At 70.0% G+C, this 56,646-nt stretch carries 48 protein-coding genes, 2 tRNA genes and 2 pseudogenes (2 of these 52 only partly in view); 29 read left to right on the forward strand and 23 right to left on the reverse strand.

Annotated elements, in window-relative coordinates; all coding sequences use genetic code 11:
* Positions 1-326: the start of a valine--tRNA ligase gene (locus tag OG254_RS17090; protein WP_405582657.1), read on the reverse strand. Its footprint begins 2,299 nt before the window's first position; 326 of the gene's 2,625 nt are visible here — the first part of the coding sequence; the start codon lies at positions 324-326; the stop codon falls past the left edge of the window.
* A 136-nt stretch (positions 327-462) separates the two neighbouring features.
* Here OG254_RS17090 and OG254_RS17095 point away from each other — a divergent pair, with 136 nt between their 5' ends.
* A complete protein-coding gene (locus tag OG254_RS17095; RefSeq protein ID WP_405582660.1) occupies positions 463-1,452 on the forward strand; it encodes a hypothetical protein in 990 nt (329 codons plus the stop codon).
* Positions 1,453-1,523: 71 nt separating this feature from the next.
* Here the strand turns inward: OG254_RS17095 and clpX are convergent, their stop codons facing one another.
* The 5 genes from clpX to OG254_RS17120 form a co-directional block, all read right to left on the reverse strand.
* Positions 1,524-2,807, reverse strand: coding sequence for an ATP-dependent Clp protease ATP-binding subunit ClpX (gene clpX, locus OG254_RS17100; RefSeq protein WP_147999245.1), 1,284 nt, complete (start codon positions 2,805-2,807; stop codon positions 1,524-1,526).
* 179 nt (positions 2,808-2,986) lie between these two features.
* Positions 2,987-3,667 (reverse strand): ATP-dependent Clp protease proteolytic subunit, encoded by a 681-nt coding sequence (locus OG254_RS17105; protein ID WP_351191566.1) that lies wholly within the window; start codon positions 3,665-3,667, stop codon positions 2,987-2,989.
* 71 nt (positions 3,668-3,738) lie between these two features.
* Positions 3,739-4,347, reverse strand: a complete 609-nt coding sequence (locus tag OG254_RS17110) for an ATP-dependent Clp protease proteolytic subunit (protein WP_187284805.1) — start codon at positions 4,345-4,347, stop codon at positions 3,739-3,741.
* 339 nt (positions 4,348-4,686) lie between these two features.
* Positions 4,687-6,093 (reverse strand): trigger factor, encoded by a 1,407-nt coding sequence (gene tig / locus OG254_RS17115; protein WP_405582664.1) that lies wholly within the window; start codon positions 6,091-6,093, stop codon positions 4,687-4,689.
* A gap of 209 nt (positions 6,094-6,302) precedes the next feature.
* Positions 6,303-6,379, reverse strand: a tRNA-Pro gene (locus tag OG254_RS17120).
* Between the two features lie 131 nt (positions 6,380-6,510).
* On the opposite strand from OG254_RS17120, the gene OG254_RS17125 reads away from it, so the two are divergent.
* Positions 6,511-6,581 (forward strand) — tRNA-Gly (locus tag OG254_RS17125).
* An 83-nt stretch (positions 6,582-6,664) separates the two neighbouring features.
* On the opposite strand, the gene OG254_RS17130 is transcribed toward OG254_RS17125, so the two are convergent.
* The 3 genes from OG254_RS17130 to OG254_RS17140 all read right to left on the reverse strand — a co-directional run bounded on the left by OG254_RS17130 (position 6,665) and on the right by OG254_RS17140 (position 9,608).
* Positions 6,665-7,072, reverse strand: a complete 408-nt coding sequence (locus tag OG254_RS17130) for an SseB family protein (protein WP_405582667.1) — start codon at positions 7,070-7,072, stop codon at positions 6,665-6,667.
* A 100-nt stretch (positions 7,073-7,172) separates the two neighbouring features.
* Positions 7,173-9,323 (reverse strand): serine/threonine-protein kinase, encoded by a 2,151-nt coding sequence (locus tag OG254_RS17135; RefSeq protein WP_405582670.1) that lies wholly within the window; start codon positions 9,321-9,323, stop codon positions 7,173-7,175.
* A 90-nt stretch (positions 9,324-9,413) separates the two neighbouring features.
* On the reverse strand, positions 9,414-9,608 hold the full coding sequence (locus OG254_RS17140) for a hypothetical protein (RefSeq protein WP_004001285.1): 195 nt from the start codon (positions 9,606-9,608) through the stop codon (positions 9,414-9,416).
* A gap of 540 nt (positions 9,609-10,148) precedes the next feature.
* Here OG254_RS17140 and OG254_RS17145 point away from each other — a divergent pair.
* Positions 10,149-11,351, forward strand: coding sequence for an acyltransferase family protein (locus OG254_RS17145; protein ID WP_405582674.1), 1,203 nt, complete (start codon positions 10,149-10,151; stop codon positions 11,349-11,351).
* 30 nt (positions 11,352-11,381) lie between these two features.
* Here OG254_RS17145 and OG254_RS17150 read toward each other — a convergent pair whose 3' ends face one another.
* The gene (locus tag OG254_RS17150; protein ID WP_405582677.1) at positions 11,382-11,846 is read right to left on the reverse strand and encodes an HD domain-containing protein; all 465 of its coding nucleotides are present in this window, start codon (positions 11,844-11,846) and stop codon (positions 11,382-11,384) included.
* A gap of 270 nt (positions 11,847-12,116) precedes the next feature.
* On the reverse strand, positions 12,117-13,295 hold the full coding sequence (locus OG254_RS17155; protein WP_147999252.1) for a PP2C family protein-serine/threonine phosphatase: 1,179 nt from the start codon (positions 13,293-13,295) through the stop codon (positions 12,117-12,119).
* Between the two features lie 162 nt (positions 13,296-13,457).
* Here OG254_RS17155 and OG254_RS17160 point away from each other — a divergent pair, with 162 nt between their 5' ends.
* Positions 13,458-14,765 (forward strand): GNAT family N-acetyltransferase, encoded by a 1,308-nt coding sequence (locus tag OG254_RS17160; RefSeq protein WP_405582680.1) that lies wholly within the window; start codon positions 13,458-13,460, stop codon positions 14,763-14,765.
* A 16-nt stretch (positions 14,766-14,781) separates the two neighbouring features.
* On the opposite strand, the gene OG254_RS17165 is transcribed toward OG254_RS17160, so the two are convergent.
* Together OG254_RS17165 and OG254_RS17170 are read right to left on the reverse strand one after the other, a co-directional pair.
* On the reverse strand, positions 14,782-15,591 hold the full coding sequence (locus OG254_RS17165) for an Fpg/Nei family DNA glycosylase (protein ID WP_405582683.1): 810 nt from the start codon (positions 15,589-15,591) through the stop codon (positions 14,782-14,784).
* A gap of 317 nt (positions 15,592-15,908) precedes the next feature.
* Entirely contained in the window at positions 15,909-16,394 is a 486-nt protein-coding gene (locus tag OG254_RS17170) for a ribose-5-phosphate isomerase (RefSeq protein ID WP_405582686.1), read from the reverse strand.
* A 217-nt stretch (positions 16,395-16,611) separates the two neighbouring features.
* Here OG254_RS17170 and OG254_RS17175 point away from each other — a divergent pair, with 217 nt between their 5' ends.
* The gene (locus OG254_RS17175) at positions 16,612-18,078 is read left to right on the forward strand and encodes an amino acid permease (RefSeq protein WP_405582689.1); all 1,467 of its coding nucleotides are present in this window, start codon (positions 16,612-16,614) and stop codon (positions 18,076-18,078) included.
* A gap of 154 nt (positions 18,079-18,232) precedes the next feature.
* On the opposite strand, the gene OG254_RS17180 is transcribed toward OG254_RS17175, so the two are convergent.
* Positions 18,233-20,431 (reverse strand): protein kinase domain-containing protein, encoded by a 2,199-nt coding sequence (locus OG254_RS17180; protein WP_405582692.1) that lies wholly within the window; start codon positions 20,429-20,431, stop codon positions 18,233-18,235.
* Between the two features lie 157 nt (positions 20,432-20,588).
* Here OG254_RS17180 and OG254_RS17185 point away from each other — a divergent pair, with 157 nt between their 5' ends.
* Entirely contained in the window at positions 20,589-21,314 is a 726-nt protein-coding gene (locus OG254_RS17185; protein ID WP_405595038.1) for a hypothetical protein, read from the forward strand.
* Positions 21,315-21,432: 118 nt separating this feature from the next.
* Here the strand turns inward: OG254_RS17185 and OG254_RS17190 are convergent, their stop codons facing one another.
* Positions 21,433-22,020 carry a biotin transporter BioY gene (locus OG254_RS17190; RefSeq protein ID WP_351191590.1) on the reverse strand — a complete coding sequence of 196 codons (588 nt, stop codon included), beginning with the start codon at positions 22,018-22,020 and terminating at the stop codon, positions 21,433-21,435.
* 431 nt (positions 22,021-22,451) lie between these two features.
* On the opposite strand from OG254_RS17190, the gene OG254_RS17195 reads away from it, so the two are divergent.
* The 8 genes from OG254_RS17195 (at position 22,452) to OG254_RS17230 (ending at position 31,223) form a co-directional block, all read left to right on the forward strand.
* The gene (locus tag OG254_RS17195; protein ID WP_405582696.1) at positions 22,452-23,654 is read left to right on the forward strand and encodes an ROK family protein; all 1,203 of its coding nucleotides are present in this window, start codon (positions 22,452-22,454) and stop codon (positions 23,652-23,654) included.
* 226 nt (positions 23,655-23,880) lie between these two features.
* A complete protein-coding gene (locus OG254_RS17200) occupies positions 23,881-24,948 on the forward strand; it encodes an ABC transporter substrate-binding protein (RefSeq protein WP_405582698.1) in 1,068 nt (355 codons plus the stop codon).
* Positions 24,945-25,802 carry an ABC transporter permease gene (locus tag OG254_RS17205; RefSeq protein WP_405582700.1) on the forward strand — a complete coding sequence of 286 codons (858 nt, stop codon included), beginning with the start codon at positions 24,945-24,947 and terminating at the stop codon, positions 25,800-25,802. The genes OG254_RS17200 and OG254_RS17205 overlap by 4 nt, the downstream gene beginning before the upstream one ends.
* Positions 25,778-26,530, forward strand: a complete 753-nt coding sequence (locus OG254_RS17210; protein ID WP_405582702.1) for an ABC transporter ATP-binding protein — start codon at positions 25,778-25,780, stop codon at positions 26,528-26,530. The genes OG254_RS17205 and OG254_RS17210 overlap by 25 nt, the downstream gene beginning before the upstream one ends.
* A 177-nt stretch (positions 26,531-26,707) precedes the next feature.
* On the forward strand, positions 26,708-28,048 hold the full coding sequence (locus OG254_RS17215) for an LLM class flavin-dependent oxidoreductase (protein WP_405582704.1): 1,341 nt from the start codon (positions 26,708-26,710) through the stop codon (positions 28,046-28,048).
* A 20-nt stretch (positions 28,049-28,068) separates the two neighbouring features.
* Positions 28,069-28,965: a TauD/TfdA dioxygenase family protein gene (locus OG254_RS17220; protein ID WP_405582706.1), complete on the forward strand. Its 897-nt coding sequence runs from the start codon at positions 28,069-28,071 to the stop codon at positions 28,963-28,965.
* A gap of 120 nt (positions 28,966-29,085) precedes the next feature.
* On the forward strand, positions 29,086-30,474 hold the full coding sequence (locus OG254_RS17225; protein ID WP_405582708.1) for an amino acid permease: 1,389 nt from the start codon (positions 29,086-29,088) through the stop codon (positions 30,472-30,474).
* 107 nt (positions 30,475-30,581) lie between these two features.
* On the forward strand, positions 30,582-31,223 hold the full coding sequence (locus tag OG254_RS17230) for a superoxide dismutase (RefSeq protein ID WP_405582710.1): 642 nt from the start codon (positions 30,582-30,584) through the stop codon (positions 31,221-31,223).
* Positions 31,224-31,340: 117 nt separating this feature from the next.
* Here the strand turns inward: OG254_RS17230 and OG254_RS17235 are convergent.
* Both OG254_RS17235 and OG254_RS17240 read right to left on the reverse strand, forming a co-directional pair.
* A pseudogene (locus tag OG254_RS17235) lies at positions 31,341-32,023 on the reverse strand (SAM-dependent methyltransferase).
* Positions 32,024-32,035: 12 nt separating this feature from the next.
* Complete coding sequence (locus OG254_RS17240; protein WP_405595040.1) at positions 32,036-32,665, reverse strand: histidine phosphatase family protein; 630 nt, start codon at positions 32,663-32,665, stop codon at positions 32,036-32,038.
* 177 nt (positions 32,666-32,842) lie between these two features.
* Here OG254_RS17240 and OG254_RS17245 point away from each other — a divergent pair, with 177 nt between their 5' ends.
* Positions 32,843-34,051: an RNA-guided endonuclease InsQ/TnpB family protein gene (locus tag OG254_RS17245; RefSeq protein ID WP_405582712.1), complete on the forward strand. Its 1,209-nt coding sequence runs from the start codon at positions 32,843-32,845 to the stop codon at positions 34,049-34,051.
* Positions 34,052-34,064: 13 nt separating this feature from the next.
* On the opposite strand, the gene OG254_RS17250 is transcribed toward OG254_RS17245, so the two are convergent.
* Positions 34,065-35,528, reverse strand: coding sequence for an FGGY-family carbohydrate kinase (locus OG254_RS17250; RefSeq protein ID WP_405582714.1), 1,464 nt, complete (start codon positions 35,526-35,528; stop codon positions 34,065-34,067).
* 168 nt (positions 35,529-35,696) lie between these two features.
* On the opposite strand from OG254_RS17250, the gene OG254_RS17255 reads away from it, so the two are divergent.
* From OG254_RS17255 to OG254_RS17280, 6 genes are read left to right on the forward strand one after another with little or no spacing between them, the layout of a single operon-like run.
* Positions 35,697-37,118, forward strand: coding sequence for an ABC transporter substrate-binding protein (locus OG254_RS17255; protein WP_405582716.1), 1,422 nt, complete (start codon positions 35,697-35,699; stop codon positions 37,116-37,118).
* Between the two features lie 4 nt (positions 37,119-37,122).
* Entirely contained in the window at positions 37,123-38,004 is an 882-nt protein-coding gene (locus OG254_RS17260; protein ID WP_147999274.1) for a carbohydrate ABC transporter permease, read from the forward strand.
* Entirely contained in the window at positions 38,001-38,831 is an 831-nt protein-coding gene (locus OG254_RS17265) for a carbohydrate ABC transporter permease (RefSeq protein ID WP_351191621.1), read from the forward strand. Before OG254_RS17260 ends, OG254_RS17265 begins: the two co-directional genes overlap by 4 nt.
* Complete coding sequence (locus OG254_RS17270; protein WP_405582719.1) at positions 38,828-39,913, forward strand: ABC transporter ATP-binding protein; 1,086 nt, start codon at positions 38,828-38,830, stop codon at positions 39,911-39,913. Before OG254_RS17265 ends, OG254_RS17270 begins: the two co-directional genes overlap by 4 nt.
* 8 nt (positions 39,914-39,921) lie before the next feature.
* Positions 39,922-40,740 (forward strand): DeoR/GlpR family DNA-binding transcription regulator, encoded by an 819-nt coding sequence (locus OG254_RS17275; protein WP_147999277.1) that lies wholly within the window; start codon positions 39,922-39,924, stop codon positions 40,738-40,740.
* Positions 40,718-41,800, forward strand: a complete 1,083-nt coding sequence (locus OG254_RS17280; RefSeq protein ID WP_405582721.1) for an ABC transporter ATP-binding protein — start codon at positions 40,718-40,720, stop codon at positions 41,798-41,800. The genes OG254_RS17275 and OG254_RS17280 overlap by 23 nt, the downstream gene beginning before the upstream one ends.
* A gap of 29 nt (positions 41,801-41,829) precedes the next feature.
* On the opposite strand, the gene OG254_RS17285 is transcribed toward OG254_RS17280, so the two are convergent.
* Complete coding sequence (locus tag OG254_RS17285; RefSeq protein ID WP_405595041.1) at positions 41,830-43,023, reverse strand: RNA-guided endonuclease InsQ/TnpB family protein; 1,194 nt, start codon at positions 43,021-43,023, stop codon at positions 41,830-41,832.
* Positions 43,024-43,091: 68 nt separating this feature from the next.
* Here OG254_RS17285 and OG254_RS17290 point away from each other — a divergent pair, with 68 nt between their 5' ends.
* The 4 genes and pseudogenes from OG254_RS17290 to OG254_RS17305 all read left to right on the forward strand — a co-directional run bounded on the left by OG254_RS17290 (position 43,092) and on the right by OG254_RS17305 (position 47,105).
* Complete coding sequence (locus tag OG254_RS17290) at positions 43,092-44,117, forward strand: 2-hydroxyacid dehydrogenase (RefSeq protein WP_405582723.1); 1,026 nt, start codon at positions 43,092-43,094, stop codon at positions 44,115-44,117.
* Between the two features lie 19 nt (positions 44,118-44,136).
* Positions 44,137-45,561 (forward strand): FGGY family carbohydrate kinase, encoded by a 1,425-nt coding sequence (locus OG254_RS17295; RefSeq protein WP_405582725.1) that lies wholly within the window; start codon positions 44,137-44,139, stop codon positions 45,559-45,561.
* A gap of 26 nt (positions 45,562-45,587) precedes the next feature.
* Positions 45,588-46,640, forward strand: a pseudogene (locus OG254_RS17300) (glycerophosphodiester phosphodiesterase family protein); the annotation flags it as partial.
* Positions 46,641-46,931: 291 nt separating this feature from the next.
* The gene (locus OG254_RS17305) at positions 46,932-47,105 is read left to right on the forward strand and encodes a hypothetical protein (RefSeq protein ID WP_405582727.1); all 174 of its coding nucleotides are present in this window, start codon (positions 46,932-46,934) and stop codon (positions 47,103-47,105) included.
* A 3-nt stretch (positions 47,106-47,108) separates the two neighbouring features.
* On the opposite strand, the gene OG254_RS17310 is transcribed toward OG254_RS17305, so the two are convergent.
* Positions 47,109-47,747 (reverse strand): DsbA family protein, encoded by a 639-nt coding sequence (locus OG254_RS17310; RefSeq protein ID WP_351191635.1) that lies wholly within the window; start codon positions 47,745-47,747, stop codon positions 47,109-47,111.
* A gap of 148 nt (positions 47,748-47,895) precedes the next feature.
* Here OG254_RS17310 and pepN point away from each other — a divergent pair, with 148 nt between their 5' ends.
* Positions 47,896-50,484 carry an aminopeptidase N gene (gene pepN / locus OG254_RS17315; protein ID WP_405582730.1) on the forward strand — a complete coding sequence of 863 codons (2,589 nt, stop codon included), beginning with the start codon at positions 47,896-47,898 and terminating at the stop codon, positions 50,482-50,484.
* A gap of 208 nt (positions 50,485-50,692) precedes the next feature.
* Positions 50,693-51,754: a hypothetical protein gene (locus OG254_RS17320; protein WP_405582732.1), complete on the forward strand. Its 1,062-nt coding sequence runs from the start codon at positions 50,693-50,695 to the stop codon at positions 51,752-51,754.
* 81 nt (positions 51,755-51,835) lie between these two features.
* On the opposite strand, the gene OG254_RS17325 is transcribed toward OG254_RS17320, so the two are convergent.
* Positions 51,836-52,804 (reverse strand): helix-turn-helix transcriptional regulator, encoded by a 969-nt coding sequence (locus tag OG254_RS17325; RefSeq protein ID WP_405582734.1) that lies wholly within the window; start codon positions 52,802-52,804, stop codon positions 51,836-51,838.
* Between the two features lie 92 nt (positions 52,805-52,896).
* Between OG254_RS17325 and OG254_RS17330 the strand changes: the two genes are divergently transcribed.
* The gene (locus OG254_RS17330) at positions 52,897-53,319 is read left to right on the forward strand and encodes a VOC family protein (protein ID WP_351191643.1); all 423 of its coding nucleotides are present in this window, start codon (positions 52,897-52,899) and stop codon (positions 53,317-53,319) included.
* A gap of 5 nt (positions 53,320-53,324) precedes the next feature.
* The gene (locus OG254_RS17335; RefSeq protein ID WP_405582736.1) at positions 53,325-54,473 is read left to right on the forward strand and encodes a winged helix DNA-binding domain-containing protein; all 1,149 of its coding nucleotides are present in this window, start codon (positions 53,325-53,327) and stop codon (positions 54,471-54,473) included.
* On the opposite strand, the gene OG254_RS17340 is transcribed toward OG254_RS17335, so the two are convergent.
* On the reverse strand, positions 54,403-55,593 hold the full coding sequence (locus OG254_RS17340) for a glycosyltransferase (protein ID WP_405595043.1): 1,191 nt from the start codon (positions 55,591-55,593) through the stop codon (positions 54,403-54,405). The two genes, OG254_RS17335 and OG254_RS17340, sit on opposite strands and share 71 nt — an antisense overlap.
* Positions 55,594-55,692: 99 nt before the next feature.
* Positions 55,693-56,646: the 3' portion of a serine hydrolase domain-containing protein gene (locus OG254_RS17345; RefSeq protein WP_405582738.1), read on the reverse strand. Its footprint extends 246 nt past the window's final position; 954 of the gene's 1,200 nt are visible here — the last part of the coding sequence; its start codon lies beyond the right edge, outside the window; the stop codon is at positions 55,693-55,695.

Here is a 56,646-nt window from a genome sequence, read left to right on the forward strand (position 1 = left end):
AGCTCACGCTCGACGACGTTCTGCGTGGCGATGCCGGCGTGGTCCATGCCGGGCTGCCACAGCGTCTCGAACCCCTGCATGCGCTTACGACGCGTCAGCGCGTCGATGAGGGTGTGCTCGAAGGCGTGCCCGAGGTGCAGGCTGCCCGTGACGTTCGGCGGCGGGATGACGACGGTGTACGGCGGCTTGTCGCTCTTCGCGTCCGCCTCGAAGTACCCACGCTCTACCCAGCGCTCATACAGCGGCCCCTCTACATCGGCCGGCGCGTACTGGGTCGGCAGTTCGGTGTCGGGCGCTGGTGGCTGCTGCTGAGCGTTCTCGGTCACGCGCCCAGTTTAGAGGTGTCGCGGGCGTGTCCCGAAACGCGTTTGTTCTGTAACGGTGGGCACCCCGATGCCATGCGTTGCCTGTGTCTGCGCCAGGATGTCAGGAACACATAAGCATCTGGAGGGGAACCCAGAAATGAGCTACAACCAGCCGGGCCCGTACGGCGGGCAGCCCCAGCAGCCCGGTCCGTACGGCGGGCAGCCTCAGCAGCCCGGTCCCTACGGCCAGCAGCCGCAGGCGCCCCAGCCCGGCTACGGCTACCCCCAGCAGGCTCCCCCGGCCCAGCCCGGGTACGGCTACCCGCAGCAGCCCCCGCAGGGCGCCCCGCCCCAGCAGCCGTACGGCCAGCAGCAGCCCGGCTACCCCCAGCAGCAGCCGTACGGCCAGGCACCGTACGGGATGCCGCAGCCGCCGGCGCCGAGTGGCGGCGGCAAGAAGACCGGCCTGATCATCGGCGCGGTGGCGGTCGTGGTCGCGATCGGCGTCGGCGCGTACTTCGTGCTCGGCGGCAGCCGCGGCGGCGGCGCGGGCAACCTCGAGGACGACGGGGCGCACAAGCTGGCCACGCCGGAGAAGCTGCTCAGCGAGTACACGCGCGCCAGCAAGGTCGGCGAGTCCATCGGCGGTTCCAACGACACCGCCAAGGACCTGGAGAAGAGCGGCGTCAAGAACGGCGAGAGCGTCGTCGGCGTCTACTCGACGGCGGACCTGAGCGGTTACGACCCCAGCGACCCGAGCACCACGCCGGATCTCTCCGAGCTCGCGACGGCCAAGGGCATCACGTACTTCGGCGCCTACGGCGAGGTCGCCGACCCCGAGGCGGCGCTGGACAAGTTCTTCACCGACTTCAAGAAGTCCTCCTCCAGCAGCTCCTCCGGGGCGGGCAAGACCGAGCTGGTCGGCGAGGCCGAGTCCGTCGACCTCGACGGCGCGGTCATGAAGTGCCAGGCCGCCAAGGGCACCGACCCGGCCACCAAGAAGGAGAAGACGGACTGGTTCTGCGCGTGGGCGGACTACAGCACCATCGCGATGGTGTCGCCGGGTGACACCACCAAGGGCATCGCCAAGGATGTCGCCGTGGACATCACCACGAAGGTCCGGGCGGAGATCCGCGTCAAGGCCTGACGCCCGAAGCGTCAACTGCGAAGGGGCCCCGGTCGGTTGACCGGGGCCCCTTCGCGTGTTCGTGGTCGCGGCTACGCCGACTTCTGCTCCCCCGGACCGCGGCGTGCGTCGCGCGGGATCAGCGTCGGGTTCACGTTCGAGTGGACGACGTCCGCCGTGATGACGACGCGGGCCACGTCCTTGCGGGACGGGATCTCGTACATCACGCCCTGGAGGACTTCCTCCATGATGGCGCGCAGGCCGCGGGCGCCGGTCTGGCGAAGGATGGCCTGGTCGGCGATGGCCTCCAGGGCCTCGCGCTCGAAGTCCAGCTCCACGCCGTCGAGTTCGAAGAGGCGCTGGTACTGCTTCACCAGCGCGTTGCGCGGCTCCACCAGGATCTGGAGCAGGGCCTCGCGGTCCAGGTTGTGGACCGAGGTGATGACGGGGAGGCGGCCGATGAACTCGGGGATCATGCCGAACTTGACCAGGTCCTCGGGCATGACGTCCTCGAACTGGTCCTTGGCCTCCAGCTCGCGCTTGGAGCGGATCGTCGCGCCGAAGCCGATGCCCTTGGCGCCGGCCCGGGACTCGATGAGCTTCTCCAGGCCCGCGAACGCGCCGCCCACGATGAACAGGACGTTCGTCGTGTCGATCTGGATGAACTCCTGGTGCGGGTGCTTGCGGCCGCCCTGCGGAGGGACCGAGGCCGTCGTGCCTTCCAGGATCTTCAGCAGGGCCTGCTGGACGCCCTCGCCGCTGACGTCTCGCGTGATCGACGGATTTTCACTCTTCCGCGCGACCTTGTCGATCTCGTCGATGTAGATGATCCCGGTCTCGGCCTTCTTGACGTCGTAGTCGGCCGCCTGGATCAGCTTCAGCAGGATGTTCTCGACGTCCTCGCCGACGTACCCGGCTTCCGTCAGCGCGGTCGCGTCGGCGATGGCGAACGGGACGTTCAGCATGCGCGCCAGCGTCTGCGCGAGCAGCGTCTTGCCGGAGCCCGTGGGGCCCAGCAGGAGGATGTTGGACTTCGCCAACTCGATCGCGTCGTCGCGGCCTTGGGCGCCGCCGTTCTCGCCGGCCTGGACGCGCTTGTAGTGGTTGTAGACGGCGACGGAGAGCGCCTTCTTGGCCGCTTCCTGGCCGACCACATAGCCCTCGAGGAACTCGTAGATCTCGCGGGGCTTGGGGAGTTCCTCCCAGCGCACCTCGCTGGTCTCAGCGAGCTCTTCCTCGATGATCTCGTTGCAGAGATCGATGCACTCGTCGCAGATGTACACACCAGGGCCTGCGATGAGCTTCTTGACCTGCTTCTGGCTCTTGCCGCAGAACGAGCACTTGAGCAGATCGCCGCCGTCACCGATGCGTGCCACGGTGTGCTTCCCCTTCGCCTGGGAGACGCCTGGACGTTTTCGAATCCAGCGGCTCCTGGTGCTGCCTTATGTCGACGGTACCTTGCCTGGCCCCCCGTTCGGGCCCCCCTTGGCGCGGTTCACTTTGACGTGCACCGTCCCAAACCGTGCCAAGGGGCAGCAGACAATACCGGTCCGCGTCAGCGAACGTCGGCGTTGTTCATCTTCCGGGTGGAGATGATCTGGTCGATCAGCCCGTACGCCAGCGCGTCCTCGGCCGTCAGGATCTTGTCGCGCTCGATGTCCTCGCGGATCTTCTCGATCGGCGTGGTGGAGTGCTTGGCCAGCATCTCCTCCAGCTGCGCACGCATCCGGAGGATCTCGTTGGCGGCGATCTCCAGGTCGGAGACCTGGCCGCGGCCGGTCTCGCTGTACGGCTGGTGGATCAGCACGCGCGCGTTCGGCAGCGCCATGCGCTTGCCCGGCGTGCCGGCGGCCAGCAGGATCGCGGCGGCGGAGGCCGCCTGGCCCATGCAGACCGTCTGGATGTCCGGCTTCACGAACTGCATCGTGTCGTAGATGGCCGTGAGCGCCGTGAAGGAGCCGCCGGGGCTGTTGATGTAGACCGAGATGTCCCGGTCGGGGTCCATCGACTCCAGGCACAGCAGCTGCGCCATGACGTCGTTGGCGGAAGCGTCGTCGATCTGCACGCCGAGGAAGATCACGCGCTCCTCGAAGAGCTTCGCGTACGGGTCGTACTCGCGGATGCCCTGCGAGGTGCGCTCGACGAAGCGGGGGATGACGTACCGGGACTCGGCCACGGGGCCCGCGTACTCGGCGCGCGCGCCGTCGTACAAGCCGCTGCCGGGGAAGTCGTTCACTGTTCTGTCTCCTAGGGGCTCAGGCGGTCGGCGGGGGGCTGTGCGGGGGCCTTCTCGGCCCCCTGTGGGGCTCAGGCCCCGGTGCCGCCGCCGCCCGGGATACCGGCAGCCGTGGTGATGACGTCGTCGATGAGGCCGTACGCCTTGGCCTCCTCGGGGTCGAACCAGCGGTCGCGGTCCGAGTCACGGGTGACCTGCTCGACGGTCTGGCCGGTGTGCTGGGCCGTGAGCTCGGCCATCCGCTTCTTGGTGTGCAGCAGTCGCTCGGCGTGGATCTTGATGTCCGAGGCGGAACCTGCCAGGCCGGCGGAAGGCTGGTGGATCAGGATCTCGGCGTTCGGCAGCGCGAAGCGCTTGCCGGGGGTGCCCGCGCTGAGCAGGAACTGACCCATCGAGGCCGCGAGGCCCATGGCGATCGTCATCACGTCGTTCTTGATGAACTGCATGGTGTCGTAGATCGCCATGCCGGCCGTGATCGATCCGCCCGGGCTGTTGATGTAGAGGTTGATGTCCTTGTCGGGGTCGGCCGCGGCAAGGAGCAGCAGCTGCGCGGTGATCTTGTTCGCGATGTCGTCGTCGACCGGCTGGCCGAGGAAGATGATCCGCTCGTTGAGCAGCCGGTTGTAGACCTGGTCGCCGAGGCCACCGCCGATGGAGGGCTCGCCGGCGGCGGAGGGCATCAGATTCGTCACGTATCCACCTGCTCGTCTTACGACGGCGCCGGGCCGTCTGCACGTTTCCCTGCGGGGGCCTGCGGCGGTGTCGCCGGGTTCACTGGCCCCGTATTCATGGACCCTAACGCGCGGGTCCGTTCGGGGAATCCCGCGAAGGCTGGTGTTCGCCGGGGGCGTAGCGCCTTGGTGACTTTTGGTACGTGGGCGGCTGCGGGTTGTCCGTGGCCGGTCGCGCGGTTCCCCGGGCCCCTGTGAGGGGCGCCGCCGGCCATACGACAAAGAGGGGCCCCGGGGGCGACAAACGTCCCCAGGGCCCCTCCTACGACCTTCTCAGCGCCGTGGGCGTCAGCCCTCGGTCTTCTCCTCGGCCTCGGCCTCGGCCTCGGCGTCGGCGGTGCCCTCGGCGGCCTCGACCGTCTCGGTGGCCTGCTCGACCTCGTCCTCGTCGTCCAGGTCGATGACCTCGCCGTTGGTGTCCTTGACCACGGCCTTCTCGACCACGACGGCCAGGGCCTTGCCGCGGGCGACCTCGCCGACCAGGAGCGGAACCTGACCGCCCTCGACGACCGCCTGGGCGAACTGGTCGGGGGACATGCCGGAGGAGGCCGCGCGACGCATGAGGTGCTCGGTGAGCTCCTCCTGGTTGACGTTCAGCTTCTCCTGCTTGACGAGCTCGTCGAGGACGAACTGCGTCTTGATGCCCTTGACCGCGGCTTCCTTGGTCTCGGTGTCGAACTCCTCGACCGTCTTGCCCTGGATCTCGAGGTACTTCTCGATGTCGAGGCCCATCTGGCCGAGCTGGTGGTGCTCGAGGTTGTGCTTACGGGTGTTGACCTCGTCCTCGAGCAGCTTCTCGGGGACGGGCACCTCGACGAGCTCCAGCAGCTTCTCCAGGACGCGCTCCTGGGCCTGCGTGGCCTGGTCGTACTGCTTCATGTTCTCGAGGCGCTTGCGGCTGTCGGCCTTCAGCTCGTCGAGGGTGTCGAACTCGGAGGCGAGCTGCGCGAACTCGTCGTCCAGCTCGGGCAGTTCGCGCGCGGCCACCTGGGTGACCTTGACGGTGACCTCGGCCTCCTGGCCGGCCGCGGAGCCGCCCTTGAGCTCGGAGGTGAAGGTGGCCTCGCCACCGGCCTCCAGGCCCTTCACGGCGTCGTCGATGCCTTCCAGCAGCTCGCCGGAGCCGATGGTGTAGGAGACGCCGCTCGCGACGCCGTCCTCGAGGACCTCGCCGCCGACCTTGGCCTCCAGGTCGATGGTGACGACGTCGCCGTCCTCGGCGGCGCGCTCGACCGGGGAGGTCGACGCGAAGCGCTCACGCAGGTCGGAGACGGCCTTGTCGACGTCCTCCTCGCTGACCTCGACGGCGTCGACCTCGACCTCGATGCCGGAGTAGTCCGGGATCTCGATCGTGGGACGGATGTCGACCTCGGCGGTGAAGTTCAGCGTCTCGCCGTCCTTCAGCTCGGTGATGTCGACCTCGGGCTGGCCCAGGACGTTGAGCTCGGCCTCGTTGACCGCCTCGGTGTAGAACTTCGGAAGCGCGTCGTTGACCGCCTCCTCCAGGACCGCACCGCGGCCGAACCGCTGGTCGATGACGCGCGCCGGGATCTTGCCCTTCCGGAAGCCCTTCACCGTGACCTGCTGGTTGATCTTCTTGTACGCCGCGTCGAGGCTGTCCTTGAGCTCCTCGAAGGGCACCTCGACAGTGAGCCGAACCCGGGTCGGGTTCAGGGTCTCCACGGCGCTCTTCACGGTTCGGTCTCCTTGTGGCTGACTTCTTGGGTTCTGCCGGAGCCAGACTGGTCCGGCGGATTCGCCGCCCGGAGGACCTCGTGACTTCGTACGGAGAGACACACGGGCGTGCAGCTTGCATAGTAACGGCAGCGGCGACACGCCCCCAAAGGCGATCAAGGACGCGATCACACGAGGTCGTCGCGCAAATGGCCGGTCTTCACCGGTCGTGGTCGGGGTGGCGGGATTTGAACCCACGGCCTTCCGCTCCCAAAGCGGACGCGCTACCAAGCTGCGCCACACCCCGTGCTGGTGCGACACGTAGGCTACATGCCCGCAGGCAGTCGGGCCGCCGCATTAACGGGGTGTGCGGTGAGGGGGGCCGACCCGCTACGATGCATCCTGTGCCGCGGTCATCTGACCTGCGGCGCGTCCTGTGCGGGCGTAGCTCAATGGTAGAGCCCTAGTCTTCCAAACTAGCTACGCGGGTTCGATTCCCGTCGCCCGCTCTGTAGGCCGAAGGCCCAGGTGAGAGATTGTTTCCGCTCCCTGGGCCTTTCGCGTTCCCCGGGCCGGTTCCTCGCGCCGGCGCTCACACGAGGCAGTGGCCGAGCAGCCATCGCGCCTTGTGCGCGGACAGGGTGAGTTCGTCCTCGTCCCCGGCGTCGATCACCAGCACCACCTCGTGGGCCGGCCAGTGCGAGGCCAGGTCCCGCAGGGTGACGGGCCGGTAGCAGGGCACCTGGGGGAAGGCCCGGAACAGCCGCTCCTGCGAGGTGAAGACCATGACCGCGGGGGCGTCGTCGACGCTTTCGATCACCGGCAGCACAAGCCGCACGAGTTCACTGTGGTGGGACGTGTAACGGATCCCGCCGATCGCCGGAATCAGCACGTCACAGCCGGCCAGCGCCTCCAGCGCCCGTAGGTCCGGCGCGGTGGACAGGTCTTCCAGAGCCTTCCGCGCCACCGATTCGAAGACCTCTGCCGGGATCTCAGTCATAGCGCACCTTCGTTGCACAAAGCCGCCCCCGAGACGATGGCTCGTCTACCCGCGATCGGCCCAGCCATGCGCGCCCCCACGCGTGTGGGGAACGTGGGTGTCACAGGTCGCGTACGTCCACGGTGTAGACGGAGCGGATGCCGTACGGGACGTAGAGGGCGTTGCCGACGAGGGTCAGCGGGGCGCCCAGGCCGGTGGAGTCGGCCGTGCCGCCGTCGTCGCGGCCCTGGAGGGTGGCCTCGACCTTGCCGGTACGCAGGTTCAGGGCGGCCAGGCGGCCGCTGGGGGACGCCAGGTAGAGGTGGGTCGTGGAGGCGGTCGGCGGGCCTGACGACTCGACGGTGGAGTTGCTCTCCCACAGCCGGCGTCCGCTGTCCGGGGCGAACGCGCGGACGCTGCCGCTGGGGAAGGTGAAGTAGAGCCTGCCGTTCAGGAGGGCGGGGGCCGCGTTCTCGGGCTGGGTCTGGGACAGCCGTACGGTCGTCACGATGTGCGTGGCGGCGTTGATCAGGGTCAGCGTGCGGTGGGAGCCGGTCGTGTTCAGCACCACCAGCCGTCCGTCGGCCTGGCCGACGATGTCCTGGCCCCCCTCGACCGACACGGTCCACCGGGGACGTCCGGTGGCCGGGTCCAGCTGCGCGAGGCTCGTGCCGGTGACCTCGTCGCCGGTCCACTTCTGGCACACCAGGTACGCGTTGCGGGCGGCACCGCGCAGCAGGCACGACTGTGTGTCCGAGTCGGGCAGCGGGCGCTTCCAGCGCACCTTGCCGTCGTCGGCGTCGAGCAGGGCGTACTGCCTGGCCCTGTCGCCGTAGACGGCCACGATGCCCTCGGGCACGGAGATCGAGAACCCCTGGTCCCTGTTCGGCTCGGTGGCCTCCTCCCCGTCACCGGTGACCGTCTTCCAGATCACCTTCCCGGTCTCGGCGTCCAGCGCCTGGACCGTGAAGCGGGTGGGGAAGGTGTCGTCGTCGCTCGCCCGGTCGTCGGCGCCGTAGACGTACACACGGCCGCTACGGGCGGCGAGGATCGTGCCCCGGTCGGCGCCCCCGATCTCGTCGGGGGTCTCGTCGATCGGCCGGGCCCAGGTGTTGCTTCCGTCGGCGAGGGCGAAGCGGGTCGCCATGACGTCGTCGCCCGCGCACACCAGGGATCTGCCGGTGGCCCCGCAGCGCCTGAACGGACCGTCGGCCTCCACCGGGTCCTCGTCGGCGGTCGGGGCCTTCGACTTGTTGTGCCAGGCCTGCCAACCGAGCGGCACATTCCCCACGGGATTCCCGGGGCGGGAGTCGTCGCCGTTGAGGGCGACCGTCGTGGTGGCTACGGCGGCGAGGGCGACGGCGCCCGCCGCCGAGGCCAGCCAGAGGCGTCCGCGGCGTCGGCGGGGGCGGGCGATATCCACGACCGTCGGGGTCTCGTCCGCCGGGCGCGGGCCGGGCAGCTCGCCGTCGCGCAGGAGGCGGAGCAATTCGTCCGGCGACGGACGGGACTTGGGGTGCTTTTCCAGGCAGAGATGGACGAACGGGAGCAACTCGGACGGGACGCTGTCGAGTTCCGCGTCGCCGTCGACGACGCGCAGGGCCGTCTCGTAGGGGCTCTGGCTGTCGAACGGGCCATGGCCGGTGGCGGCGTACGCGACGACCGAGCCGAGGGAGAAGACATCGGCGGCGGGGCCCACGTCCTGTGGGGACGAGAACTGCTCGGGGGACATGAAGGGCGGTGTGCCCATCACGCGACCGGTCTGGGTGAGGACGTCGGACGCGGCGAACTCGGTGGCGCGGGAGATGCCGAAGTCGATGACGCGGGGGCCGTCCTCGGCGAGCATCACGTTGGCCGGTTTCAGGTCGCGGTGGACCATTCCGGCGCGATGGATGTCACGGATGGCCTCGGCGAGGCCGGCGGCCAGTTCACGCAGTCGCGGCAGCGGCAGCGGGCCGTGGCGGCGGACGTGGGTGCCGAGGTCCTCGCCGGGGATGTAGAGCGTGGCCATCCAGGGGCGCGACGCGTCGGCGTCCGCGTCCACGACGGGCGCGGTGAAGGCGCCGCTGACCTGGCGGGCGGCGGCCACTTCGCGGCGGAAGCGGAGACGGAACTCGTCGTCGTCGGCGTATTGCGCGTGCACGACCTTGAGGGCGAGGCGACGACCGGAGGCGGAGCGGGCGAGGTACACCACGCCCATGCCACCGGAGCCGAGGCGGTCCTCGATCCGGTAGCCGCCGACCTCCGCCGGGTCCGTTTCGCGCAGCGCCATCCCGTACGTCCCCCCTTTCGCGCCGTCGTTCCCTACGTTCGACGATCACGAAGGAGGGTATCCGTACCCCTCCGGGAAGCCCCGCGGACCCTAGAACTGGATCGAGTTGATGGTCTCGGCTATCGAGTTGAGGAACCGCTGGATGTCGTCGGCCATGCCGGTCGAGGCGAGGAAGAAGCCGAACAGCACGGCGACGACGGCGGGGCCGGCCTTCAGTGATCCACCACGGATCAGCACCACCAAGACGATCGCCAACAGCAGCACCACTGACAGCGAAATGGCCACAACAGATCACACCCTCGGTCGGTCCGCTCTCCCGGCCCGGGGACGCGACCCAGCGCACCCCCGCCAGAACCATCGTGCCACCAACCGGGCCCCGCTATGCGGCACGTGACGTTTCGTTCGCCACACCTGTGCCGGAACTGTGCGGGTCCCCGGCACGCACCGACCTCTCACATCGCGCACGTACGGCAATTCGCGAAGACGCTTCCGCGGAGAATTCGACGGGATCGTTTCCATCGCCACACAACGTGTTCGCCGGTATTTCGAATTCGCGGCACGGTGATCATTTCAACGGCGTCACCTCCTCGCCATATGCACTACTTAGTCCGGATGAATCCGGACAAGACGGGTGACCAACGGGTGTCTGCCAGGTGCATGTTCGCTGTACACGCGAAGTCGCACGCAATAACCGCTAATGACCTCGGGGGTTTTACGAAATCCCACAGGCAACGCTAGGGTGCCTCAGATGTTCCACGCTGCCTCGTCCCCCGCATGCGCAGCGAGGTCCTGGATCCACTACCCGGGCTTCCGACGGGAGGGTCTGTGACGGACTCGCTTCGACCGCACGGCCACATCAGAGCGCCACTCCCCCCGACACAGCAGTCGGCGGACGGAGTGCCGAGTCCGCGCTCACCGCAGAGCAAGAAGGCTCAAGGCGACGCCAGAGCCGCGTCCAGCGGTGCCAAGCAGCGCGACGCGTTCTTCGACAACGCCAAGTACCTGGCGATCGTGCTCGTCGCCATAGGCCACGCCTGGGAGCCGATCAAGGGCGACAGCCGGATCCTGGAAGCCGTGTACACCGTCGTGTACTCCTTCCACATGCCGGCGTTCATCATCATCTCCGGCTTCTTCTCGCGCAGTTTCGACGCGAGCCCCAATCGGCTGAAGCGGCTGATCACCGGCGTCGCCGTGCCGTACATCGTCTTCGAGACGGCCTATCCGCTCTTCAAGCGCTGGATCGACGACGACCCCGGCCAGGACATCAGTCTCCTGGACCCGTGGTACCTGACGTGGTTCCTGTGCGCGCTGTTCATCTGGCGGATGACGACCCCCATCTGGAAGATGGTGCGCTGGCCGCTGCCGATCGCGCTCGGCCTCGCCATGGCGGGGACCGTCACGCCGGAGATCGGTGACGACCTGGACCTTCAGCGGGTTCTGCAGTTCCTGCCGTACTTCGTGCTGGGTCTGATCATGAAGCCCGAGCACTTCCACATGGTGCGCACGCGCACGGTGCGGATCGTGTCCGTGCCGGTGTTCGCGGTCGCGCTGGCCTTCGGCTGGTGGGCGGTGCCGCGGATGAACACCGCGTGGTTCTACCACCGTGACGCCGCGCAGGAGCTGGCCGCGCCGTGGTGGAGCGGGCCGGTGATGGTGCTGGCGATGTTCGGCTGCTCGCTGGTGCTGACGGCCTGCTTCTTCGCCTGGGTGCCGCGTCGGCACATGTGGTTCACGGCGCTCGGCGCGGGCACGCTGTACGGCTATCTGCTGCACGGCTTCGTCGTGAAGGCGGGTGACTATCAGGGCTGGTTCGAGGCGGCCTGGCTGCACCGGCCGCTCGGCGAGATCTTCGTCACCGTCGTCGCGGCTGCCGGGGTCACGGTGCTGTGCACCGCGCCGGTGCAGCGGGTGTTCCGGTTCGCGATGGAGCCCAGGATGGAGTGGGCGTTCAAGCGGGACGCCGCTCAGTTGGCCCGGGAGCGGGAGAAGCGGGAAGGGGCGGCGGCGCGCGAGAAGGTCAACGCCTGATCCTGCGCCCTTCCTTCACATCGGGGAGGGTCATCCTTCCGACAGGCCGAGAAGTGCGTGCATGCGTGCGTACTTCTCGGTCAGTCTTTTTCTTGTCGTCTCGTCCAGGGCGGCCAGGCGGTCGGGGTTCGCGTTGTGTGCCAGGTCCGCCTGCTTCACCAGTAGGGCGCCCGGGGTGGCGAGGATGCGTGCCGCGTATGCCTCCGGCGGTTCGCCGGGGTGCTTGGTGAGTGCGCGTACCACGTCCTTGGTACGACGGGTCAGCGCGGCCTCCTCCAGCCACTGGTCGGACAGGGCGTCGTCCTCGACTGCGTCGTGCAGCCAGGCTGCTGCGATCTGGTCGTTGTCGCCGCCGCGGGTGCGTACGCCTTCGGCTACGGCGCTCAGGTGCTCGGTGTAGGGGCGTCCGGCCTTGTCGGTCTGGTTCGCGTGGGCTGCGCGGGCTATGGCCTCTACGTCGGCCAGGGACAGGTTCTGCTGCGGTGTCTCTGTCACGGGTCCAGTGTCTCGCCCCCGCCGCCCCTACTCGTCCCATCCCCAGGGGCTTCGCCCCCTCACCCCCACCAAGGGGCTCCGCCCCCTGGACCCCCGTCGGCCCTGAAGGGGCCTTGTCCTCAAACTCCCCCAAGCTCTTCGAGCAGGGGGGACCCCCAGACGGGCTGAAAGCTGCGGGCCGGCGCTGGGAGGTGACGCCCCTGCCGGGTGGGTGGGGGTTGGGGATGGCAAGGTCTTGTCCCTGAACGCCGGACGGGCTGAGGGACTCTGTCAGCGGGGTGTCGTTGTTGTTGGGCCCTCTCGGGAGATCAGTAGGAGGGCTCGGTCGTCGTTGACGTCCTTTGCTACTGCCTCGATCAGGTGCCAGGCCGCGCCGTGGAAGCCGCCGGCCACGTAGCGGTCGGCCTCGCCGGTCAGGCGGTCTATGCCTTCGACAATGTCGCGGTCCGAGGTTTCGACCAGGCCGTCCGTGAACAGCATCAGTACGTCGCCGGGGCGCAGGGAGCCCTTGACGGGGTCGAACTGGGCGCCGTCGTACACGCCGAGGAGGGGGCCCTCGGCCGCCTTCTCCTCCCAGCGGCCGCTGCCCGCGCTGAGCTGGAGGCCTGGTGGGTGGCCTGCCGAGTACAGCTCGTAGTCGCCCGAGTCCAGGTCCAGGACCAGGTGGATCGAGGTCGCGAAGCCCTCGTCCCAGTCCTGGCGCAGCAGGTAGCCGTTGGCCGCCGGCAGGAACGCGTGTGGGGGCAGGCTGCCCAGCAGGCCGCCGAAGGCCCCGGAGAGCAGGAGGGCGCGGGAGCCGGCGTCCATGCCCTTGCCCGATACGTCCGTCAGCACGGCTTCCAGGGTGCGGCCGCCGTTCGTGCGGGCCGCCACCACGAAGTCGCCCGAGAAGGACTGGCCGCCCGCCGGGCGCAGGGCCATCTCGCGATGCCAACCGTGCGGAAGCTGGGGCAGCTTGCTCTGTACCCGGATGCGTTCGCGCAGGTCGAAGAGCATCGTGCCGCCGCGCCGCCAGGGCACGCCCACGCGGCTGCGGAACTGTGCGATGAGCAGCCCGAAGAAGCCGCACGCAGCCACCACCAGGACCACGCCCGGGGTGACGCGGGAGGGACCCTCCGTGTACGGCCCGAGCTGCACCGACTCCACGATCAGTGCCGTGGCCGCCGCCGCGTACAGGCCCAGCAGGCTCGCCGGGCGCAGCAGCAGCCCGCCCGCGACGATCGGCAGGACCAGCGCGGCCGGTGAGAACCACACCGGGTTGGCCATCGTCACGGCGCAGATCAGCGGAACCGTCAGGAGCAGGCCGGCCAGTGCGATCCAGTCCGAGCCGTCACCGCGGAAGTAGTCCACGGCGCTTCTGCGCAGGCCGACGCGGACCCGGTGCCAGTGCATCCTCAACCGGGCCGTGAACGTCTCGGCCGCCGTGCGCCGCTCTCGTCCTGCTGCCATTAGTTCGGGACCCTATCCATCGGACCAGCTGCTTGGCACGGGAGGTCCCACTTGTCCCCCGTCCGAGGTTCAACTTCACAGTGAACTTCACGGAAAGGCGTCCCGGCGCCGCCAAGGAGAAATTCCCTCGCTCGTCCTGCAATGCCCTGGTAGGCATGGTTCATGGGGAAAAACAGTGCGAGCGAGACCGGCCGTCCCGAGCTGCGGGTGCTGAAGCAGGGTGAGTGGGACGTCTGGTACGACACGCTCATCCGCGCCTTCGGTGGCGTACCGGAGGCGGCCGAGGAGCGGGAGTTGTGGGACAAGCTCCTCGACCCCGACCGTGCCCTCGGCGCCTGGGACGGGGAGACGTGCGTGGCCACGGCCGGCGCGTTCGCCTTCCGGCTCACCGTGCCCGGCGGAGCCGCCCTGCCGGCCGCCGGCGTCACCATGGTCAGCGTCGCCGCCACGCACCGGCGGCGCGGCCTGCTGACGTCGATGATGCGCAGGCAGCTGGACGACGTGCGCGCGTGGGGCTGGCCGCTGGCGATCCTCACCGCCTCGGAGCCGCAGATCTACGGCCGGTTCGGCTACGGCATCGGCAGCTTCCAGGTGAGCGCCGAGATCGACACGACGCGCGTGGGCCTGTCCGTGCCGCCGGGCACCGATGACGTACATCTGCGTTACGCCGTACCGGCCGACGTCCTCGACGTGTGCGAGGCCGTGTACGCGCGCAGGGTGTCCGGCCGGCCGGGGATGATCGCGCGGATTCCCGGCTGGGAGCGGCTCGGCCTGGTGGACCCGGAGAGCGAGCGGGAGGGGGCGTCGCCGCTGCAGTGCGTGCTGGCGGAGCGAATTGGGGGGAGCGAAGCGACTTCCGTTGAGGGTGGTGGTGGGAGACGGGCGGGCGGTGAGGTCGTCGGGTACGCGCGCTTCCACGTCAAGCCGGACTGGGACGCGAGCGGGGCCAAGGGTGCCGTGCGCCTGCGGGACCTGCACGCTCTCGACCCGGCGGCGCAGGCGGCGCTGTGGCGGTTCCTGTTCGACATCGACCTGACGTCCACGGTGAAGGCGTACGCGCGGCCGGTGGACGAGTCGTGGCAGTACCAGGTGTCCGACATCCGGCGGTGTGCGGTGCGGGTGCGCGACGCGCTGCATGTCCGGCTGGTCGACGTCGGCGCGGCGCTTCAGGAGCGCACGTACCAGGCTCCGGTGGATGTGGTGTTCGAGGTGGAGGACGCCTTCTGTCCCTGGAACGCGGGGCGTTGGCGGCTGAGCGGGGACGCCAAGGGCGCGTCGTGCGAGCGTACGACGGACGCGGCCGATCTCGCCCTGTCCGTACGGGAGTTGGGGGCGGCCTACCTCGGCGGGGTGAGCCTCGCGGCGCTGGGGGCGGCCGGGCGGGTGCGGGAGCTTCGGCAGGGGGCGCTGACGGAGGCGTCGGTGGGGTTCGCGTCCGTCGTGGCGCCGTGGCTGCCGCACGGCTTCTGACGCGCGCCCGACTCCTTTACGGCCGCTGGCAGTTCGGGCACCAGAAGAGGTTGCGGGCGGCGAGGTCGGCGGTGCGGATCTCGCTGTCGCAGATGTGGCAGGGCAGGGTGGCCCGGCGGTAGACGTAGACCTCGCCGCCGTGGTCGTCGACGCGGGGCGGGCGGCCCATCGCCTCCGGGGTGTGCTCGGGGCGGACGGTGTCGATGCGGTTGTTGCGGACGCCCTCGTGCATGAGATCGACGAGGTCCGTCCAGATCGCGTCCCACTGGGCCGGGGTGATGTCCTTGCCGGCGCGGTACGGGTCGATGCGGTGGCGGAAGAGGACCTCGGCGCGGTAGACGTTGCCGACGCCCGCGATGACCTTCTGGTCCATGAGCAGGGCGGCGATGGTCGTACGGCTGGGGGAGATCCGCTTGAACGCCGTGTGCGGGTCGGCGTCGTCGCGCAGGGGGTCGGGGCCCAAGCGGTCGTGTATCGCCTGCTTCTCGGTGTGCGTGATCAGGGCGCAGGTGGTGGGGCCGCGCAGGTCCACGTACGCCGTGGTGTTCGCCAGGCGGAGTCGGACTGTGTCCGTGGGTGGGGGTGCGGGGGTGTCGCCGAAGTTGACCTTGCCGAAGAGGCCGAGGTGGATGTGGATCCAGTCGGCGTCCCGGAAGCCGAGGAAGAGGTGCTTTCCGTGGGCCTCGGTGTGGGTGAGTTCGGCGCCGTCCAGGAGGGCTGCGGCGTCCGAGAACTTGCCCTGGGGGCTGGTGACGCGGGGGGTCGTGCCGAGGAAGGCGGCGGCGTAGTCCTGGGCCAGCCGGTGGATCGTGTGCCCCTCAGGCACGGTGGCTCCTTTTTGGTGTGCGTGGGTGGGCGGCGCGGCTCTGTCTTCGCCCCCGCCGCCCCTACCCGTCCCTCCCCCAAGCTCTGCGAGCAGGGGGGACCCCCACAGGGGCTGCCGCCCCTTCGACCCCGCCCAGGGGGCTCCGCCCCCTGGACCCCCGTCGGCCTGAACGGCCTCGTCCCCAAACGCCGGACGGGCTGAAAGATGCGGGCCGGCGCCTAGAGGTGAAGCCCTTGTCGGGTGGGTGGGGGTTGGGGATGGCGAGACCTGTCCTCGAACGCCGGACGGGCTGACGCAGCCCGGCCGGGGCTGGAGAGCTACTGCTGCGGGTGGTGCGGCGGGATCGGGGGCAGGTCGCCCGTCGTCTCGTAGGACGCGAGCATGTCGATGCGGCGGATGTGGCGCTCGTCACCGGAGAAGGGGGTGCCCAGGAAGGTCTCGACGAACTTCGTCGCCTCTTCCGTCGTGTGCATGCGCGCGCCGACCGCGACGACGTTGGCGTTGTTGTGCTGGCGGCCCAGGGAGGCCGTCTCCTCGCTCCAGGCGAGCGCCGCGCGGACGCCCTTCACCTTGTTCGCAGCGATCTGCTCACCGTTGCCCGAGCCGCCGATCACGATGCCGAGGGCGTCGGGGTCCGCGGCCGTCTTCTCCGCCGCGCGGAGGCAGAAGGGCGGGTAGTCGTCCTGGGCGTCGTAGATGTGGGGGCCGCAGTCGACGGGGTCGTGGCCGGCCGCTTTCAGCCAGTCGACGAGGTGGTTCTTGAGTTCGTAGCCCGCATGGTCCGAGCCGAGATACACGCGCATGGGACGAGTGTGACACGGCTGTTTCCGGGCAGCAGCGCCGGGTGTCGATCGCGTCAATTGTGACCCGGGCCATGGAAGCTCAAGGAAACCTCAAGTAACAATCCCAAATCAAAGGTTCCCGAATCCGTTCTCCTCCGATTCACTGGTCCGACTCGTACGCCACACGCAATCCGCTTGTGCGAGGACCGCTCCCCACGGCGCAAAGGAAATCCGTTCCATGACTTCGCAGCCGAACCGGAAGACGGCCGAACCGGCCGCCGGTGGCCACGGCCTACAGGCCGGGCTCAAGAACCGTCATCTGTCCATGATCGCCATCGGCGGCGTCATCGGCGCAGGACTCTTCGTCGGGTCCAGCTCCGGCATCGCGACCGCCGGACCAGGCATTCTCCTGTCGTACGCCCTCGTCGGCACGCTCGTGGTGCTGGTGATGCGGATGCTCGGTGAGATGTCGGCGGCCAACCCGACGTCCGGGTCGTTCTCCGCCCACGCCGACCGGGCGCTCGGCCGCTGGGCCGGCTTCTCCATCGGCTGGCTGTACTGGTTCTTCTGGGTGGTCGTGCTGGCGGTCGAGGCGACCGCCGGTGCGGTGATCCTGGAGGGCTGGATCCCCTCCGTCCCGCAGTGGGCCTGGGCCCTGATCGTGATGGTCGTGCTGACCGCCACCAACCTGGTCTCCGTCGCGTCGTACGGCGAGTTCGAGTTCTGGTTCGCCGGCATCAAGGTCGTCGCGATCGCCGCGTTCATCGTCATCGGCGGGCTTGCCGTCTTCGGCCTGCTGCCGGGCGTCGACAGCGACCAGGCGGGGCTGAGCAACCTCACCGAACACGGCGGATTCCTGCCCAACGGCCCCGGCGCCATCCTCACCGGTGTGCTGCTCGTCGTCTTCTCCTTCATGGGCAGCGAGATCGCCACCCTGGCCGCCGGTGAGTCCGAGAACCCGCAGCAGGCCGTCACCAAGGCCACCAACAGCATCATCTGGCGTGTCGCCGTCTTCTACCTCGGCTCGATCTTCGTCGTGGTCGCCCTGCTGCCCTGGGACAGCAAGGCCATCGCCAAGGACGGCTCGTACGTCGCCGCGCTCGACTCCCTCGGCATCCCGCACGCCGGTCAGATCATGAACTTCATCGTGCTGACCTCGGTGCTGTCCTGCCTCAACTCGGGCCTCTACACCGCCTCCCGCATGGCCTTCTCCCTCGGCCAGCGCGGGGACGCGCCGAAGGCCTTCGCCCGCACGACCGGCAACGGCGTGCCGCGCACGGCGATCCTCGCGTCCGTGGCGTTCGGCTTCGTGGCCGTGTTCTTCAACTACAAGTTCCCGGACTCCGTCTTCCTCTTCCTGGTCAACTCCTCCGGTGCGGTCGCGCTGTTCGTCTGGCTGGCGATCTGCTTCTCGCAGCTGCGCATGCGCAAGATCATCCAGCGCGAGGAGCCCGAGAAGCTCGTCGTGAAGATGTGGCTGTACCCGTACCTGACCTGGGCGACGGCCGCGCTGATCGTGTTCGTGCTCGGCTACATGCTGACCGATACCGAGCACGACGGCCGCAAGACCGTGCTGCTGTCCCTGCTGGTGGCCGCGGTCGTGCTGGCCATCGCCTTCGTGAAGCAGAAGGTCGGCGGCGGGCGCCGGGTGAGCGTCGAGGCCGCCGCCTCGGAAGCGACGCGCGACGAGGTCAAGACCGGCTGAGTCGTACGTCCGCCGGTGTGCCGGCCGAGGGGCGGTGGGGTGCCTGTATCCCGCCGCCCCTCGGCCATTTCCCGTTCGGGCCTCGTCCGGTCCTCGTTCGGGCCTCGTCCGGTCCCGTCCGGTCCTCGTCCGGTCCTCGTCCGGTCCCGTCCGGTCACAGCACCGTGAAGCCGTCCCTCACCTTCTCGTAGGTCTTCAGGGCCTGCGCCTCGATGTCCGGGCGGTACCACGTGTTGATCTGGTACGACTTCCCGCCCACGGTGAAGCCGAGCAGCCGGGCGTGCCAGGGGTCGCCCCGCAAGGTGAAGGTGTACTCCCAGACGACTGCCGGGTATCCGCGGAAGGTCGTGCGCTCCAGGCGGATCTTGTTGTAGTCGCCCTGTTGGGCGTTCTGTTCGGACTTCTGCCAGGAGTCCATCAGGTCGTCGCGCGCCACGGACGACTTGGCGGCGAGTTCCTGTCGGGCGTCCGGTGACGTGTAGTGCACCTCGGAGCCGGTCTGGACGTCCCGCTGCCAGCCCTCGGGCGGCGCCCACGCGAACCCGCCCGCCTCCCGGCGCGCGCCGGGTGGCAGGCTCTGCGGCCTCGACGTGCCCTCGACCGTGGACGACGGGGAGGACGCGGCCTGGGAGGCCGACGGTGACGAGCCCGACTGGTTGTCCTTCGGTGACCCGAAGTCGCTCGCCAGGACCACCGCGACGACCGCGCCCGCGGCGACGATGCCGAGGGCGGCGACGATTCCCGTACGGCGATGCCCGTGCCGGGGTCGGGGGCGGGCCGGTACCGCCGGGCCGGGGAACTCGCCGGGCGGCATGGGGCCGTGGGACCGGGAACCGCGCTGCGGGGGTCCCGCCCCGGGGGCCGGCCGTCGCTCGGTCGCCGCTTCGGACCGCTCCAGGGAGACGCCGGCGCGGTGGGGTGTGGGGCCGGTGGAGTTGCCGGCCGGGGTGGCCGAGTGGACGTCCGAACGGGAATCGGGGGCGAGTTCTGTGGACGCGTTGAAGGCGTTGGGGGCGGGGGGCGTCGGCGTCACTGGGGAGGGAGTGGGCTCGGCGGGCGGGGCCTCGGTGCGTGGCGCCTCGGCGGGTTCGTCCTTGGTCGGGGGCAACGGCCGGGGCGGTATCGCGTCCCGTATGTCGTCCGGCCGCCGGGGGTCGGGCGGGGGCGGGATGCGGGAGGCGTCCAGGAGGGCGGGGGTGGGCGATTCCCTGGGGGGTGTCGTGGCAGCCACGGGGACCGGGGGCGGGGACGGGACCGGGGGCGGGTGCTGCTCCGGTGCAACCGCCGTCTCCGGTATCAAGCCCACCGGTGCGACCGCCGCCTCCGGTATCAAGTCCAATGGCCGCTCCGAGTCCGGCTCTTGCGCCTCGACAGGCTGCACGTGACCGGAATCCGGCTCGGCGTCCGGCGGCGCGGCCTCCGTCTCCGTGGCTCCCCCGCCGTCCCGCTCACCCACCGCCACCCGACGTACCCCTCCCCCCACAACCGGCACCGTAGGCGTCGGCGCCGGATGGGCCACCGGCTGCAGGGCCGTCTCCAGGTCGTCCAGGCCCAGGCGCAGGGCCGGGTCCTTCTCCAGGAGGGCGGCCAGGATGTCGCCCAACGGGCCTGCTGTGGGCGGGAGTTCGGGTTCCTCGTAGAGGACCGCGTGCAGGGTCGCCAGGGTCGTGTCGCGGGAGAAGGGGGAGTGGCCGGCGAGGGCCGCGCACAGCGTGGCGCCCAGCGACCAGATGTCGGAGGGCGGGCCCTGGGGGCGGCCGGAGATGCGCTCGGGGGCCATGTAGTCCGGCGAGCCGACCAGCATGCCGACCATGGTGAGGGCCTTCGCGTCCTGAATCGCCGCGATGCCGAAGTCCGTCAGGACGACGCGGCCCCGCCCGCGCCGCACCTCCGACTCCACCAGTACGTTGCCCGGCTTGATGTCCCGGTGGAGCACGCCGCGGTCGTGCACCTGGCGCAGCGCCGCCACCAGCCCCATGCCGATCCGGGCCGTCTCGGCGGGGCCCAGCGGGCCCTCCTCCGCCATGATGCGTTCCAGGGAGCGGCCGGCCACCAACTCCATGACGATCCACAGGCGTTCGCCCTCGTCGACCACGTCGTAGACCCGTACGACGTTGGGGTGGTCGATCCGTGCCGTCGCCCGCGCCTCGCGCAGGGTGCGCTCACGGCGCGTGCGGGTGTCCTCGGGGTCGAGGCCGTCGATGCGCATTTCCTTGACGGCGACCAGTCGATCGAGAATCTCGTCGACCGCTCGCCACACCCGCCCCATTCCCCCCTGGCCGATACTCTCGACCAATCGATAACGCCCCGTCACCAGTAAACCTGGAACCCCGCCACTTCTCGTGTTTCCCATATTCCCCGGCAATCGACTGCACCCCCCTCGATGCCGCATCGGACATCCGCCATTGAAACACAATGGTCACACTTCGCGCCGTACCAGCATAGTGCGGAGAAATCTTGTGGTAGCTCTTCAAGTACTGCGAATTCAGGCGCAGGCAAGGGGGGCGAACATGAGTTCTCGTCGCACGACGGCCATCGCGGGATCGCTGGTCGCGACATCTTTTTCGGCAGTGATGATCCTTTCCTTCACTGCCAGTGCGGACGACCAGGGACCCGGGAGCAGCAAGGGGGGAAAGGTCATCGACGAGGCACCGGCGGGGGTGAAGCTCACCACTGAGCTGCCCGAGAAAATCTCGGTGAACAACAGTTCGCAAGAAACCGAGATCACCGCCACGGTCAAGAACGAAGGGACCAAGGAGAGCGGAGAGATTCAGCTTTTGGTCGTCGGGTTCGACGGCCTGACGGTCAAGAATGTCGAAGGTTGTTCGGCAATCGAGAAAGGCAGTCTTCCGGAGGGCTCGAACAGTGGATTCGCCTGCCCACTCGACAATCTCCCGGCCGGTGAGTCGAAGTCGTACGCGGTGAGCGCGACATACGACCTCACCAAGAAGGGCAACATCTGTCTCCCCGTCCAGACCGGTGACGGCAAGAAGACCTACTGGCAGCAGGGCCCGGTGCCCTTCGGTACGACGAACCCGTCGCCCGACGCCCCGGCCACCCCGCTGCTGCTCGGCACCGACAACACACCGGTGGCGCCCGGCCCCGACGAACTGCCCAAGACCGGTCTGGGCCGTGACGTCCTGCCGCTGGGCGCGGCCGGCGCGGCGCTGATCGCGGCGGGCGCGGCCGGGCTGTGGTGGTCGCAGCTGCGGCGGCCGAGGCGGCACGCGGACTGAGCCCACGGGCTCGCTGTCCGGCGCAGACACACGAAAGAGGCTCGTCGGGTCGAAGTCACGCACCCGGCGAGCCTCTTGCGCAGGAGCAGGAGCAGAAGCAGAAGCAGGAGCTACCGCGTCAGCGGTTGATCAGCTTCCAGGTGGTGGGCAGCGCGCCCATCGCCAGGGCCGCCTTCACGGCGTCGCCGATCAGGAACGGGGTGAGGCCGGCCGCGATCGCGGCGGACGCCGACATGCCGGTGGCCAGGGCCAGGTAGGGGACGCCGACGGCGTAGATGATCGCCTCGCCCAGGAGCATCGCGCCCGCCGTGCGCAGCGCGGTGCGGTCGGCGCCGCGGCGGGCCAGGGCGCCGACGACGGTGGAGGCGAGGATCATGCCGAGGATGTAGCCGAAGGAGGGGGCCGCGGCGCCGGAGGTGCCGTCCGCGAACCACGGCACGCCCGCGATGCCCGCCAGCGCGTACAGCGCGAGAGACAGGAAGCCGCGGCCGGCGCCGAGGGCCGTGCCGACCAGCAGCACCGCGAGGGTCTGGCCGGTCACCGGCACCGGGGAGCCCGGCACGGGCACGGAGATCTGGGCCGCGAGGCCGGTGAGCGCGGCGCCACCGACGACGAGCGCGATGTCGCGAACGCGGGAGGCGGGGAGCAGGTCGGCGAGGACCTGCCCGGCGCGTGCGGGGGCTGCGGCAGCGGCAGCGGTGCTCATGGGGACTCCGCGAGGTGAGGGCAGTACGGGACGCTGTGACGCTATCCCAGGGTGTTTCGGTCCCTCACCGTCAGTAGTCGACAAAGGCCGGATCGTGGGGTTCGTTGGCTCCGGACAAAGGGTGGGGGTTACACGGGGTACGGGGTGATGCCGGTCACTGAGGCAAGGACGTCCAGCTCACAAGGATGTTGCCGGAGTATGAAGAGGCGTCTCGCCCGTCGGTCGCCGTCTGGGCAGCGGTGGTCCGCTTTGCTAGCTTCGAGCACATGGTCGCCCAGTCCCGGAACTTCACGTCGCGTCGCCATGTCGACCTGCGACGCGTGGGCGCGGCCGCCTGTCGCCGACCGGGGTGAGTCGGTCCGAGGTGGCTCCGGTCCGGCTCGCCCGCAGCAGACGGCGCAGTGTCGGACCGGCTCCCGAGGAAGTACCCCATGCCCCGTACCGAGGCACCACCCCTTTCATCCCCGATCCCCCGAATCGCCGACCGCGACCGGCGCCGGACCAGCGCCAGCGTCATCCTGCGGTCCGTGCTGGAGCACGGGCCGGTCGCACGCAGCAACATCGCCCGGCTGACCGGGCTGTCACCGGCGTCGGTGACCGACCACTGTGCCCGCCTCACCCGGCTCGGGCTGATCCGCGAGGCCGCCGCGCCCCGGCAGTCCAAGGGCGTCGGCCGGCCACACGTACCCATCGACCTGGACGACACACGGTTCGTCGTGGGCGGGGTGCATGTGGCGGTGCCCTACACCACGGTGGCGCTGCTCGATCTGCGCGGGCGGGTCGTCGCGGAAACGGAGTTGAAGCACTCGGGCGGCATGAATCCCTACGACGTCCTGGACCGGGCCGCCGACGGGCTGGCCGCGCTGCTGGCCGCGGCGCCGGGCAGCCGGCCGCTCGGCGTCGGCTTCGCCGCGGGCGGCTGGGTGGACCGGGACTCGGGGACGATCGTCGAACACCCGCTGCTGGGCTGGCGCGACGTGCCGGTGCGGGAGGTGCTCGGTGACCGCACCGGCCTGCCGGTCCATGTGGACGGCCACGCACGGGCGTTGGTGAACGCGGAGCGGCTCTTCGGGCGGGCGCGCGGCAGCGGGAGCGTGCTGCATCTGTTCGTCGGCAATGTGGTGGACGCGGCGTTCGCCACGAACGACGAGGTGCACCACGGTCCCCGCTCCCAGGCCGGGGCCATCGCGCATCTGCCGGTGCCGGGCGGCACGGAGACCTGCGACTGCGGACGGGTCGGCTGCCTCCAGGTCGAGCTGAGCGAGCGGACGTTGTGCCGCCGGGCGCGCGCGGCCGGAGTCATCGACGGGGTGAACCCGATGCACGTCCTGCGCGCGGCGACGCAGGGCGACGCCGTGGCGGTACGGCTGCTGACCGAGCGGGCGCGGATGACCGGGCGGGCGGTGGGGCTGCTGCTCGACGTGCTCAACCCGGAGACCGTCGTCGTCACCGAGATCGGTGTGCTGAGCCGGGAGGACTGTCTCGCCGCGCTGCGGAATGCGGTCGGAAGCGAGCGCGCCGCGGCCGTCGTGCCGAGCAGTTTCGCGGATTCCGTCCTTGCCGTGGCGGGCGGTTCGGTGGCACTGGACGTCCTCTATCGCGATCCGCTGGGCGCGTCACCTGAGGCTATTTAATTCAGAAACTCGGAATGTTGACAAGGAACACCGATGGCCGGGAACCTACTGCTCATGAGCCTGTTCGTGAGCTGTCGCACCCACTGTTGCTGACACGTCGCCGCGTGTGAAGCGCTCATTTTCTCCTGCGTGAATTCCCTTTCTCCGGCCTCTCCGGCCCGGAATTCCGCATGCCTTCTTTCCTGCTGAACGCACATATTCCTCCCTGAACTCGCGGAGCTCTCCCATGCCTTCATCCCCCGTGTCCGGTGTCGACCGACGGCTCTTCCTCACCTCCCTGCTCGGCGCCGCGGCCGGCGTCGCCGGACTCAGCGGCTGCGCCGACAGCAGCGCGGCCGCCGCGAGCAAGGGCGCCTCGACCGCCCCGCTGGCCACCAAGGTGCCCGCCGGTACGAGCCTGAAGATCGCCTCGTTCCAGAACACCCAGCAACTCCAGTTCAGACTGGCCAAGTTGGGCGATCCGCCCTTCACGGTCAGCAACTGGCTGAACATCGGCGCCGGGCCCGATGTCATCAACGCCTTCCGGGCCAAGTCCCTGGACCTCGCCAACAACGCGGGCATCCCGCCGATCCAGGCGCACTACCAGGGCTTCGAGGCGAAGATCGTGGCGATCAACATCACCCGTAAGCCCAACTACCTCTTCGCCACCAAGCCCGGCAGCGACATCCGGTCGGTCCAGGACTTCAAGGGCAAGAAGCTCGCCTTCTCGCAGGGCCAGGCGCAGGGCGTCGTCCTGCTCCGCGCGCTGAAGAAGGCCGGGCTGAAGTACGACGAGGTGGAGCTGGTCCCGCTGACCAGCAACCAGTTCCTCACGGCCCTGCAGTCCGGGCAGGTCGACATCGCCCCGCTGGGCAACAGTCAGGCGCCCGCCTATCTGAAGCAGTACGAGGGCAAGGGCGCCCGCGTCGTCACCACCGACGTCGTCGACCTGCTCAACCTGCTGTGGGCGCCGGTCTCGGTGCTGAACGACTTCGCGAAAGCCGCCGCGGTCGCCGCGTACATCCCGTACTGGGCCAAGGGTCAGGTGTGGACGTACGAGCACCCCGACGTCTGGAACCGGGAGTTCTACGTCAAGACGCAGAACCTGACCCTCCCCCAGGCCGAGGCGATCACCGAGCTCGCCAACAAGCCGCTGTTCCCGCCGAGCTGGGACGAGGCGATCACGTGGGAGCAGGAGACCGCGGATCTGCTCGCCGAGGGCGGGTTCGTGAAGAAGTTCGACGTCAGCGAGCTCTTCGACCACCGCTTCGAGGGCATCGCCGCGAAGTCCGTACCGGCCGAGTACCGGAAGTGACCGCCATGACCACGACCACCCTGCACAAGGCCGCCGCCACCGTCGCCGCCGACGCCGACGAGCGGCCCCGCAAACGCCGCCGCGGGCTCGCCCCCGGCAAACGCCTGCCCGCCGCCCGGCTCGCCGGGCCCCTGCTGGTGCTCGCCCTGTGGGCCGTCGCGTCCGCCGCCGAGGCGCTCGACCCCGCCGCGATTCCCGCGCCCTGGACGGTGGTGGAGACCGGCACCCAGCTGTGGACGGACGGGACTCTGATCACCGACATCCTCACCTCGTTGCAGCGGGCCGCGTCCGGCTTCGTGATCGGTCTGACCGCGGGCGTGGTGCTGGCCCTGGCCTCCGGGCTCACCCGCACCGGGGAGGCGCTGATCGACGGCACGGTCAACCTCAACCGGGCCATCCCGACCCTCGGTCTGATCCCGCTGTTCATCCTCTGGCTGGGCATCGGCGAGACCTTCAAGATCGCGATCATCGCGATCGTCGTCTACATCCCGATCTACCTCAACACGCATGCCGCCCTGTCCGGCATCGACAACCGGTTCGTCGAGCTCGCCGAGGTGCAGGGCCTGTCGAAGCTGCGCTTCATCCGGGAGATCGTCATCCCCGGCGCACTGCCCGGGTTCTTCGTGGGACTCCGACTCGGCGTGACCGGCTCCTGGCTGGGCCTGGTGGTCCTGGAGCAGATCAACGCCACCAGCGGCCTCGGCTACATGATGTTCCAGGCCACGAACTACGGCCAGTCGGACGTCATCCTCGTCGGCCTGGTCGTCTACGGCATCTTCGGCCTCGCCTCGGACAGCACGGTACGCCTCATCGAACGGAGGGTGCTGTCGTGGCGCCGCACACTGAGCAGCTGACCCGTCCCGCCGTCCAACTCCGCGCGCTGACACGCTCGTTCGACGAACGCGTCGTCCTCGACGGCATCGACCTGGACATCCCCGCCGGACAGTTCGTGGCCCTGCTGGGGCACAGCGGCTCCGGCAAGAGCACCCTGTTGCGAGCGGTCGCCGGGCTCGACCACGAGGTCACCGGATGGGGGTCCCCCCTGCTCGAGCGGAGCCGAGAGCTTGGGGGAGGGCAGCTCAGCGCGCCGGACCGGGTGTCGGTCGTCTTTCAGGACTCCCGGCTGCTGCCCTGGCGTCGCGTCCTCGCCAACGTCCTTCTCGGGCTCGACGGCAGGGAGGCGGAGCAGAAGGGCCGCGAAGCCCTCGCCGAGGTCGGGCTGAAGGGCCGCGAGCGTGCCTGGCCCAACGAGCTGTCCGGCGGCGAGCAGCAGCGCGCGGCACTCGCCCGCTCCCTCGTCCGCGAGCCCGAACTGCTGCTGGCCGACGAGCCGTTCGGGGCGCTGGACGCATTGACCCGCATCAGGATGCATGCCCTGCTCAGGGAGCTGTGGGAGCGGCATCGGCCCTCGGTGCTGCTGGTGACGCATGACGTGGACGAGGCGATTGTGCTCGCGGACCGGGTGCTCGTGCTGGAGCGGGGGCGTATCGGGCTCGACCTGGCCATCGACCGAGCTCATCCGCGTGGGGCGTATCGACGGCAGTTGCTGTCGGCGTTGGGTGTGACGCAAGACGTGAGGTGACCGTCGGCCGCCGCTGCCGTCTGCTGGGGCTGCCGCCCCCAGACCCCCGCTTCGGCCCTGAACGGGCCTCGTCCTCAAACTCCCCCAAGCTCTTCGAGCAGGGGGGACCCCCAGACGGGCTGAAATGCCCGGACCGGCGCTCGCAAATCCCTCCTCTGCCCAGATCAAGGGACCCCCATGCCCAGACAGCTCCACCTCAACGCCTTCCTCATGAACACCGGCCACCACGAAGCCTCCTGGCGACTCCCCGAGAGCGACCCGTACGCCCACGTGGACCTGGCCCACTACGTCCACCTGGCCCGCGTCGCCGAGCGCGGCACCTTCGACTCCCTCTTCCTCGCCGACGGCCCGCAGCTCTGGAACAACCTCGCCCAGCGGCCCGCCGGCGCCCTGGAGCCGCTCACCCTGCTCACCGCGCTGGCGACGGCCACCGAGCACATCGGGCTGATCGCCACCGCGTCCACCTCCTACAACTCCCCCTACAACCTGGCCCGCAAGTTCGCCTCGCTCGACATCATCAGCGGCGGCCGGGCGGGCTGGAACATCGTCACCACCGCCGGTGCCGAAGCCGCCCGGAACTTCGGCCTTGACGCCGAGCCCGCGCACGCCGAGCGGTACGCCCGTGCCGCCGAGTTCCTGGACGTCGCCCTGAAGCTCTGGGACAGCTGGGAGGACGACGCGATCGTCGCCGACAAGACGGCCGGTGTCTGGGGCGACGACGCCAAGATCCATCCGCCCCGGCACCAGGGGACGTACTTCAGCGTCGAGGGCGCCCTCAATGTGCCGCGTACGCCTCAGGGTTACCCGCTGCTCGTGCAGGCCGGGTCGAGCGAGGACGGCAAGGGCTTCGCCGCCCGGTACGCGGAGGCGGTGTTCACCGCGCAGCAGACGATCGAGGACGCGCGGGCCTTCTACGCCGACCTCAAGGCACGTACCGCCGAGGCGGGCCGGGACCCCGAGCACATCAAGGTGCTGCCCGGCATCGTCCCGGTGATCGGCTCGACGGAGGCCGAGGCACTGGCGGCCGAGCAGGTCCTGGAGGACCACATCGTGTACGCGCACGGGGTGGGCCGGCTGGAGAGCCTGCTGCAACTGGAGCCCGGTGCACTGGAGTTGGATGCCCAGCTCCCCGACGACCTGCCCTCCGAGGACGCCGTCGAGGGTGCCAAGAGCCGCTACACGCTCGTGGTGGAGCTGGCCCGGCGTGAGCGGCTCACCGTGCGGCAGCTGATCGGGCGGCTCGGCGGCGGCCGAGGTCACCTCACCTTCGCCGGTACGCCCGAGCAGGTCGCCGACGCCATCGAGACGTGGTTCACCGAGGGCGCCGCGGACGGCTTCAACATCATGCCGCCGGTCCTGCCCTCCGGCCTCGACGCCTTCGTCGACCACGTCGTCCCGATCCTGCGCGCACGCGGCCTGCTCCGGGAGGAGTACGGCCCGCGCCGGACCCTGCGCGAGCGCTACGGCCTCCCGCGCCCCGCCAACCAGTACACCGTCCGCGAATCCGCCCTCGTCTGAAAACCTGAGAGGACCCGCCCATGTCCGGCATCGAAATCCACAAGGTCACCGCCCACATCGGCGCCCGCGTGTCCGGGGTCGACATCAACCAGCCGCTCGGCTCCGACACGGTCGCCGCCCTGCGCGAGGCCCTCAACGTCCACAAGGCGCTCGTCTTCAGCGACGTGAACCTGGACGACGAGACTCAGCAGGCCTTCGTCCGCCACTTCGGCGACGTCACCACCGCCCACCCGACGGTCTCCTCCGTCAACGGTGTCCCGAACGTCCTGCCCGTCGACAGCGAGCACGGCCGCGCCGCCAACCACTGGCACACCGACGTCACCTTCGTCCTCAACCCGCCGCAGGCCACCACCCTGCGCAGCGTCACGATCCCGCCGTACGGCGGCGAGACCCTGATCGCCAGTTCGGCGGCGGCCTACCGCCAGCTGCCCGAGCCGCTGCGGAAGCTGGCCGACACGCTGTGGGCGGAGCACACCAACGACTACGACTACGCCGTACCGGACGAGGACGTCGACGAGCAGCAGGCCGCCAACCGCGCCGAGTTCACGTCGATCAAGTACCGCACGGTCCACCCGGTCGTCCGCGTCCACCCGCTGACCGGTGAACGCGGCCTGTTCATCGGCGGGTTCGCGCAGCGGATCGTGGGCCTGTCGCCGGGCGAGTCCCGTAAGATTCTCGACCTGCTCCAGGCGTACGTCACCCGGCCGGAGAACATCCTGCGGCACCGCTGGTCCGAGAACCAGCTGGTCGTCTTCGACAACCGCATCACCCAGCACTACGCCATCGACAACTACGACGGGCAGCCGCGCCGCCTGCACCGCGTGACCGTCGCCGGTGACGTGCCGGTCGGCATCGAGGGCAAGGCGAGCTACTCGATCGAGGGGGACGCGTCGCACTACACGCCTGTCGCTGCGTGACGGGCTTGGCACTTACAGTGCGGCGAGTGTCCGCATAGTGGGCAGTCTCTCCTTCTGAGCGGAGAGGCTGCCCAGACTGTGGGCGTTTTTTGCCCTCTACGCATTGGACGAGCCGCGCCCATGCCAAGCACCTCCACAGGGACACCGCCGAAGACGGACGACGTCTCCCTGTCCCACGGCCTCAAGCAGCGCCACCTGTCGATGATCGCCCTCGGCGGCGTCATCGGCGCCGGCCTGTTCGTCGGGTCCGGCGCGGGTATCGCCGCCGCCGGCCCCTCGATCGTCATCGCCTATGTCATCTCCGGCCTCCTCGTGATGCTGGTGATGCGGATGCTCGGCGAGATGTCGGCCGCCTATCCCTCCTCCGGGTCCTTCTCCGCGCACGCCGAGCGGGCGATCGGCCCCTGGGCGGGCTTCACGGCCGGCTGGTCGTTCTGGGTGCTGCTCTGCACGGCCGTCGGTCTGGAGGGCATCGGCGCCGCGAAGATCGTGTCGGGCTGGCTGCCGGGGACGCCGGAGTGGGCGTGGGTGGCCCTGTTCATGGTCGTCTTCTGCGGCGCGAACCTGGCCGCCGTGAAGAACTTCGGCGAGTTCGAGTTCTGGTTCGCCGCGCTGAAGGTCGGCGCGATCGCGCTGTTCCTGGTGCTGGGCGGGCTGGCCATCGCCGGTGTCCTGCCCGGCACGGACGCGCCGGGCACCGCGGAGCTCACCGGTGAGGGCGGTTTCCTGCCGAACGGCGGCGAGGGACTGATCATCGGCCTGTTGGCCTCGGTCTTCGCCTACGGCGGCATGGAGACGGTCACCATCGCGGCCGCCGAGTCCGAGGACCCGGTCAGCGGTGTCGCGAGCGCGGTCCGCACGGCGATGTGGCGCATCGCCCTCTTCTACATCGGCTCGATGGCCGTCGTCGTCACCCTGGTCCCCTGGGACTCCAAGGAGATCGTCGAGGTGGGCCCGTACGTCGCCACCCTCGACCACCTGGGCATCCCCGGCGCCGGACAGGTGATGAACGTGGTCGTCCTGGTCGCCCTGCTGAGCGCCATGAACGCCAACATCTACGGCTCCTCGCGCATCGCGTACTCCCTCGTCCAGCGCGGCCAGGGACCCGCGGCGCTGGGCCGGGTGTCGGGCGGGGTCCCGCGGGTCGCGGTCCTCGCGTCCTCGGTGTTCGGCTTCGTGTGCGTCGTGCTGTCGTACTGGCGGCCGGACGACGTCTTCCCCTGGCTGCTGAACATGATCGGCGCGGTCATCCTGGTCGTCTGGATCTTCATCGCCGTCTCCCAGCTGCGCCTGCGCCGCCGTCTGGAGCGCGAGGCGCCGGAGAAGCTGGCCGTGCGGATGTGGGCCTTCCCGGTGCTGACCTGGGTCGCGATGGCCGGCATGGCGGCGATCTTCGTGCTGATGGCCCGCGAGCCGGACACGCGGGTGCAGCTGTACTCGACGGGTGCGATGACGCTGTTGCTCGCGGGCGTGGGGTACGCCTGGCAGAAGAAGCGCGCCAGGAGCTGACACCCTTCCGGCGCCGCCGAAGCCCCCGTGTGATCCACACGGGGGCTTTTTGCTGTTAGCTTGTTGTTGCAAGTTACTTGCAATAAGAGCTCTGAGGGGAACCCTTCATGCCCGTCTACACACTCCCGGAACTGCCCTACGACTACTCCGCGCTCGCGCCGGTGATCAGCCCCGAGATCATCGAGCTGCACCACGACAAGCACCACGCGGCTTACGTGAAGGGCGCCAACGACACCTTGGAGCAGCTGGCCGAGGCCCGGGACAAGGAGTCGTGGGGGTCGATCAACGGCCTGGAGAAGAACCTGGCCTTCCATCTGTCCGGGCACATCCTGCACAGCATCTACTGGCAGAACATGACCGGAGACGGCGGCGGCGAGCCGCTGGAGGCCGATGGTGTCGGGGAACTGGCGGACGCCGTGGCCGAGTCGTTCGGCTCCTTCGCCCACTTCAAGGCGCAGCTGTCCAAGGCGGCGGCGACCACGCAGGGTTCGGGCTGGGGTGTGCTGGCGTACGAGCCGCTGAGCGGGCGGCTGATCGTGGAGCAGGTCTACGACCACCAGGGCAACGCCGGCCAGGGTGCCACACCGATCCTCGTCTTCGACGCCTGGGAGCACGCCTTCTACCTCCAGTACAGGAACCAGAAGGTCGACTTCATCGAGGCGATGTGGCAGGTCGTCAACTGGCAGGACGTGGCACGGCGTTACACCGCCGCCAAGTCCCGTAAGGACGTCCTGCTGCTGGCTCCCTGAGCCACCGAGATCGTCCTGCCTCGTGATCGTCTTCTCACCCTTCACGAACGGCAGGCGGAATGACGGAAGCCCCCGCGAGGACCTGACTCGCGGGGGCTTCCCATGTCCGGGAGGGCGTCAGGGCTTGCGCCCCGCACCGCCGTGCCGGCCGATCGGCCGGGGTGCCTCGTCGCTCGGCTCGGGGCGCCACAGCGGGACGGAGACGATGCCCGGCTCCACCAGCTCCAGGCCCTCGAAGAACGCCTCGGTCCTGTCGACCGGGCGCAGGAAGCCTGGTCGTAGTCGGCGACGTGGCCGAGGATGCCGCTGAGGATCAGGGCCGTGGGCCGGGAGAGGTCGAGGGTGCGCGAGGCGGCCTCGAGGAACTTCTCCGGCTCGTACAGGCTCAGGTCCTCGTACGCCGTCACGCCCTCGGGTGTCGAGGTCAGCAGGGCGCGGGCGCGGGCCAGGACCCGGGGTCGTTGTCGACGTAGACGATCTTCGACTCGGGGGCGAGGCTCCCCCGGAGGGGGTACCCCCATTCGCTCCGGCTACGCTCCGCTCGCGACCTCGTGGGTGTTGTCGACCGTGGGCAGCCCGGTGCCGACGTCGAGGAACTGGCCTACGCCCGACTCCGCGACCAGGTACCGGATGCCGCGCCCCAGGAAGGCGCGGCTGCTGCGCGCGATGGTGACGATGCCGGGGAAGACGGCGGTGTACGCGTCGCCCGCCGCCTCGTCCACCGGGTAGTTGTCCTTGCCGCCCAGCCAGTAGTTCCAGATCCTGGCCGAATGGGGTACCGAAGTGTCGATCTCCGTCATGTGCCCATGGTGCTACGGCCGCTCGGGCTCGCAGGGCACATTGAGGGAGAGAAGTGCGGCGGATCCGTCTGTTCTCACGAGGAGTTCGCTGATCGCGGCATTGCGCAACCGGGGGAACACTCTGCGGTACTCCTGGGCCGGGATCGACAGCAGTGTGCACAGCACCAGACGGAAGAGCGTGTTGTGCGCGACGACGAGGACACGGCCGCCGGGGTGGGCGGCGGCGATCCGGCGCAGGGCGGCGGCCCCGCGTTCCGCGGCGGCGGCAGGGTTCTCCGCGCCCGGGAACGGATGGGCCACCGGGTCGGTGCGGAACGCCTCCGCGGCCGCCGCGTCCTCGGCCGCGAACTGCGCGAGCGTGCGGCCCTCCAGCACACCGAAGTCGCATTCGCGCAGGCCGGGTTCGCGGTGCGGGGTGAGCCCGAGCGCCCGGCACGCGGGGTCGGCGGTGATGACGGCACGGGAGAGCGGCGAGGTCCAGATCGCGTCCACCGGGTGGGCGGCGGCCCAGCGGCCGAGGTCCTCGGCCTGGGCGCGGCCCGTGTCGGTGAGGGGCACGTCGCTGACCCCGGCGTAGCGGTTCTCGGCGTGCCAGACCGTCTGTCCGTGGCGGGCCAGCAGCAGTGTCGTATCCGCGCTCATGCTCGTACTCGTGCTCATCAAGGCCATCCTTCGTGGATACCCCGGCCATCAGGCCGGGGAGGAAACAAAGTTCCTGCGGAGCAGGGCAGGAAAGCCGGTTCGCCGCCGGGGCGGACCGGCGTCCACCGTCCAACGGCCGAAACCGCCACTCACATGGAACCTGATAGCGTGTGAGACGTGACGCAGCAGGTCAAGCGGGCGTTCAAGTACCGCTTTTACCCCACGGACGAGCAGGCAGCCGAGCTGTCGCGCACGTTCGGCTGTGTCCGCCTCGTGTACAACAAGGCACTGGAGGAGCGCACGCGGGCCTGGTACGGCGAGCAACGCCGGGTCTCCTACGTGCAGTCGTCCGCCGCGCTGACGGAGTGGAAGAAGACCGAGGAACTCGCCTTCCTCTCGGAGGTGTCCTCCGTCCCGCTCCAGCAGGCGCTGCGGCACCTTCAGACGGCGTTCGGGAACTTCTTCGCCAAGCGTGCGAAGTACCCGCGCTACAAGTCGCGGAAGAAGTCCCGCGCGTCGGCCGAGTACACCCGCAGCGCCTTCAAGTGGCGCGACGGGCACCTGACCCTGGCGAAGATGGCCGAGTCGCTGGACATCCGCTGGTCGCGGCCCCTCCCCAAGGGGGCGGAGCCCACGACGGTGACCGTGTCCCACGACAGCGCGGGCCGCTGGTTCGTCTCGATGCTCGTCGAGGACACCGTCGTCCCGGCCCCCGCCACGACTGCGGCGGTCGGCCTGGACGCCGGGATCACCTCCCTGGTGACCCTGTCCACCGGGGAGAAGATCGCCAACCCCCGGCACGAGCGCCGCGACCGCGCCCGCCTGGCCAAGGCGCAGCGCGAGCTGTCCCGCAAGGTCGAGGGCTCCAACAACCGGGCCATGGCCCGGGTGAAGGTGGCCAAGGTGCACGCCCGGATCGCCGACCGGCGCCGGGACTTCCTCCACAAGCTCTCGACTCGGCTCGTCCGTGAGAACCAAACGGTCGTGATCGAGGACCTCACCGTCCGCAACCTGCTGAAGAACGGCAAGCTCGCACGCGCCATCTCGGACGCCGCATGGACGGACCTCCGCATGATGCTGGAGTACAAGTGCGCCTGGTACGGGCGCGAACTCGTCGTGATCGACCGCTGGTTCCCCAGCAGCAAGCTGTGCGGGAACTGCGGCACGGTCCGCGGGAGACTGCCGCTGAACGTCCGTGAGTGGACGTGCGACTGCGGCACCGTGCATGACCGCGACGTGAACGCGGCACGCAACATCCTGGCCGCCGGGCTGGCGGCGTCTGCCTGTGGAGACGGTGTAAGACCTCAACGGGAGTCCTCCCGGACGGGGCGGTCGTCGGTGAAGCAGGAAACCCAGCGGGCGACCGCTGGAATCCCCATCCTTTAGACGGGGGAGGAAGTCAAGAATCCGCAGTATCCCGGTCCTCCAGGCGGGTCTTCGCGTGCGCCGCGACCGGTGGGGGCAGCCAGCCTCGGGCCGTCAGCTCCTCGACCAGGCGGGCGTAGGACTCGGCGAAGCGGGCGGTGCGCTCGGGCCGGGGTTCGACGGTCGTGCCGATGCGGACCATGCCTGACGCGACCTCCGCCAGATGCGGCGCCGTACCCGCGCCGTACGCCGCCAACGCGGCCATCCCCAGGGCCGGTTCGGTCTGCTGCGGCACCCGGGCCGGGCGGCCCAGGACGTCGGCGCGCAGCTGGTTCCAGTACGGGCTGCGGGCGGCGCCGCCCGTGAAGGTGAGGGGGCCGTCGAGGGGGGCGCCGAGGTGGTGCAGGTAGTCCAGGCACAGGCGCTCGGTGAAGGCGACGCCCTGGAGGAGCGCGGCCCATAGGTCGGCGTCCGACTCGGGTTCGCCCAGGACCAGCGCGGAGGCGTCCGGGGCGAGGAACGGGAAGCGCTCGCCGGGTGACACCAGCGGGTAGGTGATCGCGCCGGCCGGCTCGTACGCGGCGGCCAGCGCGTCCATGGCCGCCGGGTCGGCGCCCGAGAACGCCGCCGTGAGCACGCCCGCGCCCACGCTTGAGGCGCCGCCGGGCAGCCAACTCCCGTCCGGGGCACGATGGTTGTAGACCACGCCGGTCGGGTCCCGGACCGGCGTCGGGGAGGCGCCCTTGAGGACCAGGGTGGTGCCGAGCACCGAGTTCCAGGAGCCGGGGCGCAGGGCGGCGGAGGCGATCTGGGCCGCGCAGCCGTCGGTCATCCCGGCGATGACGGGGGTGCCGGCGGGGATGCCGGTGGCCTCGGCGGCGGACGTGGAGACCTGGCCGAGGCGGGTGCCGGGGCGGACGACGTCCGGGATCGCCGTGTCGGGCAGGCCGAGACGGGACAGCATGGCGGGCCAGGCGTCGCGTTCCAGGTCGTAGCCGGTCTTCAGGGCGTGGCTGGAGTCGGCCGGGGGCAGCTCGCCGGTGAGGAGGGAGACGACCAGGTCCGGCTGATGGGTGATCCGGCCGTGGCCGTAGGTCTCGGTCAGCCACACCGCCTTCGGCAGGGCCCAGGTGTCCTGCACCCCGAGCCCCGCCATCCGCGCCCGCGCCCCCTGTGCCGTCGCCCGCCCGTCGTCGTACATCAGGGCGGGGCTCATCGGCCGTCCCGCCCCATCCGTGAGCAGCACGGTCCCGGACGTCCCGCACACCGCGAGCCCGCCGACCCGCACCTTCGACCGCCCTCGCAGCGCGGCCCTGGACGCCGCGCACACGCCCTCCCACCACGCGCCCGGATCCTGCTCGTGCCGCACCCCGTCCCGGCGCCCGCCGAGGGGTGCCGAGCCGCTGCCGAGGACTGTGCCGTCCCCGGTGACCAGCAGCACCCGGACGCTCTGGGTGCCCAGGTCGATCCCCAGCCAGGCCTCGTGATCGTCGGTCATCCGGACCTCCCGCACATCTGGATCCGTGAACTTCACACTCTGCACTGAGATTTTCCCTTGCGCGAGGGATTGACGCCCAACTTCCGCCGTTCCACCCTCTGTTAACGAGTCGACTCGCCGCGTTAACCGAGCACACCCGGATGGCCGAACCCCACGTGGAGGTCACGGATGGACACGCACGCGCACGACCGCCGACGGTTCCTGGCGCTGAGCGCCGCCCTGGCCGCCACGCCCCTGATCTCCGCCTGCGGTGCCGGATTCGGCGGCGACGACAGCAAGAGCGACGGCTCGGCGGCGGACGACGTCACCGGCTCCTTCGACTTCAAGCGCGAGAAGGGCACCACCGTCAAGGCGCTGCTCAACAAGCACCCGTACACGGATGCCCTGATCGCCGATCTGAAGTCCTTCACCGAGAAGACCGGCATCAAGGTCGAGTACGACGTCTTCCCCGAGGACAACTACTTCGACAAGCTCACCGTCGACCTGTCCAGCGGACGGGCGTCGTACGACGTCTTCATGCTCGGCGCGTACATGGTCTGGCAGTACGGGCCGCCGGGCTGGCTGGAGGACCTCGGCCCCTGGATGCGCAACGCCTCGGCCACCGGCGCCGAATGGGACCAGGCCGACTTCTTCCCGAACCTCCTCCAGGCCGACCAGTGGTCCCTGAAGGCGGGCGCGCCGCTCGGACAGGGCGGGCAGTACGCGCTGCCGTGGGGCTGGGAGACCAATGTCGTCGCCTACAACACGGACGTCTTCAAGAAGCTCGGCCTCAAGCCCGCCGAGAGCTTCGACGAGCTGCGCGAGATCGCCGGCGCCATCAAGCAGAAGGCGCCGGGTGCGGGCTTCGACGGCATGTACGGGATCGCCGTACGGGGATCGAGGAGCTGGGCGACCATCCACCCCGGCTTCATGACCATGTACGCCCGCAACGGGCTCAAGGACTTCACAGTCGCCGGCGGGAAGCTCACACCCGCGATGAACACCCCGGAGGCCGTCGCGTTCACCGAGGACTGGGCCGGCATGGTCAAGCAGGGCGGCCCGCCGTCCTGGACGTCGTACACCTGGTACCAGTGCTCCAGCGACCTCGGTGCGAAGAAGGCCGGGATGCTGTTCGACGCCGATACGGCCGCCTACTTCCAGGCGGTGGAAGGCGCGAGCCCGGCCTCCGGGAAGATCGCCTTCCATCCCGGGCCGAAGGGGCCGGACGGCTCCCTCGCCACCAACATGTGGATCTGGTCGCTCGGCATGAACGCCAAGAGCAAGAAGAAGAGCGCCAGTTGGCTGTTCCTGCAGTGGGCGACCGGCAAGGAGCACCTGCGCAGGAGCGCGATCACGCACAACCACATCGACCCGGTGCGCAAGTCGATCGCCGACGACGCCGCCTACAAGGACAAGATGAGGCACCTGCCGGGCTTCATCGAGACCTTCGAGACCGTCGTCGACCAGACGAAGATCCAGTTCACCCCGCAGGCGCAGTTCTTCGACGCGACCACCAGCTGGGCCGCCGCCCTCCAGGAGATCTACGGCGGCAAGGGGGCCGAGTCGGTGCTCGACGGGCTGGCGGGCGACCTCGCCGACAAGGTGGGCTAGCGCGATGGGATGGCGGCTCGCCCTTCGCCCGTACGTCCTGATCGTCCCCGCCCTGCTACTGACCTGCGGGATCCTCTATCCCTTCGGGCTCGGCCTCTACTACACGCTGTTCGACTTCTCGGCGAGCAAGCCGCAGCCGGACATGGTGCGGTTCGAGAACTACGAGACCGTCTTCACGCAGGAGGCGTTCTGGAACTCGGCGTGGGTGACGGTGCTGTACGCGGTCGGGGCCGCCGCCGTCGAGACCGTCCTCGGGGTCACCGTCGCCCTGCTGCTGCACCGGTCGACGATCGTCGGGCGGGTGCTGGAGAAGATCCTCATCCTGCCGCTGATGATCGCGCCGGTGATCGCGGCGATCATCTGGAAGCTGATGCTGCAGCCGTCGGTGGGGGTGATCAACTATCTGCTGAGACCCTTCGGTCTTGGCGGAGTCCAGTGGACGGACACCCCGACCGGGGCGCTGCTGTCGTCGATCGCCGTGGACGTGTGGGTGTACACGCCGTTCGTGGCGATCCTCGCCCTCGCCGGACTGCGGTCGCTGCCGACGTCCCCCTTCGAGGCGGCGGCCGTCGACGGGGCGGGCTGGTGGTACACCTTCCGGCGGCTGACGCTGCCGATGCTGTGGCCGTACGTCCTGGTCGCGGTGATCTTCCGGTTCATGGACTCGCTGAAGGTGTTCGACATCATCTACGCCCTGACCGAGGGCGGCCCCGGCGACTCGACCGTCGTCCTGCAGATCCGCGCCTATCTGGAGGCGATCCGCTTCCAGCGGTACTCGTTCGGCATCAGCTACACGATCGTGCTGTGGGCGGTGGTGTATCTCGCCGCGATGGTGCTGGTGAAGCACCTGGGGAAGATCCAGCGGAAGGCGGCGGAGGCGAAATGACCGTGCGCAAACGCCTGTTGGGGTGGCTCGCCGACGCCGCCCTCATCCTCTACTTCGTCTTCGCGCTGTTCCCGATCGCCTGGATGGTGATCCTGTCGCTGAAGCCGACGAACCAGCTCTTCTCCACCTACTTCTCCTTCTCCCCCACCCTCGACGGCTACCGCACGGTCCTCGGCGACAGCGAGGGCATCCCGTTCGTGCGGTTCTTCGTCAACAGCCTGGTGGTGTCGGTGGGAGCGGTCGTGCTGTCGCTCCTGGTCGGGCTCCCGGCCGCGTACGCCTCGGCGCGCTGGCGGTTCAAGGGCTCCGAGAACCTCATGTTCACGCTGCTGTCGTTCCGGTTCGCACCCGAACTGACCGTGATCATCCCGCTGTTCGTGCTCTACCAGAAGCTCGGGCTCTTCGACACGTACGTCGGCATGGTGTGGGTGCTCCAGCTGGTCACGCTGCCGCTGATCGTGTGGATCATGCGGTCGTACTTCGCCGATCTGACGCCCGAGCTGGAGCAGGCGGCGCTGTTGGACGGCTACACCCGCAAGCAGGCCTTCCTGAGGGTGGCCCTGCCGCTGGTGAAGCCGGGGGTGGCGGCCGTGTCGCTGCTCGCCTTCATCTTCGCCTGGAACAACTTCGTCTTCCCGCTGATCCTGACCTCGAACGAGGCCCAGACCGTGACCGTGGGCGCGCTGTCGTTCCTCGGCGGCGACCGGCCCAAGTACAACCTCACGGCCGCCGCCGCGCTCGTCTCCGTCGTACCGCCGCTGCTGCTCGCGCTGACGATCCAGCGGTATCTGGTGCGGGGGCTGTCGTTCGGGGCGGTGAAGTCATGATCCGGCTGCGGGGTGTGCGCAAGACGTACGGCAAGGTCACCGCGCTCGACGGCCTTGAACTGGACGTGCGGGAGGGCGAGTTCTTCTGCCTGCTCGGCCCGTCGGGCGCCGGCAAGACCACGACCCTGAAGACCGTCGCCGGGCTGGAGATCCCCGACGCCGGCACGGTCGAGCTCGGCGGCGCCGACATGCTCGGCGTCGAGCCGTACGACCGTGGCGTCGCGATGTGCTTCGAGAGCTACGCCCTCTACCCGCACAAGTCGGCCTACGACAACCTCGCCTCGCCGCTGCGCTCCCCGCGCCACCGCCTGCCCGCCGCGCAGGCCCGGGAGCGGATCGGCGAGGTCGCCGAACTCCTCGGGATCTCCGCCCTGTTGGACCGCCCGGTGGGCCGGCTCTCCAACGGCCAGCGCCAACGCGTCGCCCTCGGCCGGGTCCTGGTCCGGCCCGCCCGCGCGTTCCTCCTCGACGAGCCCCTGTCCCATCTGGACGCCAAGCTGCGCCAGCAGATGCGGGCGGAGCTGAAGGCGATCGGGGCGGTGCGGCGCACGACCACCCTCTACGTCACCCACGACTCCGTGGAGGCACTCGCGCTCGGCGACCGGATCGGGGTGATCCGGGACGGGCGGATCGTGCAGACGGGGACGCGGGAGGAGATCTGGTACCGGCCGTACGACACGGAGGTCGCGCGGGCCTTCGGGCGGCCCCGGATCAACCTGCTGCCGGGGGCGATCACGGCCGACGGCGGCTTCCGTTCCGCGGACGGCGAGGTCGACCTGCCGATCCGGGCCGACGCCCCCGTCGGGACACAGGTGCTGATCGGTGTCCGCCCCCGCGATCTCGCCCTCGGCGAGGGCCCCGGCCACGAGCTCACCGGCACCGTCTACGTCACCGAGGTGCTCGGCCGGTCCGTGGAGGTCACGGTCCGGCTCGGCGAGCAGCACCTGTCGCTGGTCGCCCCGCGCGGCGAGGCGAGCGGTCTCGGGCCCGACGATCCGGTACGACTGTCGGTCCGGCCTGAGAACCTGCTGCTGTTCGAGGCCGACCGGCCGGAGCGTCCAGGACGAAGGATCGGACAGTGAACCGCGCGATGAGCAACGCACAGCAGGGTCCCGCCGCCCGTCAGGCCGCCATGGCCGAGCTGGTTCTCGCCGACGGGTCGGCGACGGCCGCCGAGCTGGCCGAGCGGTTCGGGGTGAGCCTGATGACCATCCACCGGGACCTCGACGAGCTCGAACGGCAGGGGATCGTCAGGAAGTTCAGGGGCGGGGTGACGGCGCAGCCCTCCGGTGTCTTCGAGTCGAACGTGCAGTACCGGCTGAAGACCATGCGCGCGCAGAAGGCCGCCGTCGCCGACCGCGCCCTGAAGCTGATCGAGCCCGGCATGGCGATCATGCTGGACGACTCCACCTCGACCCTGGAGATAGCCCGCGGGCTGCGCCTCGGCGAGGTCACCCCACTCACAGTCGTCACCAACTTCCTGGAGGCGATCAACCTCCTCTCCGACCAGCGCGGCATCCACCTCATGGCCCTCGGCGGCGACTACGACCCGCTGCACTCGTCCTTCCTCGGCGTGTCCTGCGTCGAGGCGATAGAGCAGCTGCGCGTGGACGTCTGCTTCGCGTCGACGTCGGCCGTGCGCGGGGGTTACGCCTACCACCAGGAGCAGCACATCGTGTCGGTGAAGCGGGCCATGCTCGACGCGGCCGCCCGCAACATCCTGCTGATCGACCACACCAAGCTCGCCCGCGTCGCCCTGCACCGGGTGGTCCCGCTGTCCCGCTTCGACCTGCTCCTCGTGGACGACGGGGCGTCGGCGGAGGCGCTGCGGGACCTGGACGAGCACAAGGTCCGCTACGAGGTCTGCGCGACGAAGGGCAGCAGCCATGACCCAGCTGGAGCTACGTGATCTGCGCAAGACCTACCGTGCGCGGGGCCGCCCGGCCGTGGACGCCGTACGCGGTATCGACCTCAGTCTGCGCTCCGGGGAGTTGCTGGGGCTGCTGGGCCCTTCGGGCTGCGGGAAGTCCACGACGCTGCGCATGATCGCCGGGCTGGAGACGGTGACCGGCGGGGACATCCTGGTCGGCGGGGCGTCGGTGACCGCCCGCCCGGCCCAGCAGCGCAACATCGGGGTCGCGTTCGAGAACTACGCCCTCTACCCGCCGCTGACGGTGGCCGAGAACCTGGCGTTCGGCCTGAGGGCACGGCGACGGGCCGACCGGGGAGACGTCGACCGCAAGGTCAAGGAGATCGCCGAGCGCGTCGACCTCACCGCCATCCTCGACGCCCACCCCGCCGGCCTCTCCAGCGGCCAGAAGCAGCGCGTGTCCCTGGCCCGCGCGCTGATCCGCGAACCGGACGTCCTGCTCCTCGACGAGCCCCTGTCCCACCTCGACGCGGCCCAGCGCGACACGACCCGCCGCGAACTCAAGCGCATCCAGCGGGACTTGGGCCACACCACCATCCTGGTCACGCACGACCAGGAGGAGGCCCTGTCCCTCGCCGACCGGATCGCCGTGATGAAGGACGGTGTGATCCAGCAGCTCGGCACGCCGTACGAGATCTACGACAGCCCGGCGAACCTCTTCGTCGCGGACTTCGTGGGCGAGCCCGCGATCAACCTCCTGCCCGGCATCGCGGACGCGGACGGCCACGCCCGCCTCTCCTCCACCGTGCGGATCGCGCTGCCGGTGCCGGTGGCGACGGGCCGGGAGGTGGTGGTCGGCATCCGCCCGGAGGACCTGACCCTGACCGGCGAGGACGAGGGCCTGGCCGCCCGGGTCGTGGCCCACGAACCGCTCCTGGAGTCGGGCATCGCGACCCTCGCCCTCGACGGCGTCGAGAACCCCCTCGTCGTCCTCACCGCCCCCGAGGTCCGCCTCGCCCACGACGACCGCGTCCACGTCACCGCCGACCCTGACCTCACCCATGTCTTCGACGCCGAGACAGGAGACTCCCTGCGTTGACTTCCTCCCCCTCCTGACGGAGGGGACTCCTACAGCTCACGCCGTAGGGCTTCCTGCTTCATCGCCGACCGCCCGCCCGGAGTGCTCCGTTGAGGTCTTACACCGGCTCCACAGGCCGACACCGCCAGCCCGGCGGCCAAAAGGTTCTTCGCCGCATTCTCGTCGCGGTCGTGGTTGGTTCCACATCCGCCGCACGTCCATGTGCGAACATGCAGCGGCATCCTGTCTTGCAGCATTCCGCACTTCGAGCACAGCTTGGAGGAGGGAAACCAGCGGTCTACGGCGATCACTTCGCGGCCGTACCACTCGGCCTTGTATTCCAGCATGCTGCGGAACTCACTCCAGGCCGCGTCAGAGATGGCACGGGCGAGCTTGCTGTTCTTCATCAGGTTTCGAACACTCAAATCCTCGATCACGATCGTTTGGTTGTCACGAACGAGTCGAGTTGTGATCTTGTGGAGATGGTCACGCCTGCGGTCGGCAATTCGGGCGTGGATACGGGCAACCTTCCGGCGCGCCTTGGCTCGGTTGGCACCGTCGCCCTTGGCTTTGCGGGACAACTCCCTTTGCGCCTTCCCGAGGCGCGTGCGGTCCTTTCGCTCATGCCGGGGGTTGGTGATCTGTTCCCCAGTCGAGAGGGTCAGCAATCGGTCCAACCCTGCATCGATGCCAACCGCCGTCTCCGAACCAGGGAGCGGCCCGACGTCAGGGTCCTCGACGAGAAGGGATACGAACCAACGCCCGGCCGCATCCTGGGAAACTGTCACCGTCGACGGCTGCGCACCCGCAGGCAGCGGCCGAGACCACACAATCTCCAGCGGCTCCGCCATCTTGGCCAGCGTCAACTCGCCAAGCCGGAAACGGAACGCGCTCGTGGTGTATTCGGCGGACTTCCGCGACTTCTTACGCGATTTGAAGCGCGGATACTTGGCCCGCTTCGAGAAGAAGTTCGTAAACGCGGTCTGCAGATGCCGCAGCGCCTGCTGGAGTGGGACAGAGGAAACTTCGTTGAGGTAGGCCAGTTCCTCCGTCTTCTTCCACGCAGTCAGCATCGCCGATGTGGCGTTGTAGTTGATTCGTTCCCGCCTCAGCGCCCACGCCTCTGTGCGAGCCGCCAGCGCCATGTTGAAGACTTTCCGCACGCAGCCGAACGTGCGCGACAGCTCCGCTGCCTGGGCATCAGTCGGATAGAAGCGGTACTTGAACGCCCTCTTCGCCTTCATGGCCTTCACGACTCACAAGATAGTGCCCCGGATTGTGAAGGGCAGCCAGGCTTCGGAAAGGACAGTAAATGACTGAACCGCTACAAATCGTGGCCGCCGGTGACCACTTCATCCTGCCGTCGCTGATCACGCGGGCGGTGGCGCATGAGGCGGAGCGGGTGACCGTGAAGGAACTGAAGCTCGGCTGGCCACTCGTCCCCTTCGGCCCGGTGGCCGAGGTGACGGAGGCGAGCGACGCCGAGGACGAGCTGATCGAGGCGCTCACGGGAGCGCGGGTGCTGGTCACGCAGATGGGCCCGGTGACCGAGCGCGTCCTCGACGCCTGCCCCGACCTGCGGCTGGTCGTCGTGTGCCGGGGCGGCCCGGTGAACGTCAACCTGGACGCGGCCAAGCGGCACGACGTCCGGGTCTGCTACGCGCCCGGCCGCAACGCCGCCGCCACCGCCGAGTTCACGGTCGGCCTGATGCTGGCGGCCCTGCGGCGGATCCCGCAGTCCCACAACCTCCTTGCCCTGCAAGGCAGTTGGGAAGGGGCGACGTACTACACCTACGAGCACAGCGGTCTGGAGCTGGAGGACCTGCCGGTCGGGCTGGTCGGCTACGGGGCGGTGGGGAGCAGGGTCGCGCGGGTGCTGTGCGCGTTCGGGGCGCGGGTCATGGTGTACGACCCGTACGTCCACGGCGAGATCCACGGCCTGCGGGTCGCCTCCCTGGACGAGCTGCTGCGGAAATCCCGGGTGATCACGCTGCACGCCCGCCTCACGGCCGAGACGCGCGGCCTGATCGGCGCCCGCGAACTCGCCCTGCTGCCGCGGGGCTCGGTGGTGGTGAACGCGGCACGGGGTCCCCTGCTGGACGAGGAGGCGCTGTGCGACGCGCTGGAGAACGGGCGCCTCTCGGCGGCGGCCCTGGACACCTACGCAACTGAGCCGCTCCCTGCGTCCTCCCGCCTGCACGCCCTGGCCGACCACGTCGTCCTGACCCCGCACCTGGGCGGCGCGAGCCGCGCGGTCGCCGAGAAGGCGGCGGCGATCGCGGCGGCGGAGGTGGGGCGCTGGGTGCGTGGCGAGCCGTTGGCGCACTGTCTGACGTGACGGACCGGAGGAGGTCGGCATGTACGTCGGTATCGATGTAGGCACGTCCACGGTGAAGGCGGCCGCGTTCGACTCCGGGGGCCGTGAACTGGCCGTCGCTTCCCGCCCGGTGGGGCTGGCGTTGCACGGCGGGTTCGTCGAGCAGGACATGGAGGAGGTGTACGGAGCGGTCGTCGCCGTGCTCGACGAGGTGACCTCACGGGTCCCGGGGCCCGTCGGGCTCGCCGGCCTCACCGGACAGGGCGACGGCGTCTGGCTCGTCGACGCCGACGGGCGGCCGGTGCGGCCCGCCGCCTCCTGGATGGACGGCCGCGCCCACGAACTGGTCGACCGGTGGATGGCGGACGGCACGTTCGAGACGGTGTTCCGGCGGACGGGGAGTGCGATGTTCCCGGGGTGTCCGGGACCTCTCCTCGCGTGGCTGGACAGCCATGAGCCGAAGGCGCTGGATGCCGCGGCCGCCGCCCTGTACTGCAAGGACATGGTGTTCCAGCGGCTGACGGGCACGGGTGCGACGACTGATGTGTCGGACGCGTCGATGCCGTTCCTGGACCCGCGGACGCGGTCGTACGACAACGGGGTCGTCGAACTGCTCGGACTGACGCACCGGCGCGGACTCCTCCCCCCGGTCGGCGACCCGGTCGCGACGGCATCGACGCGCGGCGAGGGGCTCCCGCCCGGAACCCGGATCGCGAACGGGCCGTACGACCTGCCGGCCTGCGCGCTCGGCGCGGGCGTGACGTCCCCCGGCGACGGTCTCCTCATCGTCGGCACCTGTCTGGCCAGCCTCGTCGCGACCACCGACCTGGACCTGACCGGTGAGCCGGCCGGGCTGTACATCAGTACCGACCGGCCCGGGCACCGGCTGCGTGCGATGCCCGCGATGGTCGGTACGGCGGCGCTGGACTGGGTGCTGTCGACGACGGGCGTCCGGCACGAGGAGGTCGACGGGCTGCTGGCGGAGACCCCGCCGGGGGCGCACGGGGTGCGGGTACTGCCGTACTTCGCGCCGTCGGGCGAGCGCGCGCCCTTCGTCGAGCCCCGTCTGCGGGCCGAACTGACCGGCGTCTCCCTGGAGTCGACCCCCGCCGACCTCATCCGGGCGACCTGCGAGGGCATCGGCTACGCGGCCCGGCACTGTCTGGCGGCGGCCGGGCTGACGGGGACGCTGGCCGTCTGCGGCGGCGGTACGCGCAGCCCGGCCTGGATGCGGCTGCTCGCCGACGTCCTGGGTCGGCCGCTCAGGGTCGTCGAGGGTGAGGTGGGCGCGCGCGGCGCGGTGCTCGCGGCGGCCGAGCGGTACGGGGAGGCGCTGGACACCGAGGCGTGGACGCGGCCGACGGCGGTGGTCGAGCCGGACGCGGCACGGGCCGCGTACTACGCGGAGGGGTACGAGGAACACCTGATCCGCCTGAGCGAGGCGCGCGCCCGGGCACGTGCCTGAAGAGCCCTGCGACGAAAGGGAGTTGTATGCACCCGAGACGTAGATCCCTGCTGCTCGCGGCCGCCGGCACCACGGCGGCCGCGGCCGTACCCGCCACCGCCACCGCAGTGCCCGAGTCGCATCCCCCGCGAAAGCCGCTCGTGATCGGCCATCGCGGCGCGGCCGGCTGGCGTCCCGAGCACACGGCGGCCTCGTACACGTACGCCGTGCAGACGGGCGCCGACTGGATCGAGCCGGATCTGGTGCCCACGAAGGATCACGTCCTGGTGGTCCGGCACGAGAACGAGATCTCGCAGACCACGGACGTGGCGTCGCACCCGGAGTTCGCGGGCCGCCGTACGACGAAGACGGTGGACGGGCGGGCGGTGACCGGCTGGTTCACCGAGGACTTCACGCTGGCGGAGCTGAAGACGCTGCGGGCGGTGGAGCGGCTGCCGCTGGTCCGCAACCGCAACACGGTGTTCGACGGCCGCGAGGAGGTGCTGACCTTCCAGGAGGTCGTCGACCTGGCGCGCGGGCTGTCCAAGGCGTACGGCCGGACGATCGCCGTGTTCCCGGAGACCAAGCACCCGACGTACTTCCGCTCGCTGGGCCTGCCCCTGGAGCCGCAGCTGGCGCGGCTGATCCGACGGAACCGGCTGGGGCGGCGCAGTTGCGTCGTGCAGTCCTTCGAGCCGACGAGCCTGAAGCGGATCGCGGCCGAGCGGCTGGGGGTGGCGCTGTGGCAGGCGCTGGGGACCACGGGCGGGCCGTACGACCTGGTCTCCGCCGGGGATCCGACGACGTACAAGGACATGATGACGCCGGCGGGGCTGGCGCGGATCGCCGCGTACGCGGACTGGATCGGGCCCGACAAGTCCTCGCTCGTCGGCACGTCCGTCCTCGCGGACGCCCATGCGGCGGGGCTGCGGGTGGGGCCGTACACCTTCCGGGCGGAGAACCAGTTCCTGCCGGCGGAGCTGCGCCGGGGTACCGGACCGAACGATTTCGGGGACGCGTTCGCGGAGTACGCGCTGTACTACGGGATGGGGGTCGACGCGGTGGTGACCGACTTCCCCGATCTGGCGGTGAGGGCTAGGTCCTGTCGTTTGGATCAGCCCGGCTGCGAGGATCGGTTCCTTTCGGCCGACCCGAGCGGGGCATGGCGCGTGCAGCTGCAAGGCGGAGGAGGGAGTCGACGCGGTGGGGGCACCTCCCGGCCGAAGGCTGGGGGACGTCGGCGACCGACGACAACGCCGCTGGGGTACCCCCTCTGGGGGAGGGCGTGCCAGGGCCCGCGACGCCGGGATGATCCAAACGACAGGGCCTAGGAGGGGCTGATGTTTTTCCGGGACAAGCACTGCCGCACGTGTGGTGGAGGCCGCACGCAGGTGTTCAGGCCGCTCAGCCGCGAGGAGCTGGCGGCGATCAAGGCCGACCGGGGAGATCTGTGGCGCTGCACCGCCGAGGGCTGCCGTTGGTACCAGCCTTGGCACAAGCAGAGCGACGGCGGCCTGCTCCCGGAGGAACTGAAGATCCAGGCCGCCGTCACCGAGGCGAAGTGACGCCTACAGGTTGCTGAAGTCCGGGCCCTTGGTGCGGGTCCGCTTGATCTCGTAGAAGCCGGGGACCGAGGCCACGGCGAGGGTGCCGTCCCAGAGGCGGGCGGCGTCCTCGCCCTGGGGGGCCGGGGTGACGACCGGGCCGAAGAAGGCGATCTGCTCGCCGTCGGCGCCGGGGACGGCGATGACCGGGGTGCCGACCTCCTGGCCGACCTTGTCGATGCCCTCCTTGTGGGAGGCGCGCAGCTGGGGCTCGTAGGGGGTGTCGTCCCAGTGGTCCATGAGGGAGTCGGGCAGGCCGACCTCCTTCACGGCGGCGGCGACCGCCTCCTTGGTCGGGCCCTCCTCCTGGTTGTGGATGCGGGTGCCGAGCGCGGTGTAGAGGTCGCCGAGCACCTCGGCGCCGTGCTCCTCCTGCGCGGCGATGACGACCCGGACCGGGCCCCACGCCTTGGTCTCCAGCAGTTCGCGGTACTGCTCGGGCAGGTCGTCGAGCTTGTCCTCGTTGAGGACGGCGAGGCTCATCAGGTGCCAGCGCACCTCGATGTCGCGGACCTTCTCCACCTCCAGCACCCAGCGTGAGGTCATCCAGGCCCAGGGGCACAGCGGGTCGAACCAGAAGTCGACGGGGGTCTTGTCCGACATGTCTCTCCTCATGAGGCAAGCAGGTCTCAGCTGAACCTCTGGGGGAACACTGCTGCTCGCCGGGCCATTCCCCACTGCCGCCGGTCAGGGGCGCATGGCAGGATCGGCACCGTCCGCATACTGAACACCATCCCAGGGAGTGTCACCCGTGCCCGGTGAGAATCTGTCCCGCGACGAGGCCCGGGAGCGGGCCGCCCTGCTGTCCGTCGACGGGTACGACGTGTCCCTCGACGTGCGTTCCGCCCTCGACGACGGGGACTCGGAGGACGGGGCGCCGCGCACGTTCCGTTCGGTCACCACGATCCGCTTCCGCTGCAGCGAGCCCGGCGCGACGAGCTTCGCGGACCTGATCGCGCCGAGCGTGACGGCCGTCTCCCTCAACGGCAAGGACCTGGACCCGAGCGAGGTCTTCGACGGCGCGCGGATCACCCTGGAGGACCTGGCTGCCGACAACGAGCTCGTCGTCGACGCCCAGTGCGCCTACTCCCGCACCGGCGAGGGCCTGCACCGCTTCGTCGACCCCGAGGACGGCGAGGTCTACCTCTACACGCAGTACGAGCCCGCCGACTCCCGCCGCGTCTTCGCGAACTTCGAGCAGCCGGACCTCAAGGCGCCGTTCCGCTTCGAGGTGCGGGCGCCGCAGGAGTGGACGGTGTGGAGCAACGGGGCCGGTGAACTCGCGGACGGGGTCTGGAAGTTCGCGGAGACGAAGCCGATCTCGACCTACATCACGTGTGTCGTCGCGGGCCCGTACCACTACGTCACCGACTCCTACGAGCGCACGTTCGCCGACGGTACGACGCTGCGGATCCCCCTCGGCGCCATGTGCCGCAAGGGCCTGGCCCCCTACTTCGACGCCGACGACATCTTCCTGGTGACCAAGCAGGGCCTGGACTTCTTCCACGACCACTTCGACTACCCGTATCCCTTCGGCAAGTACGACCAGGCGTTCGTGCCCGAGTACAACCTGGGCGCGATGGAGAACCCGGGGATGGTGACCTTCCGGGAGGAGTTCGTCTTCCGCGGCAAGGTGACGCAGGCGTCGTACGAGGGCCGGGCGAACGTCATCCTGCACGAGATGGCGCACATGTGGTTCGGCGACCTGGTCACCATGGTGTGGTGGGACGACCTGTGGCTGAAGGAGTCCTTCGCGGACTTCATGGGCACGTTCGCCAACGTCGGCGCGACCCGCTTCAAGAACGCCTGGATCACCTTCGCCAACCGCCGCAAGGCATGGGCGTACCGGGCCGACCAGCTGCCCTCCACGCACCCGATCACCGCGGACATCCGCGACCTGCAGGACGCCAAGCTCAACTTCGACGGCATCACGTACGCCAAGGGCGCTTCGGTACTGAAGCAACTCGTCGCGTACGTCGGGCAGGACGCGTTCCTGGAGGGCGCGCGGCGTTACTTCAAGCGGCACGCGTACGGCAACACGCAGCTCGGCGATCTGCTGTCGGTGCTGGAGGAGACCAGCGGCCGGGACATGAGCGCGTGGGCGCGCTCCTGGCTGCAGACGGCGGGCGTGAACTCGCTGACCCCGCAGGTGCTGCTGGACAGCGAGGGCCGGGTGAGCGAGCTGGCGGTGGTGCAGGAGGCCGCCGAGTCGCACCCGGAGCTGCGCCCGCACCGGGTCGCCGTGGGTCTGTACCGGCGGGGTGCGCAGGGGGCGCTGGAGCGGTACGCGCGCGCCGAGGTGGACGTCGACGGGCCACGCACGCTCGTGACGGAGCTGGTGGGCACCGAGGCGCCGGAGCTGGTACTGGTCAACGACGACGACCTGACGTTCTGCAAGACCCGCTTCGACGAGACCTCGCTGGCGACGCTGCGTGCCGCTCTCGGTGACATGACGGATCCGCTGGCGCGGGCCCTGTGCTGGTCGGCGCTGTGGAACATGACGCGGGACGCGCTGCTGCCGGCGCGGGAGTTCATCGACCTGGTGCTGAAGTCCGCCCACCGGGAGTCGGACATCGGCGTCCTGCAGATGCTGCACGCGTGGGCCGAGTCCGCGCTGACGCACTACGTGGCGCCGCAGTGGCGGGAGCAGGGCACCCGGCTGCTCGCGCAGGGGGCGATGGAGCAGCTGTACGCCGCCGAGCCGGGCAGCGAACACCAGCTGGCGTGGGCGCGGTTCTTCGCCCGGGTGACCGACGAGCCGGGCTTCGAGCTGCTGACGGGCCTGCTCGACGGTTCGGCGACGGTCGAGGGCCTGGACGTCGACCAGGAGCTGCGCTGGGTACTGCTCGACACCCTGGCCACGTACGGCGTCGTCGGCGAGAAGGAGCTGGCCGCCGAGCTGGCCCGGGACGACACGGCGTCCGGCAGGCGCCACCAGGTGCGCTGCCTGGCCGCGCGGCCGTCGGAGGCTGTGAAGGCGCAGGCGTGGGCGCAGGTCGTCGAGTCGGACGCGCTGTCCAACGCGCTCGTCGAGGCGACGATCGCGGGCTTCGTCCAGCCGTCGCAGCGCGAGCTGCTCGCGCCGTACGCCGACAGGTACTTCGCCGCGATCGAGCGCGTGTGGTCGGAACGCTCCATCCAGATCGGCATGGACGTGGTCCGGGGCCTGTTCCCGGGGCTCCAGCAGTCGCAGGCCACGCTGGACGCGACGGACGCGTGGCTCGCGGCGCACGAGGACGCGGCTCCGGCGCTGCGGCGGCTGGTCCTTGAGGCGCGGGACGATCTGGCGCGGGGGCTGCGGGGGCAGGCGTGTGACGCGTCGGCGGCGTCAACCGCCTAAGACCTTTGGCCAACGGTCATGGGCTGCGTGACCGTTACGGAATTCAGGCAATAGCAGCCGTAACCCCTGGTCCAACCCGATTGGACCAGGGGTTTTCCCTGCCTACTCGGCATCCGAACACCCGTCCTTTAGTGCCATGTTGTCCGCTTTTGTCGACGGCCCTGTAACAACGGTTAATGGGCGGAGCGAGCGCGGGAACCTCCGGGTCATGAACCACAACACCCCGCTCTCCCCGCTGTCCCCCCGCCCCCTGCGTCACCTCTCCGAAGTCCACCGCCGCGTCATGACGACGGCTCAGCTGAAGTCGCACGGGGTCGCGCCCGCCGAGATGAGCGAGCAGTGCCGCGCCGACGGCCCCTGGCAGCAGATCCTCCCGGGCGTCTTCCTGCTCCACCCCGGCCCGCCGACCAGCGAGGAGCGCCTGCACGCGGTGCTGATGTACGCGGCGCGGGAGCGCACGTCCGGCGTGCCGTCCCAGCCGGGCGACGGTGAGGGGCACGCCGCCCCCGCCTACGCCGAGGCGATGATCACCGGCCTTGCGGCACTCACCCTCCACGGCTTCTCGGCCACACCGCCGCTCACCGCCCTGGACACGATCGACGTCCTGGTCCCCCGGATGCGCCGGCTGCGCTCCACGGGCTGCGCCCGCATCCTGCGCGCCCCCGCGCTCCCCACGCCCCGACAGGTCACCGGCCTCCCCGTGGCCCCGGTCCCCCGCGCCCTGGCCGACGCGGTCGCCGAGCTCACGGACGCGAGCGCCGTACGCCGTCTGCTGACCGAGGCCGTGCGCGCCGGGCACTGCGAACCGGCTTCGGTGGTACGGGAGTTGAACCAGGCGAAGCTCCTGTCCCGCCCGCACGTGGTGGACGCGGTGGACTCCCTGCTCGCCGAGGGCCGCGCCATCGCCGAGGACCGGCTGTACGCGATGGTCCACGAGCACGGCCTGCCCGACCCGGTCTGGAACGTCGACCTGCGCCTGCCGGGCGGCCCCCACCTCGGCGGCCTGGACGCCTACTGGCCGGAGCAGGCGGTCGCGGTGGAGCTGGACACCCGGGCCCCGCGCCAGGGCCACCGGCAGGACGACGACGCGCTCTGGTCCGAGTACGCCCGCAAGCGGGAGACCCTGGAGCGCCTCGGCATCACGGTCGTCCACATCACCCCGAAGAAGCTCCGGGACGGCATGGAGCAGCAGGCCGCGGTGGTCCGTACGGCCCTGATGGCGGCGGCGGACCGGGATCCGGCCGCGTATGTCGTGGTGCTGCCGAGGTAGTGACGGACCGGGTGCGGCACCAGGAGGGGAGAGGAGGGGCCGCGGGACCTGTGTGTCCGGCGGCCCCTCCTCGGCGTCCGGTCAACCGGCGGTGTCGCGGGCGGCGTCGGCGCAACGGGTGGCGAGGTGGGCGAACGCGTCCTTGAGTTCGGGTGGGCCGATGACCTCGATGTCGGTGTCGAAGCTGCCGAGGCCGGCGGCCAGGCCGGTCCACGACCAGGAGCCGAGGGTGAGCCGGCAGCGGTCGGGGCCGAGCCCCTCGACGATGCCGTCCTGGACGAAGGGCGCGACGACGGAGGCGGGCAGGCCCAGGACGACCTCGCCCCGGCAGGGCCAGTCGGTGGTGGTGCCGTCGGAGCCGCGGAACCGGCCGGTGATGAAGGCGGCCACGTCGCCTCCGGGGAGTTCGCGCGGGGTGAAGCGGGGGCCGGTCGGGGTGCATGGCCGTACGCGGTCGACGCGGAAGATCCGCCAGTCCGCACGGTCGAGGTCCCAGGCCAGGAGGTACCAGCGGCCCTGCCAGGTGGCCAGGTGATGGGGCTCCACGCGGCGGCGCCGCCCGGCGGTCGCGGGGTAGTCGAAGCGGAGTTCCTCATGGGCATGGATGGCGGTGCTCAGGTCCGTGAGGACCTGGGCGTCGACCTGTGGGGCGTCCCCGCTCGCCGTCGGGAGGACGGCTGTGATGCGCATCGCGTCCATGCGATGGCGCAGTCGGGGCGGCATGACCTGGCGGATCGTCGCCAGGGCGCGGGCCGCGTCGTCGGCGAGCGTGTTGCCGGAGGCAGCGGTGTGCAGGGCGAGGGCCAGGGCCACGGCCTGGTCGTCGTCGAACAGCAAGGGGGGAAGCTGCGTGCCGGGGCCCAGGCGGTATCCGCCGGAGGGTCCCCTGAACGCCCGGATCGGGTATCCGAGTTGCCGTAGCCGGTCCACGTCGCGGCGAACCGTGCGGGGCGTGACGTCGAGCCGCACGGCGAGGTCCTCGCCCAACCAGTCACGGCGCGTCTGCAGGAGCGAGAGCAGCGCGAGCAGGCGGGACGACGTTTTCTGCATGTCCGTCATTGTGCCCGCAGTACAGGACACAACCTGTCCGCTACCTCTGTGATGGTGAGGTCAGAGCCACCGAACGACATCCAGGAGCAGACATGTCCGTGAAGACCACCACCCACCTGAACTTCCGGGGCGACGCGCGTGAGGCGCTGGACTTCTACCGGTCCGTCTTCGGCGGACGCACCGTCGCCGTCACCTACAAGGACGCCGGCAACGTGCGCGACGAGAGCGAGGCGGACTGGGTGATGTGGGGCGAGGTGGCCGGCGACAACGGCTTCCACGTCATGGCCTACGACGTCCCCTCCCAGCTGCCCTGGAACCAGGGCGAGGCCCCCTTCTTCGTCTCCGTGCGCGGCGACGACGCCGACGAGATCAGCGCGCTGTGGCAGAAGCTGGCGCAGGGCTCGAAGGTCGTACAGCCCTTGGAGCCGGCCGCGTGGGCGCCGCTGTACGGCATGCTCACCGACCGCTTCGGCGTGACCTGGGTCCTGGACGTCACTGCTCCCTACAGCGGCTGAGCACCATGACCGTCCTCGACAGCCGCGCCCTGAACCGCGCCACCCTCGCCCGCCAGTACCTGCTCGACCGTGCGGACACGCCCGTCCGCGAGGCCGTGGCGCACCTGTGCGGGATGCAGGCGCAGGAACCCCAGGAACCCTTCGTCGGCCTGTGGTCCCGGCTGCGCGCGTTCGAGCCGCGGCAGCTGGACGACGCGCTGACCGGACGTACGGTCGTGCGGACGCATCTGATGCGCCGCACCGTCCACCTCGTCGCCGCCGACGACGCGCTGGCCTGGCGGGCCCGCCACGACGCCATGCTGCGTCAGCGGGTGCTGGCCACCTACCGGCGCGAACTCTCGGGCGTCGAGGTGGACGAGGTCGAGGCGGCCGGCCGAGCGGTCATGGCCGACGGGCAGCCCCGCACCATGGCCGCGCTCGTCCAGGCGATAGAGGACCGCTGGCCCGGGACCCCGCGACGGGTCCTGGGCGAGCTGCTCGTCGCGGCGCTCGTCCCGATGGTCCAGCTCCCGCCCCGCGGGCTGTGGCAGGCCAAGGCCGGGGTCCGCAATCTGCCCCTGGCCACCTGGCTCGGGCGCGAGATCGCCCCGCTCTGCGCCGACGGGACCGACCCGACCGGGCGCCGGCTGGTACGCCGCTACCTCGCCGCCTTCGGGCCGGCCTCCACCGCCGACCTCCGCGCCTGGTGCGGCCTGGCCGGACTGCCCGCCGCGGTCAAGGCCGTCCGCGAGGAGCTCGTCGCCTTCCGCGACGAACGCGGCCGCGAACTCCTCGACCTGCCCGACGCGCCGCGCCCCGACGGGGACACCCCCGCCCCGGTGCGGTTCCTGCCGGCCTTCGACAACGCGATCCTCGGCTACCGCGACCGCAGCCGCATCATCGACGACGCCCACCTCGGCCTGTCCGTCGCCGGCCAACGCGCCGTCCTCGTCGACGGACGCGTCGCCGCCACCTGGACCGTACGGGACGGACAGCTCGACATCACCCCGCTGCGCCCCCTCTCCACCCCGGAGCGAGACGAGATCCACACCGAGGCCCAAGCCCTGACCGCTTTCCTCGCCGAGGACATCGACCACGTACGCGTCACCGCCGGCGACGTCGGTGCGGGTGCGGCAGCGTCGAGCGGGCCGCCCCCGTGTGCAGCCGGTCGATGAGGGCCGCGTAGGAGGCGATCATGCGGGTGCGGCTGAAGAGTTCGCGGGCGGCGGCGAGGGCCGGGCCGAACGCCGCACGGTCGGCGACCGCGGTGGTCCACGCACCGGCGATCACCTCGGGGTCCGGTGCGGTGACCATGCCGCGCCCGGCCACGATCGACGCGCTGTCGCCGACGTCCGTGGTCACCGGTACGGCCCCGCACATCATGCCCTCGATCAGGCACAGGGGCGCCGCCTCGCCCCACGTCGAGGTGAGGGCGACGACGTCGGCCCCGGCGTAGACGGTCTCCATGTCGCGCCGGACGCCGAGCAGGTGCGGCCGTCGACGGTCGGTGCCGAAAGCGGCCTCGATGTCGGCGGCGAGCGCCGGGTTGGCCGCCGTCATGCCGGCACCGCACATCAGGACCTGACCGCCGGGGGTGCCGCGCAGCCAGGCCGCGGCGGCGGCGAGGAAGAGTGGGACGTTCTTCATCGCGTCGTAGCGGGCGGCGTAGACCACGACGGGCGCCGGGTGGTCGATGCCGAGTTCCGTGCGCAGGGCCAGGCGCCGTGCCGGGTCGGGGCGGAAGCGGAGCAGGTCCACGCCGTTCGGGATCACGTGCAGCAGCTCGGCCGGGATGCCGGCCGCCTGGTACGCCATCCGCGTCGACTCGGCGCAGCACACACAGGCCGCGACCGTGCCGTCGGCGATGGCGGCCTTGAGCTCGTCGAGGGCGCGGCCCTGGTTCTGCGGGTCGGAGCGGTGCAGGCACACCAGGACCGGGCGACGCGGCAGGCCCGCCTGGTTGAGCAGGGCGAGCGGCTGCTCCTTGAGGGAGAGGATCACGTCGGCCCCGGCCATGGCCCGCGCGGTTTCGGCCAGCTCCGGCCCGTTGAAGCCGGCCGGAGCCGGTTCCCCCGCGTTCTGGACCCGGCCCAGCGAGGTGACCCCCAGCCCGGCGGCCGTCAGCGACCGGTAGCAGGGGTCGTCCTCCATCCGCTGCCGGGTCGCCTCCCGGCTCACTTCGCCGTGAATGCTCAGCACCCTGTGGTGCCGGCCGCCCTCCAGCAGTCCCAGCACCACATCGCTGTGCACGATCCTGGCACCGCCGGAGAAGAAGCCGTCGTAGACCGACAGCACACGCAGTCCGTTTTCCGCGCGCACACGATCACCCGCCTTGCACACATATCAAGCCATCCCCGTGAAGTGCGGGTTAGCCGATATGAGGCGGTACGGACATTACGGGCGCATGAACTGGATGATTCGTGTCTGGGTCCTCTCGATTGCCTCGTTTTTTCCGCAGAACTCGCCCTCGATCACGGCGTCCGTGTCGCCCGCCCAGTCCCCGTTGAAGTTGAAGGCCAGGGAGTGGCGGCCGTCCGCCGTCGTCACCGCCTCCGACGTCGAGCCGTGGATGCCGCCGCCATGACCCCAGACCGTGACGCCGCAGCTCAGCTTGCGTTCGATCAGGCCGAGGCCGTAGCCCGCGTTCGGGATGTCGTCGACCTTGACCGTGGTCTTCATCTCGGAGAGCTGCTTCGCGGGGAGCAGCCTGCCCTTCAGCAGGGCCGAGTAGAAGCGGTTGAGGTCGGTGGAGTCGGAGATCATCTCGCCGGCCGAGAAGGCCAGGGACGGGTTGATCTTCGTGACGTCGTAGGTCGGGCCCGTCGCCGTCTCGGCCAGCTTGGAGTAGGCCCGGCTGCTCGGGCCCGGCACCGTCACGCGCGTGCCCGGGACGGAGGTGCCGGTCAGGTGCAGGGGCTTGATGATGCGGTCGCGGACCTCGGCGCCGTAGGAGCGGCCGGTGGCCTTCTCGATCACCATGCCGGCCAGGACGTAGTTGGTGTTGGAGTAGTTCCACGACGTCCCGGGCTCGAAGTCCGGCTTGTGGGTCATGGCGAGGGCGACCAGTTCCCCGGGCTTCTTGGTGTCGTAGCGGTGCTCGAAGAAGCCGTCCTTCAGGAAGTAGGTGCGGCCGAAGTCCTCGTCCGCCGTGTAGTTGAAGATGCCGCTGGTGTGGTTGAGGAGCCGGCGGAGGGTGATCCGGCTGCCGTCGTGGCCGTTGCCCCGTACCGTCCCCGGCAGCCACTTCTCCACCGTGTCGTCCAGCGACAGCCTGCCCTCCGCCTCCAGCTGGAGCAGCACCGTGGACACAAAGGTCTTGGTGATGCTGCCCACCCGGTAGCGGTCGTC

It is taken from the genome of Streptomyces sp. NBC_01092 (assembly GCF_045039535.1).
GTDB lineage: Bacteria > Actinomycetota > Actinomycetes > Streptomycetales > Streptomycetaceae > Streptomyces.

Coding starts and splice junctions, on each gene's coding strand:
- OG254_RS17095 (WP_405582660.1), top strand. CDS start 463: ATGAGCTACAACCAGCCGGGCCCGTACGGCGGGCAGCCCCAGCAGCCC.
- OG254_RS17110 (WP_187284805.1), bottom strand. CDS start 4,347: ATGCCCTCCGCCGCCGGCGAGCCCTCCATCGGCGGTGGCCTCGGCGAC.
- OG254_RS17130 (WP_405582667.1), bottom strand. CDS start 7,072: ATGACTGAGATCCCGGCAGAGGTCTTCGAATCGGTGGCGCGGAAGGCT.
- OG254_RS17135 (WP_405582670.1), bottom strand. CDS start 9,323: ATGGCGCTGCGCGAAACGGACCCGGCGGAGGTCGGCGGCTACCGGATC.
- OG254_RS17155 (WP_147999252.1), bottom strand. CDS start 13,295: ATGGCAGCAGGACGAGAGCGGCGCACGGCGGCCGAGACGTTCACGGCC.
- OG254_RS17160 (WP_405582680.1), top strand. CDS start 13,458: ATGGGGAAAAACAGTGCGAGCGAGACCGGCCGTCCCGAGCTGCGGGTG.
- OG254_RS17170 (WP_405582686.1), bottom strand. CDS start 16,394: ATGCGCGTGTATCTCGGCTCGGACCATGCGGGCTACGAACTCAAGAAC.
- OG254_RS17175 (WP_405582689.1), top strand. CDS start 16,612: ATGACTTCGCAGCCGAACCGGAAGACGGCCGAACCGGCCGCCGGTGGC.
- OG254_RS17180 (WP_405582692.1), bottom strand. CDS start 20,431: ATGGGAAACACGAGAAGTGGCGGGGTTCCAGGTTTACTGGTGACGGGG.
- OG254_RS17185 (WP_405595038.1), top strand. CDS start 20,589: ATGAGTTCTCGTCGCACGACGGCCATCGCGGGATCGCTGGTCGCGACA.
- OG254_RS17190 (WP_351191590.1), bottom strand. CDS start 22,020: ATGAGCACCGCTGCCGCTGCCGCAGCCCCCGCACGCGCCGGGCAGGTC.
- OG254_RS17195 (WP_405582696.1), top strand. CDS start 22,452: ATGCCCCGTACCGAGGCACCACCCCTTTCATCCCCGATCCCCCGAATC.
- OG254_RS17200 (WP_405582698.1), top strand. CDS start 23,881: ATGCCTTCATCCCCCGTGTCCGGTGTCGACCGACGGCTCTTCCTCACC.
- OG254_RS17215 (WP_405582704.1), top strand. CDS start 26,708: ATGCCCAGACAGCTCCACCTCAACGCCTTCCTCATGAACACCGGCCAC.
- OG254_RS17220 (WP_405582706.1), top strand. CDS start 28,069: ATGTCCGGCATCGAAATCCACAAGGTCACCGCCCACATCGGCGCCCGC.
- OG254_RS17225 (WP_405582708.1), top strand. CDS start 29,086: ATGCCAAGCACCTCCACAGGGACACCGCCGAAGACGGACGACGTCTCC.
- OG254_RS17230 (WP_405582710.1), top strand. CDS start 30,582: ATGCCCGTCTACACACTCCCGGAACTGCCCTACGACTACTCCGCGCTC.
- OG254_RS17240 (WP_405595040.1), bottom strand. CDS start 32,665: ATGAGCGCGGATACGACACTGCTGCTGGCCCGCCACGGACAGACGGTC.
- OG254_RS17250 (WP_405582714.1), bottom strand. CDS start 35,528: ATGACCGACGATCACGAGGCCTGGCTGGGGATCGACCTGGGCACCCAG.
- OG254_RS17255 (WP_405582716.1), top strand. CDS start 35,697: ATGGACACGCACGCGCACGACCGCCGACGGTTCCTGGCGCTGAGCGCC.
- OG254_RS17260 (WP_147999274.1), top strand. CDS start 37,123: ATGGGATGGCGGCTCGCCCTTCGCCCGTACGTCCTGATCGTCCCCGCC.
- OG254_RS17265 (WP_351191621.1), top strand. CDS start 38,001: ATGACCGTGCGCAAACGCCTGTTGGGGTGGCTCGCCGACGCCGCCCTC.
- OG254_RS17270 (WP_405582719.1), top strand. CDS start 38,828: ATGATCCGGCTGCGGGGTGTGCGCAAGACGTACGGCAAGGTCACCGCG.
- OG254_RS17275 (WP_147999277.1), top strand. CDS start 39,922: ATGAGCAACGCACAGCAGGGTCCCGCCGCCCGTCAGGCCGCCATGGCC.
- OG254_RS17280 (WP_405582721.1), top strand. CDS start 40,718: ATGACCCAGCTGGAGCTACGTGATCTGCGCAAGACCTACCGTGCGCGG.
- OG254_RS17285 (WP_405595041.1), bottom strand. CDS start 43,023: ATGAAGGCGAAGAGGGCGTTCAAGTACCGCTTCTATCCGACTGATGCC.
- OG254_RS17290 (WP_405582723.1), top strand. CDS start 43,092: ATGACTGAACCGCTACAAATCGTGGCCGCCGGTGACCACTTCATCCTG.
- OG254_RS17295 (WP_405582725.1), top strand. CDS start 44,137: ATGTACGTCGGTATCGATGTAGGCACGTCCACGGTGAAGGCGGCCGCG.
- OG254_RS17310 (WP_351191635.1), bottom strand. CDS start 47,747: ATGTCGGACAAGACCCCCGTCGACTTCTGGTTCGACCCGCTGTGCCCC.
- OG254_RS17320 (WP_405582732.1), top strand. CDS start 50,693: ATGAACCACAACACCCCGCTCTCCCCGCTGTCCCCCCGCCCCCTGCGT.
- OG254_RS17325 (WP_405582734.1), bottom strand. CDS start 52,804: ATGCAGAAAACGTCGTCCCGCCTGCTCGCGCTGCTCTCGCTCCTGCAG.
- OG254_RS17330 (WP_351191643.1), top strand. CDS start 52,897: ATGTCCGTGAAGACCACCACCCACCTGAACTTCCGGGGCGACGCGCGT.
- OG254_RS17335 (WP_405582736.1), top strand. CDS start 53,325: ATGACCGTCCTCGACAGCCGCGCCCTGAACCGCGCCACCCTCGCCCGC.